The organism is Bacillus sp. FJAT-47783, assembly GCF_022808615.1.
GTDB lineage: Bacteria > Bacillota > Bacilli > Bacillales > Aeribacillaceae > Bacillus_BZ.
In genome coordinates this window covers 1-57,671 of record NZ_JAKZKS010000006.1, presented here as the reverse complement: position 1 = coordinate 57,671, position 57,671 = coordinate 1, and the positions used below count along the sequence as shown (strand labels likewise).

At 36.7% G+C, this 57,671-nt stretch carries 56 protein-coding genes and 1 other annotated feature (1 of these 57 running past the window's edge); of the genes, 41 read left to right on the top strand and 15 right to left on the bottom strand.

The genetic code is table 11. The features are described 5' to 3' along the window. From thpR to MLD65_RS06465, 6 genes are all read left to right on the top strand, one after another. On the top strand, positions 1-376 hold the 3' portion of the coding sequence (gene thpR, locus MLD65_RS06490; protein ID WP_243291074.1) for an RNA 2',3'-cyclic phosphodiesterase. It extends 176 nt beyond the left edge of the window; 376 of the gene's 552 nt are visible here — the last part of the coding sequence; its start codon lies beyond the left edge, outside the window; it ends in the stop codon at positions 374-376. Between the two features lie 12 nt (positions 377-388). Then, a complete protein-coding gene (locus tag MLD65_RS06485; RefSeq protein ID WP_243291073.1) occupies positions 389-784 on the top strand; it encodes a CidA/LrgA family protein in 396 nt (131 codons plus the stop codon). Continuing rightward, complete coding sequence (locus MLD65_RS06480) at positions 781-1,467, top strand: LrgB family protein (RefSeq protein WP_243291072.1); 687 nt, start codon at positions 781-783, stop codon at positions 1,465-1,467. Before MLD65_RS06485 ends, MLD65_RS06480 begins: the two co-directional genes overlap by 4 nt. A 19-nt stretch (positions 1,468-1,486) precedes the next feature. Then, positions 1,487-2,239 (top strand): NERD domain-containing protein, encoded by a 753-nt coding sequence (locus MLD65_RS06475; RefSeq protein WP_243291071.1) that lies wholly within the window; start codon positions 1,487-1,489, stop codon positions 2,237-2,239. A gap of 370 nt (positions 2,240-2,609) precedes the next feature. Next, complete coding sequence (pulA, locus tag MLD65_RS06470) at positions 2,610-4,763, top strand: type I pullulanase (protein WP_279325985.1); 2,154 nt, start codon at positions 2,610-2,612, stop codon at positions 4,761-4,763. Positions 4,764-4,904: 141 nt separating this feature from the next. Next, on the top strand, positions 4,905-5,759 hold the full coding sequence (locus MLD65_RS06465; protein ID WP_243291149.1) for a phosphotransferase family protein: 855 nt from the start codon (positions 4,905-4,907) through the stop codon (positions 5,757-5,759). Here the strand turns inward: MLD65_RS06465 and MLD65_RS06460 are convergent. Then, the gene (locus tag MLD65_RS06460) at positions 5,734-6,012 is read right to left on the bottom strand and encodes a YtzH-like family protein (RefSeq protein ID WP_243291070.1); all 279 of its coding nucleotides are present in this window, start codon (positions 6,010-6,012) and stop codon (positions 5,734-5,736) included. The genes MLD65_RS06465 and MLD65_RS06460 overlap by 26 nt on opposite strands. Positions 6,013-6,242: 230 nt before the next feature. On the opposite strand from MLD65_RS06460, the gene trmB reads away from it, so the two are divergent. Together trmB and MLD65_RS06450 are read left to right on the top strand one after the other, a co-directional pair. Further along, positions 6,243-6,914 (top strand): tRNA (guanosine(46)-N7)-methyltransferase TrmB, encoded by a 672-nt coding sequence (gene trmB, locus MLD65_RS06455; RefSeq protein ID WP_243291069.1) that lies wholly within the window; start codon positions 6,243-6,245, stop codon positions 6,912-6,914. 239 nt (positions 6,915-7,153) lie between these two features. Then, complete coding sequence (locus MLD65_RS06450; protein ID WP_243291068.1) at positions 7,154-8,014, top strand: YtnP family quorum-quenching lactonase; 861 nt, start codon at positions 7,154-7,156, stop codon at positions 8,012-8,014. A 79-nt stretch (positions 8,015-8,093) separates the two neighbouring features. On the opposite strand, the gene MLD65_RS06445 is transcribed toward MLD65_RS06450, so the two are convergent. Continuing rightward, on the bottom strand, positions 8,094-8,411 hold the full coding sequence (locus MLD65_RS06445; RefSeq protein WP_243291067.1) for a PepSY domain-containing protein: 318 nt from the start codon (positions 8,409-8,411) through the stop codon (positions 8,094-8,096). 463 nt (positions 8,412-8,874) lie between these two features. Here MLD65_RS06445 and MLD65_RS06440 point away from each other — a divergent pair, with 463 nt between their 5' ends. Together MLD65_RS06440 and MLD65_RS06435 are read left to right on the top strand one after the other, a co-directional pair. Beyond that, the gene (locus MLD65_RS06440) at positions 8,875-9,948 is read left to right on the top strand and encodes a M42 family metallopeptidase (RefSeq protein ID WP_243291066.1); all 1,074 of its coding nucleotides are present in this window, start codon (positions 8,875-8,877) and stop codon (positions 9,946-9,948) included. 28 nt (positions 9,949-9,976) lie between these two features. After that, a complete protein-coding gene (locus MLD65_RS06435) occupies positions 9,977-10,519 on the top strand; it encodes a DUF84 family protein (protein ID WP_243291065.1) in 543 nt (180 codons plus the stop codon). Positions 10,520-10,541: 22 nt separating this feature from the next. Here MLD65_RS06435 and MLD65_RS06430 read toward each other — a convergent pair whose 3' ends face one another. Continuing rightward, the gene (locus tag MLD65_RS06430; RefSeq protein WP_243291064.1) at positions 10,542-10,994 is read right to left on the bottom strand and encodes a YtoQ family protein; all 453 of its coding nucleotides are present in this window, start codon (positions 10,992-10,994) and stop codon (positions 10,542-10,544) included. 151 nt (positions 10,995-11,145) lie between these two features. On the opposite strand from MLD65_RS06430, the gene MLD65_RS06425 reads away from it, so the two are divergent. The 8 genes from MLD65_RS06425 to murC all read left to right on the top strand — a co-directional run bounded on the left by MLD65_RS06425 (position 11,146) and on the right by murC (position 20,250). After that, on the top strand, positions 11,146-11,649 hold the full coding sequence (locus MLD65_RS06425; RefSeq protein WP_243291063.1) for a hypothetical protein: 504 nt from the start codon (positions 11,146-11,148) through the stop codon (positions 11,647-11,649). A gap of 200 nt (positions 11,650-11,849) precedes the next feature. Further along, positions 11,850-12,866, top strand: coding sequence for a PTS sugar transporter subunit IIC (locus MLD65_RS06420; RefSeq protein WP_243291062.1), 1,017 nt, complete (start codon positions 11,850-11,852; stop codon positions 12,864-12,866). Between the two features lie 5 nt (positions 12,867-12,871). Next, a complete protein-coding gene (locus tag MLD65_RS06415) occupies positions 12,872-13,189 on the top strand; it encodes a thioredoxin family protein (RefSeq protein ID WP_243291061.1) in 318 nt (105 codons plus the stop codon). A 36-nt stretch (positions 13,190-13,225) separates the two neighbouring features. Further along, a complete protein-coding gene (locus MLD65_RS06410) occupies positions 13,226-14,032 on the top strand; it encodes a DUF1444 domain-containing protein (protein WP_243291060.1) in 807 nt (268 codons plus the stop codon). A 15-nt stretch (positions 14,033-14,047) separates the two neighbouring features. Further along, positions 14,048-14,653 (top strand): YtpR family tRNA-binding protein, encoded by a 606-nt coding sequence (gene ytpR, locus MLD65_RS06405; RefSeq protein ID WP_243291059.1) that lies wholly within the window; start codon positions 14,048-14,050, stop codon positions 14,651-14,653. Between the two features lie 131 nt (positions 14,654-14,784). Beyond that, on the top strand, positions 14,785-17,379 hold the full coding sequence (locus tag MLD65_RS06400; RefSeq protein WP_243291148.1) for a DNA translocase FtsK: 2,595 nt from the start codon (positions 14,785-14,787) through the stop codon (positions 17,377-17,379). Positions 17,380-17,507: 128 nt separating this feature from the next. After that, on the top strand, positions 17,508-18,605 hold the full coding sequence (locus MLD65_RS06395; protein WP_243291058.1) for a nicotinate phosphoribosyltransferase: 1,098 nt from the start codon (positions 17,508-17,510) through the stop codon (positions 18,603-18,605). 340 nt (positions 18,606-18,945) lie between these two features. Then, positions 18,946-20,250, top strand: coding sequence for a UDP-N-acetylmuramate--L-alanine ligase (gene murC, locus MLD65_RS06390; protein ID WP_243291057.1), 1,305 nt, complete (start codon positions 18,946-18,948; stop codon positions 20,248-20,250). A 268-nt stretch (positions 20,251-20,518) separates the two neighbouring features. On the opposite strand, the gene MLD65_RS06385 is transcribed toward murC, so the two are convergent. Then, complete coding sequence (locus MLD65_RS06385) at positions 20,519-21,634, bottom strand: aminopeptidase (RefSeq protein WP_243291056.1); 1,116 nt, start codon at positions 21,632-21,634, stop codon at positions 20,519-20,521. A gap of 191 nt (positions 21,635-21,825) precedes the next feature. On the opposite strand from MLD65_RS06385, the gene MLD65_RS06380 reads away from it, so the two are divergent. The 5 genes from MLD65_RS06380 to ccpA all read left to right on the top strand — a co-directional run bounded on the left by MLD65_RS06380 (position 21,826) and on the right by ccpA (position 25,882). Then, positions 21,826-22,257, top strand: a complete 432-nt coding sequence (locus MLD65_RS06380; protein ID WP_243291055.1) for a DUF948 domain-containing protein — start codon at positions 21,826-21,828, stop codon at positions 22,255-22,257. Positions 22,258-22,367: 110 nt separating this feature from the next. Beyond that, entirely contained in the window at positions 22,368-22,799 is a 432-nt protein-coding gene (locus MLD65_RS06375; protein WP_243291054.1) for a YtxH domain-containing protein, read from the top strand. 108 nt (positions 22,800-22,907) lie between these two features. Next, positions 22,908-23,237 carry a bacillithiol system redox-active protein YtxJ gene (gene ytxJ / locus MLD65_RS06370; protein WP_243291053.1) on the top strand — a complete coding sequence of 110 codons (330 nt, stop codon included), beginning with the start codon at positions 22,908-22,910 and terminating at the stop codon, positions 23,235-23,237. Positions 23,238-23,402: 165 nt separating this feature from the next. Then, positions 23,403-24,479: a bifunctional 3-deoxy-7-phosphoheptulonate synthase/chorismate mutase gene (locus MLD65_RS06365; protein WP_243291052.1), complete on the top strand. Its 1,077-nt coding sequence runs from the start codon at positions 23,403-23,405 to the stop codon at positions 24,477-24,479. A gap of 404 nt (positions 24,480-24,883) precedes the next feature. Beyond that, positions 24,884-25,882 carry a catabolite control protein A gene (gene ccpA, locus MLD65_RS06360; RefSeq protein WP_347709275.1) on the top strand — a complete coding sequence of 333 codons (999 nt, stop codon included), beginning with the start codon at positions 24,884-24,886 and terminating at the stop codon, positions 25,880-25,882. 100 nt (positions 25,883-25,982) lie between these two features. Here ccpA and MLD65_RS06355 read toward each other — a convergent pair whose 3' ends face one another. From MLD65_RS06355 to MLD65_RS06345, 3 genes are all read right to left on the bottom strand, one after another. Continuing rightward, a complete protein-coding gene (locus MLD65_RS06355; protein ID WP_243291051.1) occupies positions 25,983-27,170 on the bottom strand; it encodes an acetoin utilization protein AcuC in 1,188 nt (395 codons plus the stop codon). Further along, a complete protein-coding gene (locus MLD65_RS06350; RefSeq protein ID WP_243291050.1) occupies positions 27,167-27,814 on the bottom strand; it encodes an acetoin utilization AcuB family protein in 648 nt (215 codons plus the stop codon). The genes MLD65_RS06355 and MLD65_RS06350 overlap by 4 nt, the downstream gene beginning before the upstream one ends. Positions 27,815-27,897: 83 nt before the next feature. Further along, positions 27,898-28,530, bottom strand: a complete 633-nt coding sequence (locus tag MLD65_RS06345) for a GNAT family N-acetyltransferase (protein ID WP_243291049.1) — start codon at positions 28,528-28,530, stop codon at positions 27,898-27,900. Positions 28,531-28,695: 165 nt separating this feature from the next. Between MLD65_RS06345 and acsA the strand changes: the two genes are divergently transcribed. Continuing rightward, positions 28,696-30,411: an acetate--CoA ligase gene (gene acsA, locus MLD65_RS06340; protein WP_243291048.1), complete on the top strand. Its 1,716-nt coding sequence runs from the start codon at positions 28,696-28,698 to the stop codon at positions 30,409-30,411. Positions 30,412-30,497: 86 nt separating this feature from the next. On the opposite strand, the gene MLD65_RS06335 is transcribed toward acsA, so the two are convergent. Continuing rightward, positions 30,498-33,446, bottom strand: coding sequence for a transglycosylase domain-containing protein (locus MLD65_RS06335; RefSeq protein WP_243291047.1), 2,949 nt, complete (start codon positions 33,444-33,446; stop codon positions 30,498-30,500). Between the two features lie 155 nt (positions 33,447-33,601). Continuing rightward, positions 33,602-33,829 (top strand) — a binding site (T-box leader). Between the two features lie 123 nt (positions 33,830-33,952). Between MLD65_RS06335 and tyrS the strand changes: the two genes are divergently transcribed. After that, the gene (gene tyrS, locus MLD65_RS06330) at positions 33,953-35,215 is read left to right on the top strand and encodes a tyrosine--tRNA ligase (protein WP_243291046.1); all 1,263 of its coding nucleotides are present in this window, start codon (positions 33,953-33,955) and stop codon (positions 35,213-35,215) included. A gap of 139 nt (positions 35,216-35,354) precedes the next feature. Here the strand turns inward: tyrS and rpsD are convergent, their stop codons facing one another. After that, positions 35,355-35,957, bottom strand: coding sequence for a 30S ribosomal protein S4 (gene rpsD, locus MLD65_RS06325; RefSeq protein ID WP_243291045.1), 603 nt, complete (start codon positions 35,955-35,957; stop codon positions 35,355-35,357). 396 nt (positions 35,958-36,353) lie between these two features. Between rpsD and MLD65_RS06320 the strand changes: the two genes are divergently transcribed. Beyond that, positions 36,354-38,165, top strand: a complete 1,812-nt coding sequence (locus MLD65_RS06320) for a sensor domain-containing diguanylate cyclase (RefSeq protein ID WP_243291044.1) — start codon at positions 36,354-36,356, stop codon at positions 38,163-38,165. A 128-nt stretch (positions 38,166-38,293) separates the two neighbouring features. Continuing rightward, the gene (megL, locus tag MLD65_RS06315; protein ID WP_243291043.1) at positions 38,294-39,499 is read left to right on the top strand and encodes a methionine gamma-lyase; all 1,206 of its coding nucleotides are present in this window, start codon (positions 38,294-38,296) and stop codon (positions 39,497-39,499) included. Positions 39,500-39,518: 19 nt separating this feature from the next. On the opposite strand, the gene MLD65_RS06310 is transcribed toward megL, so the two are convergent. Further along, complete coding sequence (locus MLD65_RS06310) at positions 39,519-40,004, bottom strand: GAF domain-containing protein (protein ID WP_243291042.1); 486 nt, start codon at positions 40,002-40,004, stop codon at positions 39,519-39,521. Between the two features lie 131 nt (positions 40,005-40,135). On the opposite strand from MLD65_RS06310, the gene refZ reads away from it, so the two are divergent. Continuing rightward, positions 40,136-40,771 carry a forespore capture DNA-binding protein RefZ gene (refZ, locus tag MLD65_RS06305; protein WP_243291041.1) on the top strand — a complete coding sequence of 212 codons (636 nt, stop codon included), beginning with the start codon at positions 40,136-40,138 and terminating at the stop codon, positions 40,769-40,771. On the opposite strand, the gene hisJ is transcribed toward refZ, so the two are convergent. Next, positions 40,766-41,566 carry a histidinol-phosphatase HisJ gene (gene hisJ / locus MLD65_RS06300; protein ID WP_243291040.1) on the bottom strand — a complete coding sequence of 267 codons (801 nt, stop codon included), beginning with the start codon at positions 41,564-41,566 and terminating at the stop codon, positions 40,766-40,768. The genes refZ and hisJ overlap by 6 nt on opposite strands. Positions 41,567-41,967: 401 nt before the next feature. On the opposite strand from hisJ, the gene ezrA reads away from it, so the two are divergent. Continuing rightward, on the top strand, positions 41,968-43,671 hold the full coding sequence (gene ezrA / locus MLD65_RS06295) for a septation ring formation regulator EzrA (RefSeq protein ID WP_243291039.1): 1,704 nt from the start codon (positions 41,968-41,970) through the stop codon (positions 43,669-43,671). Between the two features lie 243 nt (positions 43,672-43,914). Here the strand turns inward: ezrA and brnQ are convergent, their stop codons facing one another. After that, the gene (gene brnQ, locus MLD65_RS06290) at positions 43,915-45,258 is read right to left on the bottom strand and encodes a branched-chain amino acid transport system II carrier protein (protein WP_243291038.1); all 1,344 of its coding nucleotides are present in this window, start codon (positions 45,256-45,258) and stop codon (positions 43,915-43,917) included. Positions 45,259-45,498: 240 nt separating this feature from the next. Between brnQ and MLD65_RS06285 the strand changes: the two genes are divergently transcribed. The 5 genes from MLD65_RS06285 to mbcS all read left to right on the top strand — a co-directional run bounded on the left by MLD65_RS06285 (position 45,499) and on the right by mbcS (position 50,032). Beyond that, positions 45,499-46,647, top strand: coding sequence for a cysteine desulfurase family protein (locus tag MLD65_RS06285; protein ID WP_243291037.1), 1,149 nt, complete (start codon positions 45,499-45,501; stop codon positions 46,645-46,647). Positions 46,648-46,650: 3 nt separating this feature from the next. Further along, on the top strand, positions 46,651-47,862 hold the full coding sequence (thiI, locus tag MLD65_RS06280; protein ID WP_243291036.1) for a tRNA uracil 4-sulfurtransferase ThiI: 1,212 nt from the start codon (positions 46,651-46,653) through the stop codon (positions 47,860-47,862). A 90-nt stretch (positions 47,863-47,952) separates the two neighbouring features. Then, the gene (locus MLD65_RS06275) at positions 47,953-48,162 is read left to right on the top strand and encodes an alpha/beta-type small acid-soluble spore protein (RefSeq protein ID WP_243291035.1); all 210 of its coding nucleotides are present in this window, start codon (positions 47,953-47,955) and stop codon (positions 48,160-48,162) included. Positions 48,163-48,244: 82 nt separating this feature from the next. Further along, complete coding sequence (locus tag MLD65_RS18075) at positions 48,245-48,376, top strand: hypothetical protein (RefSeq protein WP_279325982.1); 132 nt, start codon at positions 48,245-48,247, stop codon at positions 48,374-48,376. 72 nt (positions 48,377-48,448) lie between these two features. Beyond that, positions 48,449-50,032: an acyl-CoA synthetase MbcS gene (gene mbcS, locus MLD65_RS06270; RefSeq protein WP_243291034.1), complete on the top strand. Its 1,584-nt coding sequence runs from the start codon at positions 48,449-48,451 to the stop codon at positions 50,030-50,032. Positions 50,033-50,114: 82 nt separating this feature from the next. On the opposite strand, the gene MLD65_RS06265 is transcribed toward mbcS, so the two are convergent. Next, a complete protein-coding gene (locus MLD65_RS06265; protein WP_243291033.1) occupies positions 50,115-50,918 on the bottom strand; it encodes an NAD kinase in 804 nt (267 codons plus the stop codon). 131 nt (positions 50,919-51,049) lie between these two features. Between MLD65_RS06265 and sppA the strand changes: the two genes are divergently transcribed. The 6 genes from sppA (at position 51,050) to MLD65_RS06235 (ending at position 55,431) form a co-directional block, all read left to right on the top strand. After that, positions 51,050-52,054, top strand: coding sequence for a signal peptide peptidase SppA (gene sppA, locus MLD65_RS06260; RefSeq protein ID WP_243291146.1), 1,005 nt, complete (start codon positions 51,050-51,052; stop codon positions 52,052-52,054). A 14-nt stretch (positions 52,055-52,068) separates the two neighbouring features. Next, positions 52,069-52,548, top strand: coding sequence for an RDD family protein (locus MLD65_RS06255; protein ID WP_243291032.1), 480 nt, complete (start codon positions 52,069-52,071; stop codon positions 52,546-52,548). 74 nt (positions 52,549-52,622) lie between these two features. Continuing rightward, positions 52,623-53,324, top strand: coding sequence for a DUF2953 domain-containing protein (locus MLD65_RS06250; protein WP_243291031.1), 702 nt, complete (start codon positions 52,623-52,625; stop codon positions 53,322-53,324). A 14-nt stretch (positions 53,325-53,338) separates the two neighbouring features. Then, on the top strand, positions 53,339-53,791 hold the full coding sequence (gene ytfJ / locus MLD65_RS06245; protein WP_243291030.1) for a GerW family sporulation protein: 453 nt from the start codon (positions 53,339-53,341) through the stop codon (positions 53,789-53,791). A 334-nt stretch (positions 53,792-54,125) separates the two neighbouring features. Further along, positions 54,126-54,626, top strand: a complete 501-nt coding sequence (gene tpx / locus MLD65_RS06240) for a thiol peroxidase (protein ID WP_243291029.1) — start codon at positions 54,126-54,128, stop codon at positions 54,624-54,626. A gap of 538 nt (positions 54,627-55,164) precedes the next feature. Continuing rightward, positions 55,165-55,431, top strand: coding sequence for a hypothetical protein (locus tag MLD65_RS06235; protein ID WP_243291028.1), 267 nt, complete (start codon positions 55,165-55,167; stop codon positions 55,429-55,431). 150 nt (positions 55,432-55,581) lie between these two features. Here MLD65_RS06235 and MLD65_RS06230 read toward each other — a convergent pair whose 3' ends face one another. Together MLD65_RS06230 and MLD65_RS06225 are read right to left on the bottom strand one after the other, a co-directional pair. Continuing rightward, the gene (locus MLD65_RS06230) at positions 55,582-55,896 is read right to left on the bottom strand and encodes a hypothetical protein (protein WP_243291027.1); all 315 of its coding nucleotides are present in this window, start codon (positions 55,894-55,896) and stop codon (positions 55,582-55,584) included. Positions 55,897-55,900: 4 nt separating this feature from the next. Further along, a complete protein-coding gene (locus MLD65_RS06225) occupies positions 55,901-57,097 on the bottom strand; it encodes a lipase family protein (protein WP_243291026.1) in 1,197 nt (398 codons plus the stop codon). A gap of 143 nt (positions 57,098-57,240) precedes the next feature. Here MLD65_RS06225 and MLD65_RS06220 point away from each other — a divergent pair, with 143 nt between their 5' ends. Beyond that, on the top strand, positions 57,241-57,486 hold the full coding sequence (locus MLD65_RS06220) for a hypothetical protein (RefSeq protein ID WP_243291025.1): 246 nt from the start codon (positions 57,241-57,243) through the stop codon (positions 57,484-57,486). Positions 57,487-57,671 lie beyond the last annotated feature (185 nt).

Genomic DNA, 57,671 nt, shown 5'->3' with positions numbered 1-57,671 from the left:
GATGAAAGATCGCGTAAGAAATTCAGTGAAAGGAATAGAGCCATTTTCTCTCAGTCTTTCTAACGTTAGTTCGTTTGGACGAAAGGAGTCACCGCGTATACTATGGGTTGGCGTAGAGGATAGCCTACCATTACTAACATTGCAAAAACGTATATTTGAAGCTTGTGTAGCGAGTGGCTTTTCATTGGATCCACGGCCGTTTGCGCCTCACATTACTATAGCTAGAAAATGGGTGGGGCGAAACGAATTTTCCATTCAAGGTAGTGAAGATCATTCATTTAAAGATGTATCTTTTCATATAGATGAAATCTTTTTATTTGAAACGCATCGTAAAGAAGCACCAAAATATAAACGCGTTGAACGTTTTCAATTTTAATGGGGGCTGAATATGGGAAACGTAATGAGGATTATTGTTCAAGTTATGCTTTTGTACATGTTATATTTACTTGGAGTATGGGTGCAAAAATTATTACAGTTAACCATTCCGGGAAGTATTATCGGCATGATCATGTTATTTGGTTTGTTACATGTTAAGTTTTTTCAAACTAAATGGGTGAAAGAGGGAAGTTCTTTTCTTGTTCACTATTTGCCATTATTATTTATTCCGGCTACTGTTGGCATCATGGATTATTTTTCTCTGTTTACCTCAAAAGGAATCATTACGATTTTCATCGTCTTATTTAGTACGGCCATCGTGATGATGACTTCTTCCTTGTTAAGTCAAAAATTGTCACATAAAAAAGAGTGTGTGGAAGGATTGAATGAAAGGAAGCAAAGTATATGATTAATTGGATTCCTGTTCTCATGATATTATGTACGGTATGTGTGTATGTTGTTATGGTGAAATTGTATAAACGGTATCCAAATCCACTTCTTGTCCCGATTGCTACATCGACTTTCGTTATTATAGGGATGTTAACTTTTACACATATCCCGTATGAAACGTATATGCTCGGTGGAAAGTGGATTGATGAGTTGTTAGGTCCTGCGGTTGTTGCATTAGCGTATCCACTCTACGAAAACCGGCAGAAGTTAAAAGAACACGCTGGATCGATTATCATAAGTGTTTTAGTAGGTACGTTCATCGGTCTTGTTTCTGGTATCGCTTTATCACTCGTGTTCCATGTTGAGGAGACGCTTGTTCTTTCATTGGCACCAAAGTCTGTTACTTCACCTGTGGCGATGGATATAGCGTCAATGATCGGAGGTATTCCGCCGCTAGCAGCAGTATATGTAATGATTGCAGGGATTAGCGGAGCGATGTTTGGACCTATTTTGATGAAATTATTACGAATCCATCATCCGATCGCAATCGGAATTGGTTTTGGAGCGGCTTCACACGGAATTGGTACGGCAAAAGCGTATGAGATTGGTAGTTTACAAGGTGCCATTAGCTCCATATCTATGACATTAAGTGCCGTATTTACGTCTTTACTTAGCCCATTCATTGTTCATTTATTTGTATAAGGTAGAGGAGTTGTAGACAATGGCCCAAATTATTAAAATAGAAGATTATATTTCACGATATGAATTGGATATGAACCGCTATTCGAACCAATTTATTCGTTATAAAAAGTTGCAATGGGAGTCTGTGAAAAATCATGAGAATACAGAATTGCACGAAAAGAAGAATCGATTTTTAAACCATGTTTTTCATCATCAGCTTATTTGGGCAAGTTCTACGATTCGGTCTCATTCCTATATGAATCAAAAATATAATGAAGACGTTATGTTAAAGCATTTTGCTCTTAGCTTACCTGACCAATACTTCATTATGTATTACCCGGTTTTTTGTATAAAAAAGGCTCCAATCGAAGCTGATATTATTATTATTTGCCCTACAGAGATTTTATGTGTATCGTTGTTAGATGGAGAAAAAGATGAAGTGGTTCTTGCTAAAGAAGGTCGCTTTTGGATCCGGAGGGGGAAGGATGGCGAGAAGAAAATCATCAATCCAATGACAAGTTTAAGCCGAACAGAAGGAATCATAAAAGGTGTCATTAAAGAATTCGATTCCGATCTATTCGTAAAGAAAATACTAATCAATAAAAATGGGTATATTCATGCTCCTGAGTTACCCGTTCATGACCGAGTCGTTGACAAACGGGATTATCAAGATTGGTTAGTAAAATTACAACAAAACCCTTCTCCGATTAAACATCATCAATTAAAAATAGCGAAGGCCTTATTAAAAATGTGTTTAACGAATGCTTACAATCGGTTTGAATTTGACATATAAACTTACAAATAGACCTTTAAATAGAGTTTTGAAGGGGAGAGCCCGAAACGCTATTGTTTTGGGCTCTCCTTCTTATGATCAATTTCACTGAATGAAGCTTCACTTGGCCTTTTCACAATATTTTGTAGGCGTGTGAACATTTTTACTTTTGTCTCATAAAATAGAAGTATATGGACTAGGATAAAAAGTATGAAAATGATTTGAATAAATGAACCTGCGATTTTGCAACCGTTTTAAGAAGATAGAGAACATGGGTGCTAACATGTGTGAAGTAATTGAAATGTGGATATAAAGGTAGTATTAGTCAAATATATTTAAAATAAAAAGCGGAACGTTTGATTGCTTGAAGATAAAAGGAGGTGACGGTGTCTTGCTATCGGTGAAGCGAGAATTTGAAGCATACTTAGATGATGTAAACATCGTGACCATTTTATGGCCAAAGGAGTCTTATCACGGACAAGAGAAAGCATTTCATTTATGTTTAGAGGATGTTACGTTTCCTTTAGATATTTTAGAGAATTATGCGATTGAGCGGTATCAAAAATTTATTTTAAAGCTGAAGTCTCCGGTTGAATTTGGAAAAACATATTATATTCAAGATGAAACAGGCTTGAAGACGGACTTGCAAATTGGTGCGGTCATCCGAACGCTATTTTTTGATGAACAGTTTTATTATGACGGGGAGGATTTAGGGCTGCAATTTTTTCATGACTATATCATATGCAAAGTTTGGGCCCCAAGTGCTACACATATAAAATTAAAATTAACTCAACCTGATACGATGGACGTTTTAGAGATTCCCCTTACGCGCGAAGAAAAAGGAGTATGGTCTGTTAAAGTAGATGGACAATTTGAAGGTTATTATTATACGTATCTAGTTTGTGTCAATTTAATTTGGAATGAAGTCGTTGATCCGTATGCGAAGGCTGTATCAGTCAATGGGGAATACGGTGTTGTAATCGACCTTGAAAAAACAAAGGTGGAGAAGATAGATACCCGCCCTTTAAATCAAGCGACTGATGCGATTATTTATGAATTGCATATACGTGATTTTTCCATACACGAAAAGAGTGGGATGACTCATAAAGGGAAGTATTTAGCTTTAACGGAAGCCAATACGAAAACAGAAGACGGCTATTCTTCAGGGATAAGCTATTTAAAAGAGCTAGGGATCACGCATGTAGAAATATTGCCTTTTAATGATTTTGAAGGTGTAGATGAATTAAATCCGATGCTCTCCTACAATTGGGGGTATAATCCCCTCCATTACAATGTGCCAGAAGGGAGTTATGCGACAAACCCTAAAGATCCTTACTCACGTATTATCGAATTAAAGAAAATGATTCAAGCCCTTCATCAGTATGGGCTAAAGGTCATCATGGACGTTGTCTATAACCATGTATACATTCGCGAGGAATCAAGTTTTGAAAAGCTTGTTCCAGGGTATTTCTTTAGGCACGACCAATACGGTATACCGTCAAATGGTACAGGTGTAGGAAATGATATGGCGTCTGAGCGGAAAATGGTGCGGAAATTTATTTTAGATTCCATTCAATTTTGGTTAGATGAGTATGATGTTGATGGCTTTCGCTTTGATTTAATGGGAATTTTAGATATAGACACAATGAATATCATTCATGAGGAAACGATCAAAAGAAAGAAAGATGCAATTATTTTAGGAGAAGGGTGGGATTTGCAAACATCTCTTCCGTATAATCAAAAAGCAACGATTGCCAATGCAGTGAACATGCCGGGGTTATCTTTTTTTAATGATCATTTTCGAGATACGGTAAAAGGAAGTACATTTGTCCTTCAAGAAAAAGGCTTTACCTTAGGGAATAACCATAAAATTTCAGGGATAATGGAATCTGTAACGGGATGTATCCCATTTAATCCCCATTTAAGGGGGCTTTTTCAACATCCAGTTCAATCTGTCAATTACGTAGAGTCACATGATAATCATACGTTTTGGGATAAAATGAGCATAAGCTTAGATGATGAGGATGAAGCAATAAGAAGAAAAAGACAGCGATTGGCACTTACTATCGTATTGCTATCACAAGGTATTCCGTTTTTACACAGCGGACAAGAGTTTTATCGGACGAAAAAAGGGGAAGAGAATAGTTATAACTTACCTGATACGATTAACCAAATCGATTGGATACATCGAAAAAAATATGCGCATGATATTGAATATATTCAACAAATAATTTCTCTGCGAAAATTACACGGTGCTTTTCGTTTTCCGACTGCTGAATTAGTAAAAAAGCATTGTACATTTGTAGAAACACATGACGGGGTAGTCGCCTATCGACTGCATGATGTTGGAGAACATGGACCTTGGAACGACATATTTGTCATTTTTAAAAATCATCAAAAAGAATCAACATTGTTTTTAGAAAATAATGATGAATGGTTGGTCATTTGTACACCCGATGAATGTTCACCTTTTGCCCCTCTAACGACGGTTTGTGAATACATTTCATTGCATAGTATTGGTGCTTACGTATTGTATCGAAAGTAACATTCGACTTTTTCTTGACTTAAAATATAAGATAACGATAAAATTTAAAAGGATAGCTATTGTTACGAGTTTTTGGCCCAATAGCTGTCTTTTTTATTTCTTATAATAACAATTACGGACGATATCGTTATGATTAATAAAATGAAGCATAATAATAAAAAACTAAAACGAAATGTGGGCTTGAAATTGAATGCAAATTGGTTGGAGTATGTATTAGGTAGCGAGTGGGCAATTTCTCCAGCAGGTGGGGCAACTGGGGACGCGTTTTATGCAGAAAAGGATGGAAAAAGGCTTTTTTTAAAACGGAACTCATCCCCTTTTTTAGCGGTGTTATCTGCTGAAGGAATCGTTCCGAAACTTGTATGGACGAGAAGAATGGAAAATGGTGATGTCATAACAGCTCAACATTGGCTAAACGGAAGGGAGTTAAAGCCAAAAGATATGAATGATGAGCAGGTTGCACAATTACTTTATAAAATTCATCATTCAAATGAGCTGTTAGATATGTTAAAGAGATTAGGGAAAAAGCCGCTAACACCAAAAGACTTGTTACATGAGATCAAGCGAACCGTTGATGTAGAATTGCAGCTAGTTCCGGTCATTCAACAAGCGATAATCGTGTTAGAGAACCACCTTCCAAACATAGAGCATGATGAAATGGTCGTTTGTCATTGTGATATTAACCATAATAATTGGTTACTTTCCAACGATCAGCAACTATATTTAATTGATTGGGACGGTGCCATGATTGCAGATCCTGCCATTGATTTAGGCATGCTATTATATTCCTATATTCCTGAAGAGGAATGGGAGATGTGGTTGGGAAAATACGGAATTTCATTGACAGAAAAATTACTTGCACGTATGAATTGGTATGTGTTAGCTCAACTGCTAATTTCCATCGCCTGGTCAAAAACTAAAAATCAAAAAGAGGAAATGCAAATCCGTCTTCAAGAATTACATTTCATGCTTACGAAAACGTATTTAGATCGGTAATCCAACTCGGGATATCATCTTTATAAGCAGTAATGTGTTCGGAAAAATTCGGTCCTTTATTGCGTCCTTGACTATATTGATACATGTTTTGTAAAGATTGCTTTAATGTTTCATTTACTTCGTTATTTTGAAGAAGAGATTGAATGAGTCTTTCCATTTGCTCATATTCTGAGTCTGTCCCACAGCACTCGCTATGTTGCTCGGATAAAATATCTTTTAATAGCATTAATTGATGTTTATGATTCAATTGCATCGTTTCAACCCCCATGTAAATATATGATTATGTTGTACAAGCTACATGCTTAATATACAGATTGAAGGACAGTTCAAAACTGTCCTCATTTATTGTTCTCATAAAGTGGTGAAGACAAAATGAGAAAGTAATGTTTTGATGACACGGGTTTAAGTTTCACTTGCGAATTGAATAAATTTCATGATATGTTTTATTTCGATTATAAAAAAATAGTAGAGGTGTCTAACTGAATGCGATTACGGAATAAGCCTTGGGCGAATGAATATATTGAGCAGCATCCGGAATTTGTTATTCCAAATCCGCAAGAAAATAAAGGTAAGTGGCATCAATTATTTAACAATGATCATCCTATTCATATAGAAGTTGGAACTGGAAAAGGACAGTTTATCGTTGGAATGGCAAAACAAAATCCACATATAAACTACATCGGTATCGAACTTCATCGAAGTGTCATTGTTTCAGCGTTAAACAAATTAGAACAAGAAAAGCTTCCGAATGTAAAGTTATTAAATGTGAATGCAAAAGATTTAACAGACATTTTCGCTCCAAATGAAATAAACCGTGTTTATTTGAACTTCTCTGATCCGTGGCCAAAAAATCGTCATGAAAAGCGTCGCTTAACATACAAAACGTTTTTATCGATTTTTGAAACGATTATGGGAGATGGCGGTGAAATTCATTTCAAAACAGATAATCAAGGCCTATTTGAATATTCTTTAAAAAGCTTTTCAGAGTATGGCTTACTATTAAAGTTCGTTAGTCTTGATCTTCATAAAAGTGATTTCGAAGGCAACATCATGACAGAATATGAAGAAAAATTTTCTGAAAAAGGGCAACGAATTTACCGTGCAGAAGTAAAATATCCGCTAAAGAAATCATCATTCCGCGTAGATTCCGTGTAGGTACGCGGGATTTTTTTTGTTGAATAAATAAGGACAAAAAGAAATGATAAATACGTTAAAGTGATGAATATTCGTCAAAAAGTGATCGATAAAATTGAAAAAGTGATGAATAAAGTCGACATGTGATAGGATTACTTATTCACGTTTTGAAAAAAGTAGTTAAATTGAACATTGGAAGAACTATGGTTGGCCCATTCCTTTATGTTCTATGATAAGATGGAACTTGGGGAGGGATTTAAATGGAAAGCTTAAAGGTAGGTAATTTTCAATTAACTTGGTTAAACGGAGGAAATGTCCATTTAGATGGCGGTGCCATGTTTGGGGTTGTGCCAAAGCTTTTATGGTCTAAAAAGTATCCAGTTAATGATCGTAATCAAATTCCGCTTCGTTGTGATCCGATTTTAGTTCAAAAGGATGGAACCAATATTTTAATTGAGACGGGAATTGGAAAAGACAAAATGAATGAAAAATTGAAGCGGAACTTTGGGGTTAAGGAAGAATCGAATGTAGAAGCGTCTCTTAAAGAGCTTGGATTAACACTGAATGATATCAACTATGTGCTATTGACTCATTGTCATTTTGATCATACGTGTGGAGTCACGAAGTGGGAAAATGGCGAGCTTGTATCCACTTTTCCTCATGCGAAAATTTTAACGTCAAACATCGAATGGGAGGAAATGAAAAGTCCGAATATTCGGTCGAAAAGTACATATTGGAAAGACAACTGGGAACCGATTGAAAAGCAAGTAGAAACATATGAACATTCCATTGAAGTTATTGATGGCATTACAATGATTCATACTGGGGGGCATAGTCATGGGCATAGTATAATTGTCATTGAAGACGGAGATGAACAAATTGTTCATTTAGCTGATTTAATGCCAACTCATGCCCATCAAAATGCCCTTTGGGTGATGGCTTATGATGATTATCCGATGGATTCGATTTATCAAAAACAAAAGTGGATTCCAACATTTATCCAAAAAAATGCGTGGTTTACGTTTTATCATGATGCAATTTACCGTGCTGTGAAATGGAACGAGCAAGGAGAATTGATCGAAACGATTAAACGGGAAGAAAAACAGGAAACTACTGTGTAAAAAATGAAGCGACTGACTCTTAAGTAAAAAAGCTTTTGAGACAGTCGCTTCTTCAGCAATTATCGACTTCCATATGTTTTTATAGATTTGTTAATTTTTCTAAATGGATAATAGTTCCGGTTTTCGCATCAACAGCTATTTCAAACTGCTCGGGAATACCATTTTGAGTCAAAGATATTCCGACTTTATAAATCGTATACGTTAAATCGTTATGATCGAAATTTTGAGGGATAGTGTAAATCCACGATCCGTTAATGGCGCCTTTCTCTTTGAATGTTTTTTTTACGAGGCTGAGTGCTTTATCAGGAGAGATGATTGCTTTACTCCAATTATTTTTGAGCGAATACCCTAAAAGTAATCCAACCCCTGTGCCAATTAAAAACGTTCTCCATTTCATTTCATTCCCTCCAATTCAATTAAAATCCTTTCTTTTAAGTATACCTTTCTTTTCAACAATGTTTAAACATCTTTGTTAAAATAGAGGGAAGTGGAAAGGTTTTCTTACTTTCTGTAAAATGAAAGTAGAGTATCTTTTATCCCACTCTTAACGGGCAGGAAGACCCCCACCTCAAGATTCTGTAGTAATGCAAAGAAGGTAGGTGGTGGCCAACTGTCCGTAAAGGTCCGAAAAAATGAACACAGACTAAGAGCGCCACGTCTTGTGGCAACGTCTGTGTAACCCCCACATCCTGTGGGTCACAAGGGCCTTTAGGTCATCCCGTAGGGACTAACATTCAGTGGGGCATAAAAAAATCCCCACTGAATGAAGTTTCACTTTATCATGCTCATTTTACGTTTTATACAAAATTAAAGATTTGAATGTCTATCGAAACTCGTGATGGTAGGAAGGGGTACTATATATGAATGTTGAAACGATTGAATTGTTTCGAACGTTAACGGAATTACCAGGTGCACCAGGAAATGAACATAAGGTTCGTCAATTTATGCGAATGCAGCTTCAAAAATATGCTGATGAAGTCGTTCAAGATAAGATCGGAAGCATTTTTGGGATTAAACGTGGACAAGAAGATGCTCCTGTAGTGATGGTAGCAGGACATATGGATGAAGTCGGTTTTATGGTTACATCGATTACATCCAATGGAATGATTCGATTCCAACCACTTGGAGGATGGTGGAGTCAAGTTTTATTAGCCCAGCGCGTTCAAATTATTACAGATAACGGTCCTGTCATTGGGGTCATTGGATCAATTCCTCCTCATCTACTAGACGAAGAAAAAAGAAAACGTCCGATGGAAATGAAAAATATGCTCATTGATATTGGAGCAGATTCCAAAGAAGATGCATTAGAAATTGGAATTAAGCCAGGTCAACAAATTGTTCCTATTTGCCCCTTTACGCCGATGGCCAACTCTAAAAAAATATTAGCGAAAGCGTGGGATAACCGGTACGGTTGTGGTTTAGCGATCGAGCTATTAAAAGAGCTAAAAGAGGAAACATTGCCGAATACTCTTTATTCAGGTGCTACTGTGCAAGAGGAAGTTGGACTTAGAGGAGCTCAAACAGCGGCGAATATGATAAAACCTGATATATTTTTTGCGTTAGACGCAAGCCCTGCAAACGATATGACCGGCGGAAAAAATGAATTCGGACACCTCGGAAAAGGTGCGTTATTACGTATTCTTGACCGTTCGATGGTCACGCATCGTGGCATGAGAGAATTTGTTTTAGATATGGCTGAAACTGAGCAGATTCCTTATCAATACTTTGTATCACAAGGTGGAACAGATGCAGGAAGAGTACATATGTCAAACGAAGGAATTCCTTCAGCAGTGATCGGGATTTGTTCTAGATATATTCATACACATGCTTCCATTATTCATATTGATGATTATGCTGCTGCAAAGGAGCTCCTTGTTAAATTAGTCAAAGCTTGTGATAAATCAACAGTAAAGGCGATAAAAGAAAATGCTTAAAGGGTTTTTAGGCGATGGAGGTAAATAAATGAAAGTAGCAATTGGCACACAAAATCGTGCGAAGGTACAAGCTGTAAAGGATGCTTTCACTTTTTGTGAATCGATTCAATTTATTGAAACAGTCGTCCCATCAGAAGTGTCAGAACAGCCTTTTTCCGATGAAGAAACGATGCAAGGTGCGATAAACCGAGCGAAAAATGCGCTCATAAAAGAGCAAGCAGACATTGGGATTGGCCTTGAAGGGGGCGTCATGGAAACAGAAGAAGGATGTTTTTTATGTAACTGGGGTGCGTTAGTTGACCAAGATATTCGGCCAATTGTTGCCAGTGGCGCAAAAATCCCTTTACCGAAAGAAGTATACGTTGAGTTAACAAAAGGGAAAGAACTAGGCGAAATAATGGACGTCTATACGAATCAAGAAAATGTTAGTCAAAATGAAGGAGCTATCGGTATTTTTACAAATGGTTTCGTAAGCCGTAAAGAAATGTTTGAACATATATTGAAAATGTTAATTGGTCAATGGCAGTATAAAAAACGGGTGCACGAAATGAGTAAGGCTCAGGGAGGTTGATAATCCCTGAGCTTTTCGTGTCTTATTCGCTACCGTCTTCAAAAATGTAAGCAAGAACTTTTAATGCTTGGTTGACTGTTTCAACAGTTACATTCGCTTTATTTGATAGCTCTTTCAGTGGATGGTGAAGAGAATTTGGCCGAATTAAGATGAGTGGTTTATTTAATGCAATGGCAGTACTCGCATCCATTGCAGTATTCCATTGCTTATATTGTTCTCCGAAACGGGCGATGACTAAATCAGCTTTTTTCATTAAAATAGACGTTCGTAAATTATTCATATTTGAAGCTACTTCATCTTTAAAAATGTTGTTCGGCTGCTTACCTAAAATTTCTTCACCGATATTGTCAGAACGCCCATGATTTTCCATAGGTCCGACAAATCGAATCGGTAACTGCAAACTTTTTGCTTTTTCTTTTAATTCTTCTCGCCAATTCGTATGTATTTCTCCAGCTAAATAAACGACTAACTCCATTCCTGAAATCCTCCCTTAAATGTTCTTATCACTATTGTAACAAAAATCATGTAGAGATACCCAAAATAAGGATGGTCGTTTTCCCTTGTCAACCTTTTTTCAATAAGGGTATGATAAGAAGAGAGTCCTAGGTATAAAGGAGGAAGCGACAGTGAAGATTTTTAAAACCGCTTTCACTGTGATTTTGTCTACCATTTTATTGTTCGGTTGTTCTATAACTGATGAGGAAGTAAAGGAAGAAGCAACCGAAGCGATACATGAAGCATTTCAGCAATCCCCAGTGAAGGCGAATGAGTCGGTTGAACAATTCTCTTTTTATTTGCCAGAATCATTTGAAATTGAATCCCATTCAGGTAATAATTTAATTTTAAAAGAAGGTAGTCAACAATATCTTTTGTTTTTAAATCCGAATGAGAAGAGAACGAGTGAAATGCTTTATAAAAAGGCAAAAGAAACCGTAACAGATCTTATCATCGATAAAACGAGCGTGACGGATGAGGCGTTTACGTATACAATTGTAAGTAAAATAGATGAAAACACGTATGAAGTCATAGCTGGATTAGGTGGAGCTAAGTTAACGACACATGTAGAAGGTAACGAGGTTGCTAAAAGTGCAAAAAAATTGGTAGAAATTGTTCGGTCTGTACAATACTAATAACACCCGCGGTGTAACCGGGGGTTTTTCTTTCGAAGATAAGAAACGATCCATTCCTTCACATGTTCGAAATGTCCAGCTCCTCCCCCTCGAGACAAAACTTTCAATGTGTAGAGAAAATGACTTTCTCGCCTCGGAAAAATATGTTCTTCCTAAGGTGAGTGAGGGCCAATGCTTTTTTATGAAAGGGGTTTTATAAAATGAAAAGCTTTTTGATGAAAAAAGGAGTTACGTTATCTCCAAAAGTTTATTTTGTCGATGCTTTAAGTTATATGGCACTTGGCTTGTTTTCTTCTTTGATTATAGGGCTTATAATAAAGACGATTGGTGAACAAATTGATTTTTTACATCCACTAATTGAAATGGGTACACTTGCTATGGGGTTAATGGGACCCGCTATTGGGGGGGCTATCGCTTACGGCCTACAAACCCCGCCGCTCGTTTTATTTTCAGCGATTATTTGCGGTGCGGCAGGTGCCACTCACGGAGGACCTGCTGGCAGTTTTGCCGCTGCATTAATCGCAACTGAAATTGGAAAGCTTGTAAGCAAAGAAACGAAAGTAGATATTATTGTGACCCCATTTGTGACGATTAGTGCGGGTTACCTTGTAGCAACGTTTATTGGACCATACATAGCAGACTTTATGGAAGGTTTTGGAAATGTTATTGTGTGGGCGACCGAACAACGGCCTTTTATTATGGGGATTTTAGTCGCAGTTTTAATGGGATTAGCATTAACGGCACCTATTTCAAGTGCTGCCATTGCGCTAATGTTAGATTTACAAGGATTAGCAGCTGGGGCTGCAACAATCGGTTGTTGTGCGCAAATGGTTGGATTTGCTGTAAGCAGTTATCGTGAAAATGGTCTCGGTGGTTTTATCGCGCAAGGGTTAGGAACATCGATGTTACAGGTGCCGAATATTGTGAAAAACCCTCTTATTTTGATCCCTCCAACGGTTGCTGGCGCCCTGTTAGCCCCCTTTGGAACCATTCTTTTAAATATGACAAATAATGCGGCTGGGGCGGGAATGGGAACAAGTGGACTCGTAGGACAAATCATGACTTTTTCGACGATGGGCTTTTCGATGGGAACATTTTGGTCTGTCCTGTTATTGCATTTTATTGGTCCAGCCGTTATTAGTTTGGTATTATCCGAATGGATGAGAAAAAAAGGTTTCATACAATTGGGTGATTTAAAAATTAATACAGGAGAGTGAATCATATGGAAAAATTACAATCAATGGAACAATTTGAAGCATTAAAACAAGAAGAACGTGTTATTTTCATGTTTTCAGCAGATTGGTGCCCAGATTGCCGCGTTATTGAGCCCATCCTTCCTGAGCTTCAGAGTGAAAATAGCCAATTTACGTTTTATTATGTAGATCGTGACGAATTTATTGACCTATGTGCAAACTTAAATGTATTTGGAATTCCAAGCTTTGTGGCGTTTCATAAGGGGGAGGAAATAGGTCGTTTCGTTAGTAAGGATCGGAAAACAAAGGAACAAATTCAACAGTTTATCGATTCTCTTAAAAAGTAAAAAGAGAGAAAATGAAACTGGAAGGAGGTAGGTACGATGAAGATGACCTCAAAGAGAATGGTGGATATTCTTCAAGAAAGGTTGAAGGAAGGGGCATATACGTATCATTTTGATCGTAAAAAAGACACGTTACGTATTGAGGAGAAACATGTGAATAAAGGTGTGACGATTTCACTACCTGGTCTAATAGCCAAATATGAAGAAAATAAGGAACAAGCAATCGAAGAGTTTATTTATTATATTCAAGAATCCTTTCAAGCAATGAAGGACGATCAACAACTTTCAGGGAAAGAAAAAAATATTTTGCCTGTGATTCGTTCCACCTCTTTTCCTATAAAATCAAGTGAGGGGATTCCACTTGTATATGATGAACATACGGCTGAAACCCGAATTTATTATGCACTTGATCTCGGAAAGTCTTATCGATTAATTGATCAAAAATTAATGGATAGTGAAAACTGGTCACATCAGCGTATAAAAGAAATGGCCCTCTTTAATCTAAGATCGCTTGAAACAGTAGTGAAAAAGGACCAAGTGGCAGGAAATGATTTTTACTTTGTTCGTACAAACGACGGCTACGATGCAAGTCGGATTTTAAATGAATCGCTCCTGCAACAATATGCGAAAAAAGTAAGCGGAGATATGGTGGTAGCCGTTCCTCATCAGGATGTATTAATTATTGGTGATATTCAAAATGAAGCAGGGTATGATATTTTAGCTCAATTAACGATGAGTTTTTTCGCAAATGGTCTCGTACCGATTACTGCTTTATCGTTTATTTATGAAAATGGCGAGCTAGATCCAATTTTTATACTCGGCAAAAATCGAAAAAAAGATAAGTAGAAAGGGTTGAAAGTGATGAACGTTTTTTATAACGCAGAAGGAATTGGAGATACTTTACTTATTCAAATGAAGGATTTACCAAGAGAAGAGAGAGCATTTGAAAAGAAGGGCGATGTTGTCCGCATTTTTCAAGCAAATTCAAATGAAACAGTTGGGTTTAATATTTTTAATGCTAGTACATATTACTCTTTTGAAGGAAATGGAAACGTAAAATTAACAGAATCGTTAGTTGAAAAAATGAATCACATTTTACAAAGAAATGGTTTTGAAGAAAATCTAGAGGTAGATTTATCTCCGAAATTTGTTGTGGGGTATGTTTCAGAAAAAGAAAAGCATCCAAATGCAGATAAATTAAGCATTTGTAAAGTTGATGTTGGAGAAGAAGTTTTACAAATTGTTTGTGGTGCGCCAAATGTCGATGCTGGACAAAAAGTTGTTGTAGCAAAAGTAGGTGCGGTTATGCCAAGTGGATTAGTGATTAAAGATGCTGAATTACGCGGGGTTCAATCAAGTGGAATGATTTGTTCAGCAAAAGAGTTGAACTTACCGAATGCTCCGCAAGAAAAGGGAATATTAGTATTAGAAGATGACCGTGAAGTTGGTACACCTTTTTTTGAATGATTTAATGGAAGTAAGCGCCACTAGTTGAAATACTAGTGGTTTTTTATTAGGTATATCTATCCTTTAAAATTTCTATATTATTGATACAATGAAAGAGTAAAATGACAACAAGTTTGAAAGAGTGATAGATGATGAGTTGGCTTTCAAAAATAGTTAAATGGATGATTGGAGATTCAGAAGAGCCCGAACAAGTTCAGAAGCAGTATTTTACCGATAAACAGAAAATGATAGATGAATCAATAACAAATCAAGCAAATAAACAACAAGAAGTAACGGCACGTGTGACGTATCGATATCCGAAAGGAAATTTTCGATTCCCTATTATGTTTGACGATGAACAAACTTATCCTAGGAGGAAACAAAAAAGTGTGCACTCCATTAACGATGAACATGATAGAAAGGAACCGAAACATGTCTATCGAAAACCCTATCAAGAACCAGCTAAAAGTCGTGGTCGGTTTCGACCAACAGAAATTCCTTCCCCGATATACGGTTTTGGACCACGGCAAGATGATTTATACATAGAAGATTTTTTGAAAGGGAATAAAAAACAGAGTCAGGTTGAAATAGAGCAACAACTTAATGAACCGATTGACGTACAATCTTTTGAAAAAATTGAATCGGAAGAAACAACGAATAGGATGAAAGAGGAGTTTTTATTTCCTCATAGTGAACAAAATGAAAATCAGATCAATAAAGAGGAAAATGAAATAAACAATTATTCCTTTGATGAAACAAATGAAAATGAAGCGACAAAGTCTCCTGAAGAATGCATTGATAATCGTTTGATTGACGCTCATAATTCGTCGCAAATTCATGAAACTTCACTCGTTCAAGAGGTGGCTCCGAACGAAATAGCAGCTAGTGAATCGCCTCATAATGAACAAGTATTTGAATTTGTAAATACGAACATTTCGATGGAAGAGAATCATGATCAGCAAAAATCTATTCAAATGAAGACGCATGCTTCTCCTAATGAATTGGAAGCACCACTTGAAAAACAAAGTGAAGAAGCAATTAGTACACCTTCCACAGAAGTACAAAGGGAGAATGGCTTGCATGAGACAAAAGCTGAAAATGATGATCCTGAAGACAATAAACAAAAAGAGAATAGAACAAATGCTACATTGGTAAATAAAACGGAAACATTTACGTCCAATCCTGACGGACGAAATAAAGAGCATAAACAATCCCATAAGGATAGGAAAAACGAACAGCATAAAGGAAATCGGGATCAAGCTGTACCATACAATGTACTCATGTTTGGGAGAGATAAGCGTAAGCTAGCTCGACAAGAACATAAAGGGTATACATTCCCTTCTCTTTCATTATTAACAATGCCACCGGCTGAAAAAACGGAAGATAGTAACTGGGTGAATGAACAAGCAGAGTTGTTAAATCGTACGTTAACAAACTTTAATGTTCGGGCACACGTAGTTAATGTTACACAAGGCCCTTCTGTTACAAGATTGGAAGTTCAACCAGAGCCTGGAGTGAAAGTAAGTAAAATTACTAATTTAACAGACGATATTAAATTAAGCTTATCCGCTCGGGATATTCGCATTGAAGCGCCGATCCCTGGTAAAAATACAATTGGAATTGAAGTGCCGAACCCAAAAAGTAAAATGGTTTATTTGCGAGAAATTTTACGATCACCTCAATTTACGAAAAGCACTTCACGACTAACCGTAGCACTTGGACTTGATATTTCAGGAAACCCAATTGTAACCGATTTAAAGAAAATGCCGCATGGGCTCATAGCTGGTGCAACAGGATCTGGAAAAAGCGTGTGCATTAACACGATTCTCATTAGCCTTTTATATAAAGCAACACCACAAGAAGTAAAGCTTTTGCTCATTGATCCAAAAATGGTTGAACTTGCACCATATAATCATATCCCACACTTAGTCAGTCCAGTTATCACGGATGTGAAAGCAGCAACAGCATCGCTTAAATGGGCTGTAGAGGAGATGGAGCGGCGGTATGAATTATTTGCTCATACAGGTGTACGAGACATTAACCGATTTAATGAACAAGTGAAGAAACATCATCAAGGCGAAAAGCTTCCATATATCGTCATTATTATCGATGAGCTAGCCGATTTAATGATGGTGGCACCTGGAGATGTAGAGGAAGCAATATGTCGAATTGCTCAAAAAGCTAGAGCGTGTGGAATTCATTTGTTAATTGCGACACAGCGACCATCTGTTGACGTCATTACTGGATTAATTAAAGCGAATATCCCTACGCGCATTGCTTTTTCTGTATCATCTCAAGTTGATTCCCGTACGATTATTGATACGGCTGGTGCGGAGCGGCTTCTCGGTAAAGGGGATATGCTTTTCCTTGAAAACGGATCATCGAAGGCAGTACGCCTGCAAGGAAACTTTGTAGCAGATGACGAAATCGAACGGGTCGTTGAACATACTCGTAAGCAAGGGAAGCCTCAATATAGCTTTTCAGAGCAAGACTTGTTAAAGAAAGTAGACCATTTTTCAGAAGAAGATGAGCTCTACAATGAAGCGTGTGAATTTGTTATTGAGCAAGGCGGTGCCTCTACCTCGAGCCTGCAACGTCGCTTTCGCATTGGGTATAATCGTGCAGCAAGGCTTATTGATTTAATGGAGCAACAAGGAATTATTTCCGAATCAAAAGGAAGTAAACCGAGGGATGTTCTTGTCACAGAAGAAGAATTTTCCATAATAAAAGAAAGTAGTGTTGAATAGTCTCAATATGATAAGATGGGCATAAATGGTATGAACATACCTTCATCGCCATCATATTACAACCATGTGATAAAAGCGGAATACTTATGACTTTCATTACATAATCGAAAAAAGGGAGCTTAGATTGAATGAAGGAAATTGAATTAAAAATGCAGGGAAAAATTAAGCGTTTGACAAATAACACGTTTAAATTTGATGAACGTATAAAAGATGGATGGTTTTCTGCTGTTTACTTTTTAAAGACGAAAGAAATTGTAAAAGATTTCAGATCTGATAATTGGGTAACGATGCAATTCTTTCAGAAAAAACATGCTGTTCTTTGTGGAACAGACGAAGTCATTGCGTTAGTGAAGACTTTTGCGGATAATCCAGATGAGTTAGAGATTTATTCGTTAAAAGATGGCGACAAAATCAGTCCTTTTGAAACGGTTTTAACGATAACAGGCCCATATCAAAGCTTCGGATATCTTGAAGGAGTTATTGATGGAATTTTAGCTCGTCGAACATCCGTAGCAACAAACGTTTACAATGTCGTAAAGGCCGCTGGGTTATCTGGTGAACAAAAGCCAGTCATTTTCATGGGAGATCGTGACGACCATTATACACAACAAGCAGGAGATGGTTATGCAGCGTATATTGGTGGTTCAACAGCTCAAGCCACACACGCGATGAATGAATGGTGGGGTAAACAAGGAATGGGTACAATGCCCCATGCCCTTATTCAGCTATTTGACGGGGATGTTGTGGAGGCAGCGAAAGCTTATTACAAGAAGTTTCCAGAAGATGAGCTCATCGTCCTTGTTGATTATAATAACGACTGTATTACAGATGCGCTCCGTGTTGCTCGAGAATTTGGGGATAAATTAAAAGGGGTTCGTGTTGATACGTCTAGGACAATGATTGATCAATATTTTGTTCGTAACCCTGATGTGCTCGGTACATTTGATCCGCGCGGGGTTAATGCACCTCTCATTTTTGCATTAAGAGAGGCGTTAGATCAAGAAGGGTTTGAACATGTGAAAATTGTTGTTAGTGGAGGTTTTAATGAGCAGCGAATTAAAGAATTTGAACAGCAAAAAGTGCCTGTTGATATTTACGGCGTTGGAAGTAGCTTGTTAAAAATTCATATCGGTTTCACAGGTGATAACGTTTTATTAAACGGGAAACCGCAAGCGAAAGCTGGACGTCGTTATCGCCCAAATCCTCGTTTAGAAAAGGTAGATTAAACAATTCGTTGTTAAAAATGAAAATAAGTAAAATGGAGGATAGTTATCCGACAACATATTCATTACAATGGGGAAGGGATGTATTCCATTCCTTAACAAGTGAAGAGAAGCTTTTTCAACAGAGAAGATATATGAAAGGGTGGAAATGGGAAAACTGTGTAAAAAACGAACAGTTTTCCCATTCGTTATGTTCCAGTCTCTCTGTTCGAATAGTCATAACTTCCCTTTAATGCTATAATGATGTAGCGTAATGGATTTTAATGTTTATGAGTTGTTAGTTACAAAACTAGTAATCCGTCATATACTGTCATACAGATAGACGATTGTTGGAGGTTCTTATATGACTGTTTATCATTTTGTTGGAATCAAAGGAACAGGTATGAGCCCGCTTGCGCAAATTCTTCATGATATGAATTATAAAGTTCAAGGTTCTGATATAGAAAAAGAGTTGTTTACTCAAAAAGCATTGGAAGAACGAAACATTCCTATTTACCCTTTTTCAAAAGAGAATATTCATTCTGGACTTACAGTCATTGCAGGCAATGCATTTTCTGATACACATGAAGAAATAGCAGAAGCGCATCATCTAGACCTGCCTATTTATCGATATCATCATTTTTTAGGTGAATTCATGAGCCAATTCACAAGTGTTGCTGTGACAGGTGCTCATGGTAAGACCTCTACTACAGGTTTACTTGCACATGTTATGCAAGGAGCTGAACCAACCTCATACTTAATTGGTGATGGAACTGGAAAAGGGGTAGAAAATAGCAAGTATTTTGTTTTTGAAGCGTGCGAATATCGCCGTCATTTCCTTTCGTATTATCCAGATTATGCGATTATGACGAACATTGATTTTGATCATCCAGATTACTTTCAAGATATTGATGATGTTTTTGACGCTTTCCAACAGATGGCGTTACAGGTGAGAAAAGGAATTATCGCTTGTGGGGACGATGAGTATTTACAGCAAATTCAAGCGAAAGTGCCAGTTCTTTATTATGGTTTTAATGATCATAACGATTTCCAAGCAAGAAATATTCAAAAAAGTACAACTGGAACGAAATTTGATGTATTTGTGCGCAACACGTATTATGGAACGTTCCGGATTCCATCATATGGAAATCATAATATTTTAAACTCATTAGCCGTAATCGCTTTATGTCAATATGAAAATATAGATATAGCCATTATTCAGGATCGATTATTAACGTTCGAAGGAGTTAAACGTCGCTTTAACGAAAAACAAATCGATTCCCAAATTCTCATTGATGATTATGCACACCATCCAACTGAAATTAAAGCAACGATTGAAGCAGCCAGACAGAAGTATCCAGATCGTGAAATTGTCGCGGTCTTTCAACCACATACATTTACGAGAACACAATCTTTCTTGAACGAATTCGCAGAAAGTTTAAAACTCGCGGATAAAGTATATTTATGTGATATTTTCGGATCTGCTCGCGAGAAAGCTGGCAGCTTAACAATCCATGATTTGAAAGATCTCATTGACGGTGCACAATTAATGAATGAAGAAGATACTTCGATATTAGAACAGTATGATAACGGAGTACTCGTTTTTATGGGAGCTGGAGATATTCAAAAATATCAAAAAGCCTACGAACAGCATCTTGCAAATGAATAATAAGAAAAGCACAAGGCGCTCCAATTGCGATTAACTGTTGCCCGCGTCCTGTGGGCAACTTCGTAATGTCATCATCCAGACTCCGCGACAAGCACGAGACAAGCCGACTAAAAGCTTTTTTCCCTTTTGGACGACTCTCTTGTGACACGGGCCGATGATGCTTGGAGCTAGATGCAATCAAGTTGTCCACAAGTCGTGCATTTTATCATTTCCTATACTTAAACAAAACCCGACCGTTTAAAAATAAACTGTCGGGTTCTTTATATGGTTATTTTAAATTTTCTGGATTTAACTGTTCAAGCTCTGGGATTACGAAACGACCATCTTTGCGAATTAAAACATCATCAAAGTAAATCTCCCCCCCGCCATATTCAGGGCGTTGAATCATAACCATATCCCAGTGGATGTTCGAATGGTTATCGTTATAAGCATCATCGTAACATTGCCCTGGGGTAAAGTGGAAGCTCCCGTCAATTTTTTCATCAAATAAAATATCTTGCATTGGATGTTGAATGTAAGGGTTTACACCTATAGCGAATTCTCCAATATAGCGTGCTCCTTCATCTGTATCAAATATTTTTGTTATACGCTCTGTATCATTTGCTGTTGCTTCAATAATTTTCCCATCTTTAAAAGTTAATTGTACATTTTCAAACGTAAAACCGTGATAAGGAGATGGAGTATTATAGGAAATCGTTCCATTAACTGAATCTTTTACAGGTGCTGTATACACTTCACCATCTGGAATATTCATTTGCCCAGAGCATTTAATTGCTGGGATATCTTTAATAGAGAAAGTTAAATCTGTTCCAGGTCCTGTAATACGTACTTTATCGGTTCTATTCATGAGTTCAACGAGCGCATCCATCGCTTTATCCATTTTGCCATAGTCGAGTGTACAAACATCGAAATAAAAATCTTCAAAAGCTTCTGTGCTCATTTTCGCAAGCTGTGCCATTGAGGCGTTTGGATAACGAAGAACGACCCAGCGAGTTTTCGGTACACGAATGTCACGATGAACTTTTTGGCCAATAGTTTGACCGTGAATTTTCATTTTGTCATCAGGGATATCAGCTAATTCATTAATGTTATCACCTGAACGTAAACCGATATATGCATCCATCTCTTTCATGACATTTGCTTCAAAAGCAGCGATCTGATCAAACTGTTCTTTCTCTGCCCCTAATAATAAAGCGCGATCAACTTGATGATCCTTTAACAAAACAAATGGATATCCCCCAGCTTTATACGCTTCTTTTACAAGGGCAATAACGAGCTCTCGTTGTAATCCAAAGTTTTCGATTAAAACTTTTTCTCCCTTCTGTAAACGAACAGAATAATTGATTAATATGTTAGCTAATTTTTCAATTCGTGGATCTTTCACTGAAAATCCTCCTATGTAAGAATATTTGTACATATTTATTTTAACGTTTTCATCAAGAATTTAAAACAAAACAACATTATGTTAGAGGATTTTCAGCACCTTTTGAAGAAATAAATAGTATAATGAGAAATGTTTCATTTTCTGTTTAGGCGGGAAATAGAATATTGACATGACTTCAGGAGGTGCTGACATTGATTCTTTTATATATTAGTGCACTTATCATTTCTCTTAGCTTTACTATTTTAGTTATTTACTTAGCTAAAACGCTTAAATCATTAAGCCGAACGCTTGACAATGTAGCCCATACGCTAGAAAGCTTGGAAAAACAAGTAGACGGAATAACACGAGAGACAACCGATTTACTTCATAAAACAAACCAGCTTGCAGAGGATATTCAGAAAAAGTCTGAAAAACTGAATTCGGTTGTGAATGCTGTTCAAGGTGTTGGGCATTCCCTTCAACAATTTAATCAATCTGTTCAAAAAGCATCAGCAACTGTTTCAACACAAGTGGAGAAAAATGATCACAAATTTTCACAAGTCATTCAGTTTGGGAATACGATATTAGATATTTGGGAAAGAGTGAAGCAACGAAAACAGGAAAGAATGACACCTTCTGAATAACGGTGAATGCATAACAATGTGTGAATCAACCATCGAGAAGCTGTTTCGACATCTTTTGTTTAAACATCATTATTCATGATGGTTCTCATTAATAACAAGGAGGGATTAATATGTCAAAAGATGGTATTAACAGCAAGGATTTTATTATTGGTACATTAATCGGAGGGATTATTGGAGCAACAACAGCCTTGTTTTTAGCCCCTAAATCTGGTCGAGAATTACGTGAAGACTTAAATCAGCAAGCACATGTTGTAAAAGACAAGACTTCAAAATTAACAAATGATGCTTACGAAAAAGGATCGCAATTTATTAGCTTAGCAAAAGAGAAAACGAATTCTGCCTCTCAAACTATTTCAGACCAATCTTCTCAGTTAATAAACAAAGTAAAAGAGCTAGGAAAATCTCCAAAAGAAGATCATGATGAAGTTGTGGAAGTTGTCGCTGAAGAAGTTGGCACAGATATGGAAGAGCAAGTTGAAAATCATGTTGAAGGACAACAAGAAGAAGAGAAAGAAGAAGAAGTTGTGAAATCTTATACGTAAAAATCAAAAGCTTAATGCGTCCGCCTATCGGCAAATATTTTGCTGGTAGGTTTTTTTTATATTACAATGAGTTCATAAAGCTAGTCTATATCCAATGAGGTGACCATTTTGGGAAAATTAAAAATTGATACAATTCAACAATTCCAACATTTGTTAGAAGAGCACGAGTCATTTGTATTTTTCAAAAATAGTATGACATGTCCCATTAGTTCTCAAGCTTTTTCGGAATATGACACATTTACGAATGCTTATCCAGAGCTTCCATCTTATTATTTAAATGTTCAACAGTCTAGGGAGTTATCGAATTACATTGCTGAGACCTTTAATGTCAAACATGAATCACCACAAGTTTTACTATTTAAAAATAAAGAAGTCAAATGGCATATATCACATTGGAATATTACGAAAAAGACTTTAGTGGAAAATTGCGTCAAATAACGAACGAAAAACAAACTCCTTACATAAAATACTTTACTGCTTAAAAGCGTTTAAATAATAAAGAAATTTATGGTGACATTCTATTTGTTATAGTATATAATAGTCCCTAATTAAAAAATATTTTAATTTTTCGATAAATGAGAAGGATTGGAAGGGTGAGACATTATGAGTAATGCAGAGCTAGAGAATCTAAGAGAGAGAGTCGATGAGATTAACCTCGAAATTTTAAAGTTAATTAACGAACGTGGAAGGCTCGTTCAGGAAATTGGAAAAACAAAAGAAACACAAGGTGTCCATCGTTATGATCCTGTACGTGAACGTAAGATGCTTGATTTAATTAAAGAACATAATGATGGACCATTTGAAAATTCCACATTACAGCACATTTTTAAAGAAATCTTTAAGGCAGCTTTAGAGTTACAAGAGGATGACCACCGTAAAGCACTTCTTGTTTCTCGGAAGAAAAAACCTGAGGATACGATTGTAAATATTAAAGGTGAGAAGATTGGGGACGGAAGCCAGTCCTTCATTGTTGGTCCATGTGCGGTTGAAAGCTATGAACAAGTAGCAGCAGTTGCTGCGGCTGCGAAAAAGCAAGGATTACGACTTCTTCGCGGTGGGGCGTTTAAACCGCGTACATCTCCATACGACTTCCAAGGTCTTGGGTTAGAGGGGCTAAAAATTTTAAAGCAAGTAGCAGATGAATACGATATGGCCGTTATTAGTGAAATTGTCAATCCAGCAGACATTGAAACGGCTATTGACTATATTGATGTGATTCAAATTGGCGCAAGAAATATGCAAAACTTTGAATTATTAAAAGCAGCAGGCTCTGTTCGTAAACCAGTATTATTAAAACGGGGATTAGCTGCTACCTTATCTGAGTTTATGAATGCAGCAGAGTACATTCTTTCCCGTGGTAATGATCAAATTATTTTATGTGAGCGTGGAATTCGAACATATGAACGTGCGACTCGCAATACGTTAGATATTTCAGCTGTACCAATCTTAAAGCAAGAAACGCATCTTCCTGTCTTTGTTGATGTCACACACTCAACGGGCCGTCGTGATTTATTATTACCTACTGCAAAAGCGGCACTCGCAATTGGCTCAGATGGTGTAATGGTGGAAGTCCATCCAGACCCTGCTGTAGCTCTTTCAGATTCTGCACAGCAAATGGATATTGACCAATTCAATCAATTTATGCAAGAGTTAAAACCGTTAGCGAAAGTGAAAGCATAGTCAAAAACTTTATTCGTGAGGGGACTTATGTACCCATACAAAGGAGCCTAATTGGCTCTTTTTTAGTTTTGTAAATGTTCGAAAAAATGTGATATTCAAAAAATAGATAAAAAAAGTGGATATTTTATGTTGACTCATTTTATAATTTAAACTTAAGGTGTTGTATTTCATGAAACATTTTTCATTTGCGAAACTCTCTATATACATAGCAAATTTATTAACTTATGAGCATTAATTTACTTTTTGGGGAAAGATATGTTAAAACATTGTTAAGTTCATTGCGGACGTATACATTGTATCGTATGATAATGGTGATAAAGTGAAAATCATTACAAATGAATGGGCTAATAAAGTAAGCAGATCGATATCCATATAGATTGAAGTAGAAAAAGGAGTGTTATAAGGTGAACGTAACGATTTACGATGTTGCACGTGAAGCAAACGTATCGATGGCAACCGTTTCTCGTGTAGTAAACGGGAACCCGAATGTGAAACCTACTACAAGAAAGAAAGTGTTAGAGGCGATAGAGCGCTTAGGGTATCGTCCCAATGCGGTAGCACGTGGCCTTGCAAGTAAAAAGACGACAACGGTTGGCGTTGTCATCCCTGACGTATCCAGTACTTTTTACTCAGAGCTTGCCCGTGGTATTGAAGATATCGCAACAATGTACAAATATAATATTATTTTAAGTAACTCCGATCAAAATAAAGATAAAGAATTGCATTTACTAAATACAATGCTAGGGAAACAAGTAGATGGGATTGTATTTATGAGTGGAAATATTACAGACGAGCATGTAGAAGAATTTAAGCGTTCTCCAGTCCCAATTGTTTTAGCAGCGTCTTTTGATAAGAATGGTGAAATTCCATCTGTTAATATTAATTATGAACAAGGTGCATACGATGCTGTGAAGTTTTTGGCAGACAAGGGGCATCAGCAAATTGCATACGTATCCGGGCCGATGGAAGAGCCGGTAAATAAAATAAAGAAGCTGGCAGGATATCGTCGTGCATTAGAAGAAAGTAACCTTCCTTTTAATGAAGAGCTTGTGATAGAAGGTGACTATACGTACGATTCAGGAATTGAAGCATTTGAAAAATTAATGAATGTGACGCCGCGTCCTACAGCTATATTCGTAGGGACAGATGAAATGGCCTTAGGTGTTATTCATAGTGCTCAAGATAATGGTCTCTCTGTACCAGAAGACGTTGACATTGTTGGTTTTGATAACACTCGTTTAGCTACAATGGTTCGTCCTCAGTTAACAACGGTTGTGCAGCCGACGTATGATATCGGTGCTGTTGCGATGCGCTTATTAACAAAGCTTATGGACAAGGAAACTGTAGATGAGCATACTGTTGAATTGCCACATCGAATTGAAATTCGTCAATCTACAAAATGATAAGCATTTTAAAAATATGTTTTTCATTCTGTGATTTCAAACGGAATGAAAAAGCAGGAAGAGCTTGGGAATTAACTTCACTCAAGCTCTTTTTTTATGATTAATATCCTTCTTTTGCTTGATCCTTTTGTCTCGGTTTTTTATTTTCTCGAATAAAATGTAGGGCTTTTTCTAATGTCATTTCATTTTTTTCTTCGATTTCCTTTTTTCGCGGAATTGGTTTATATAAAGGATCAGGATCTTCCCAAGATGTAATAAGTGAAACGGGTGCTTTCGATTGCCAACGGTCAAGCCATTCTTTAGGTAGTGGCCCCGTTGGTATTTCTTGTTTCATTTGTAACCAAATATGCGCCCATGCTCGTGGGACGACACACCAAATGTCATAGCCACCACCACCGACGGCAATCCAACGACCTTCACAATATTGATGAGCAATTTCGTGAGCTACTTTCGGAATCTCTTCATAAATTTTCATTGTTGCACAAAGATGAGTTAGTGGGTCAAAGTAGTGAGAGTCAGCTCCGTTTTGCGTAATAATGACGTCTGGTTGGAAAAAGTCTGCGATTTCGTAGAAGGATCTGCGGTAAACATCGAGCCAAGAATCGTCTTCGGTAAAGGCATCTAGAGGTATATTAAAGGAAAAACCATATCCTTTCCCTTGGCCTCGTTCGGTTACATTTCCAGTACCCGGGAATAAGTACCTCCCTGTTTCATGAATGGATAATGTACAAACATTTGGATCATCGTAAAAGGCCCATTGAACCCCATCACCATGATGAGCATCTGTATCGACATACATGACTCGTGCACCGTATTTCTCTTGAATATATTTAATGGCAACAGCACTATCGTTATAAATACAAAAACCAGATGCTCTCCCTCTGAAGCCATGATGTAACCCTCCGCCTAAATTTAAAGCATGCAAAGCTTTCCCAGACATACAATAGTCAACAGCCGTTAATGTGCCTCCAACAAGAAGTGAGCTTGCTTCGTGCATATTCGGAAAAATAGGTGTATCCTCTGTTCCTAGACCATAATTAATAAATTCTTCCTTTGTTAACTGTCCTTCACTTGCTAATTTAACGGCTTGTATATATTTCGGATCGTGAATGAGAGCGAGTTCTTCTTCAGAAGCGATTCTTGGGTAGACAATTTCATCATCACTTAATTTATTCATCGTCTTTAATAAATCGTATGTCATTTCCACACGTAGTTGATTAAACGGGTGCTCAGGATTAAATTTATACGATTGAAAGAGTGGGGAGTAAATAAAAATATGATCCTTCATATTTCCATCTCCGGAACTTTAGGCCATAGCACGTCATAGCCTTTTTGTTTAATTAAGTTCACAACACTCATAGGATTCATCGTTTGCACCCGAAAAACGAGAATTTTATATTGGTCATCATCAATTGGATAGACTAAGACACTCGATATATTTACATGTTTTTCATGGAAAAGCGCAGATACTTCAGAAAGCATTCCAGAACGATTAGGTACTTTCACTTCAATTCGTGAGCTAGGTTGATGTGCCCCGGTTAATTGTACATATTTATAAAGAACATCTGCCTCTGTGACAATACCAACTATTTTTTCGTGCTGAATAACAGGTAAACAGCTAATTCGATTTTCGAAAAATACCGTTGCTGCATCCTCAACAAAATCAAGAGGATGGACAGTAATCACATCAGTTGTCATAATATCGCTTAAAGGTTTCGTAAAGATGGATTGACTGTCTTGAGTCAATAAAAGAGTTGATGGGCTTGCTTCTCGTATATCACGATCTGACACGATACCAACTAACGTTTCGTCATTTAATACAATGGGGATATGCCGTATGTAATGTTTTCTCATAAGTTTCATCGCCGTTGCTATCGTATCGTTTGGCGATAGTGTAATCACTTCTTTTTTCATGATTTTCTCGATAATCATGAAATCACTCCTTTCTTCTTATCCACAAGAAAGCGGAACACTTTCAGTTCTACTCTTGTCTATAGGCTTTTGAAATCATCTGCTCAATACATGAAACGGTTCATAAATCGTAAACGATCAAATTGTTGTATCGACTGTTGATCAACACGTTCTCCGATTCTTACCATTAAACAGTTGGCGGGGTGTGAGCTAATTTCTGGATCATCTGTTGCATACCAAACGAGTCCGCCTGCGTTCATCATTTTTTCCATCACTTTTCGATATTCCCAAACATTTAAGCCAGTCCCTTTTAAATCCCAGTGCCAATAATATTCTGTCGTAATAATAATATAATCTTCCATGGCATCATCCATCATCGAAACTTTTAATATATGTTTTCCGACAGAACAACCTCGAAACTTTGGAATAACTTCAATAGCACCTAATTCGATTAAATTGTCCATATTTCCTTCCGACCAACGCTCAAGTGGATCAGGGTATAAGTATGTTGCGTATCCAATAATCGTATTGTGGTGTCTTGCGATAATAATTCGCCCTTCTTCTAACCCGGCAATTTCAATCAATGCTTTATGTTGTTGAAAAGCAGGACGAAATGCTGTTAGGTCTTCATGGAATTCGAAACTGGATAATTTATCGGGCGAGATAGGACCCTCGATGATGACTGCCCCATAAGGTGTTTTAAGTTCCTTTGCGTTGTACGTTTTAATATGTTTCATATCTATCACCGCCTAGTAATCTATTCACCCTCTATTATACAAGAAATATAGAATAATAAAGCGTTTACACAGAAATTTATTTACATTTTTTAAAAAATTGTGAAAAAAATAAAAATATAATATAATAAATTTAGAACATTAAACTTACATAAGGGGGAGTTTGGGATGAAAGTGGAAGCGCTATCGGTAACAAAAGGAGATTATAATCTAGCAAACTACGATGAAGTATACGCGCATTTTGATTGGAAGGATGCTGAAGAACACTTTACATGGTCAAAAACTGGAAAGGTAAATGCAGCATATGAAGCGATAGACCGTCATGCTGAAGGGCATCGTAAAAATAAAATTGCGCTTTATTACCGTGACCTGAACCGTGAAGAGAAATATACGTTTAAAGAAATGAAAGAACTCTCTAACAAAGCAGGGAATATTTTAAGGCAGTATGCCGATGTTCAAAAAGGCGATCGCGTGTTTGTTTTCATGCCGAGAACACCTGAATTATACTTTGCCGTGTTAGGTGCTATCAAGTTAGGTGCGATTGTCGGTCCGTTATTTGAAGCGTTTATGGAAGGGGCTGTTCGTGATCGCCTTGAAGATAGCGATGCAAAAGTAATTGTTACGACCCCAGAGCTTTTAAGTCGTGTTCCAGTCGAAGAGTTACCTTCATTAAAACATGTTGTTCTAGTTGGCGATCACATTCCTGAAGGAGACTATATTAATTTCCTCGAAAAATTAAATGAAGCGGATAAAGAATTACAGATTGAATGGGTTGAGAGAACGGATGGCCTCTTGTTACATTATACGTCTGGATCTACTGGTAAACCTAAAGGAGTCCTTCATGTTCACAATGCGATGATTCAGCATTACAAAACAGGTGAATGGGTGCTAGATTTAAAAGAAGATGATATTTATTGGTGTACAGCGGACCCTGGATGGGTGACGGGAACGGTTTATGGCATTTTTGCTCCATGGTTACATGGTGCTTCAAATGTGATTGTCGGCGGGCGATTTAGTCCGGAATATTGGTATGAAACTCTTGAAAAATATGGTGTTACGATTTGGTATAGTGCACCTACAGCTTTTAGAATGTTAATGGGTGCTGGCGATGAGATCGTAAAGAAATATGATATGAAATCATTACGACATATTTTAAGTGTGGGTGAGCCGTTAAACCCAGAAGTAATTCGATGGGGAATGAAAGTTTTCGACAAGCGCATTCATGATACGTGGTGGATGACAGAAACTGGTGCCCAACTCATTTGTAACTATCCTTGTATGGAAATTAAACCAGGTTCAATGGGGAAACCAATTCCTGGCGTGAAGGCTGCTATTGTTGATAATCAAGGAAATGAACTACCACCTTATCGTATGGGGAATTTAGCGATCAAAAAAGGTTGGCCTTCAATGATGCATACGATTTGGAACAATGAAGCAAAATATGAGTCTTATTTTATTAGTGGTGATTGGTACGTTTCAGGTGATTCCGCTTATATGGATGAGGACGGTTATTTCTGGTTCCAGGGCAGAATTGATGATGTCATTATGACGTCTGGAGAACGTGTCGGACCATTTGAAGTTGAAAGTAAATTAGTAGAGCATCCTGCCATTGCTGAAGCTGGTGTTATCGGAAAGCCTGATCCAGTAAGAGGGGAAATCATTAAAGCATTTGTGGCATTAAGAAGTGGTTTTGACGCAACAGAAGAACTGAAAGAAGAAATTCGTTTATTTGTCAAAAAAGGATTAGCTGCACATGCTGCTCCACGTGAAATTGAGTTTCGTGATAAATTACCAAAAACACGTAGTGGTAAAATAATGAGACGTGTATTAAAAGCGTGGGAATTAGATCTTCCAACAGGCGACCTATCGACAATGGAAGATTAAAAAAGTTTAATGAATTCTATTTATGCGTCTATACTTGATGGCCTCATAAAGAACCGTGTATAAATTAAAACCCCATAGCCAAAAGGCTATGGGGTTTTATCGGTACTTTCATCATCATTAGTATTATTTTGTTCAGGTGTAGATGGTTGTTCAGTCGGTTTGTTTTGTTGGTTTTCTTCAGGTTTTTTTGATTCTTCTTGTTTTTTATCTTCTTGTTTCGGCTTACTTTCTTGTTTTTCATCTTCTTTGTTTGGCTTTTCTTCTGCATCAGGCTTTTCTTCTTCTACAGGTTTTTCCTCTAAGTAGTCGCCTGCCTTGACTGTCGCTGAAGGGGCGGACTCTTTTCCTGCTACATCAACTGCTACAACGTAGTATGCGGCGCTCGTATTTCCAACTGAAATCGAGAGAGATTTATTCGCTGGGATACTTGCTACTTTTTTGAAGTTTTTCGAATGATTAGCGGCTTTGTAAACTCGATAGCCAATTACGTCGCTATCTTTGTTTGCACTCCATGTTAATTTCCCGGAATTTACACGGACACCTGCAACGGTTGATGGGTTTGAACCATTATCTTGAATTTTCTTTTCAGATGCTAAAATCAAGTTTTTAAGTTTCGAATCATCGCCGAGTAATTTGTTTAATTGTGAAATGCTTGAAATGCCTAATTTTTTTAGTGCTTCTGGCTTCAGCATTGGACCTTCTTGAACAAATTCACTAGGCGCAGAATCTGGTACTTGATAAGCTTCATCTTTAACGTAAACAAACTTACCGTATGTTAAGTTGTCGTCTGTTTTTCTCGGGACGTACTTCACATTAAAGAGATCGGTTGCCACTAATCCGGCTTTACTACATAACTCAGAAGGTAAATCGCCTGATATTGTACAATAAGATCGGCGAACGATGCCACCAGGTTGTGTAAATGACTTATTCGGATCAACTAAGTCAGGGCGAACTTCATACGCTGCATTCATGAGCTTTGCCCATAATAAAATATTACGTTTACCGTAGCTTAATCCTTTGTAGTTAATTTGAAGTGGTTTTGGTGTATCGTAACCAATCCAAGTTCCAAATGATACATTCGGATTTGATGCAACAAACCATGCATCTTTATAATCTTGACCAGTACCAGTTTTTCCAGCCCAATCGGACCTAAATGTTAAATAACGGTTTAAAGAAGCGGCCGTTCCACTGCGAATGACATCGCGCATCATATCAATCGTTAAATAGGCAGTCTGTGGTGAAAATACTTGTCGTTTTTCCGGCTTATGTTCATAAATCGTTTTTCCATCTTTTGTTTCAATCTTTTCGATTAAGTAGGCATCGACAAACTCTCCGTTATTGGCAAGTGTCGCGTAAGCATTCACATTTTCTTCAACTGTAACGCCAGTTGTCATACCACCTAAAGCAAGCGATGGTGCGCCGTAATCACGTTCATGGACTGAAGTGAAGCCCATTTGTTTTAAATAGGAAAGTGGATCTTTAGACATAACTTTAGTATACGTTTTAACGGCTGGGATGTTATAAGAATACTTTAATGCTTTACGAATGCTCGTTAACCCATGGTAGCCCCCACCGTAGTTTTTCGGACTATATCCTCCAATGCTAAAAGGCATGTCAGCAACAACCGTACCAGGTTGCACAATTCCATGCTCCATTGCAGGTGCATAAGCAAGTAACGGTTTCATTGTTGAGCCATTTGGTCTTGGTGCGTTCGTCGCATGGTTGACTTGTTCTCGACTATGGTCACGCCCACCAACGAAACTAATGATTTTGCCTGTGTTGTTTTCAATTAAGACAGCTCCAACCTCAACAGGCTCTTGAACGGTAATGGTTTCACCTGTATCGGGGTCTTTTTTCGTTTCCGGTTTATCACTTCCATAATATTGGAATTCCTTTGCAACTTTTTGCATTCGATCATAAATATTTTTGTCAATCGTTGTTCGAACAACATATCCGTCGTAACGTAAACTTTGATCTGCTTTAAAATAATACTTGTTATAAAGGGCATTATCTTTCGCTAAGTCTTCTTTTGTATGTCCATCTTTTTCAGCAAGTGATTCCATTAAAATATCACGTGCTCGATCTTCTACTTCAAAAATTAAATAAGGATAGCTTTCAATAATAGATGGTTTTTTTTCTGTTAAATTTGCCCGGAGATCAAACGCCATCGCCTTCTTATATTCCTGTTCGGTAATAAACCCTTTGTTATACATCCGTTTTAAAACGGTATGCATTCGTTGAACCCCAGGGTCGAGGTTTTCTTTCACTTCGCCTTTATTTGTAAAAGGTGTATAACCGAACGGACTTTGTGGTAAACCAGCGATAAAGGCGGCTTGCGGGATGTTTAAATCTTTCGCATCTACACCGAAAATTCCTTGTGCCGCAGCTTGTACACCTGCAATATTTCTTCCGGAACTATTGCGGCCAAACGTTGCAACATTTAAATAGGCTTCTAAAATTTCCTCTTTCTTGAAAAATTGCTCTAAACGCATCGCAAGTAAAATTTCCTTAGCTTTACGATCAAAAGAAACTTCATTTGTTAAAATTTGATTTTTAATTAATTGCTGCGTAAGTGTACTACCACCCGTTCGGACAGATGAGTTGGTGAATTCTTGGAAAATGGCGCGCATAATGGCTTTAGGGACAACACCATTGTGTTCATAAAAGAATTCATCTTCCGTTGCAATCAGTGCATTAATGACATGTTCTGAAACGTCATTTAATTGAACGGCTTCTCTTTCAATATCCGATCGAAGTTTGCCAAGGTATACATTATTGGCAAAATATACTTCTGTCGTTTCTGAGTAGTCATAAATCTGTTTTTCCATTTGATCATGTGAACGAATCGGTTCGTCTTTTATAAGGGAGGCAAAATAGCCTGCCCCTACGCCACCGGCAAAGGAAATCCCTATTAGTCCGATAATCAAAAATAATAATAATAAATTCCAAACAACTCCGTATGCAATTCGCATCTTTTGACTATGTTTATGATAAAAACGAATGACTTTTCTTTTCCATTCTTGTAATTTGTCCATTGAATCATCCCCCTGAAATCTTATTCATTATAGCATATTTCAACAAATTTTTTACACTTTTTTGGGGTTGACATTTCATCCAAGATTTGGTCTAATGGTTGACAATGAGAGAAAATTCATGTTAAATAGGCATTATTAGTATAAGAAATGAACATATAAAAGCAATGAGTGGATTGAGTAGTGTCCCTTCCCTGTTTAAGAGAGCTGATGGTTGGTGCAAATCAGTACAAAAGGTGAACATGAATTACGTCCATGAGCATTCTTTGTGAACGGGTTGCCTTAGTAGCAAAGGACGGTTAGATCCGTTATTATTTTTAGAGTGAAGAGCAAAAAATCGTTTGTTCTTAAGTAGGGTGGTACCGCGTAATAAATACGTCCCTTCGTATGAGGGGGCGTTTTTATTTTGTCCAAAAACTTACGAATCACGTACTCGTTAGAAAAATAAAGCGTTCGTAAGTCTTGTTGAAAGCTAAAAAGTAAATGTAATCATGGAAAGGAGTTTTGACATGAATCAGTTAATCGAAGATTTAAAGTTTCGTGGTTTAATTAACCAAATGACAGATGAAGAAGGACTAGTAGAACTTTTATCAAAAGAGGAAATTAAACTTTATTGTGGATATGATCCAACAGCGGATAGTCTTCATATCGGACATTTACTTCCAACGTTAATGTTAAAACGGTTCCAAGAGGCTGGACATCACCCTATTGCATTAGTTGGTGGGGCAACAGGCCTAATTGGTGACCCTAGTGGTAAAAAAGCTGAACGTACGTTAAATGAAGGGGAAGTCGTAAAAGAGTGGGCAAACCGCATTAAAGACCAGCTTTCTCGTTTCCTCGATTTTAAAAGTGAAAAGAATCCAGCAGTTGTCGTTAATAACTACGATTGGCTCGGGTCTCTCGATGTTATTTCTTTTTTACGCGATGTAGGAAAAAATTTCGGAATTAATTATATGTTAGCGAAAGAGACCGTTTCATCTCGAATTGAAACAGGGATTTCCTTTACTGAGTTTAGCTACATGATATTACAATCTTACGACTTCTTAAATTTATATAAGACCGAAAATTGTAAGCTACAAATTGGTGGAAGTGATCAATGGGGGAATATTACAGCAGGTTTAGAATTAATTCGTAAAACAGAAGAAAATGCAAAAGCATTTGGTTTAACCCTTCCGCTAGTAACAAAAGCAGACGGAACAAAGTTTGGAAAAACTGAAGGTGGAGCAATTTGGTTAGATCGAGAAAAAACGTCTCCTTATGAATTCTACCAATTCTGGATTAATACAGACGATCGCGATGTCGTGAAATACTTGAAATACTTCACATTCCTTTCAAAAGAAGAAATTGAAGAACTTGCTAAGCAAGTGGAAACAGCGCCTGAAAAGCGACTAGCACAAAAGCGTTTAGCAGAAGAAGTGACAAAGCTTGTTCACGGAGAAGATGCGCTGCTACAAGCGATTCACATTTCAGAAGCGTTATTTAGCGGAAGTATTCAATCACTGACAGCAGAAGAAATTAAACAAGGATTTAAAGATGTCCCTTCTTTTGAACTAAAAGAGGAGGAAATTGGTTTAATCGATTTATTAGTACAAGCAAAAATTTCTCCATCGAAACGTCAAGCGCGTGAAGATATTTCAAATGGAGCGATTTATATTAACGGTGAGCGTAAACAAGAGTTGGATTACACACTATCTACAGAAGATAAAATCGAAGGTCAGTTTACGGTGATACGTAGAGGAAAGAAAAAATATTTCTTAATTAAACACGTTTAATGAATCGAATCGAAGCATCCCATTTAGAGTTGGGGTGCTTTTTTATAGGTAAGAAAACAAGATAGTATCAGGTTACAATTTTTCGTTGTACATAAAAAAACCACCGGTACATGTACTGGTGGTTTTTTCGTAAAAGCGATTAACGAGAGTAGAACTCAACGATTAATGCTTCGTTAATTTCAGCAGGTAACTCAGAACGCTCTGGTAAACGGTTGAAAGTACCTTCAAGCTTTTCAGCATCAAATGTTAAATACTCAGGTACGAAGTTGTTTACTTCGATTGCTTCTTTAACAATTTGAAGGTTACGAGATTTTTCACGTAAAGAGATTGTTTGGCCAAGTTTTACTTGGTAAGATGGAATGTCTACACGGCTTCCATCTACTAAGATGTGACCATGGTTTACTAATTGACGAGCTTGGCGGCGAGTACGAGCTAAGCCAAGACGATAAACAAGGTTATCAAGGCGAGATTCTAAAAGAATCATGAAGTTTTCACCATGTATACCAGGCATTTTACCAGAACGGTCAAAAAGGTTACGGAATTGACGCTCGTTTACTCCGTACATGTGACGAAGTTTTTGTTTTTCTTGCAATTGTAATCCGTATTCAGAAAGCTTTTTACGTTGGCCTGGGCCATGTTGACCTGGTGCGTAAGGACGCTTTTCTAATTCTTTACCTGTACCGCTTAATGAAATGCCTAAACGGCGAGAAATTTTCCAAGATGGACCTGTATAACGAGCCATAATGACTCCTCCTTTTGTATTTTAATGTTGTAAAATACAAACAGACCAACTCATACAATTATGCACATTTTGTTTTCATGTATCCTCGCTCTAGCAGCAGAGAGTTACACGATACACCTCTATGAGACAGAAGAGGAACAAAATGAAATCATCATTGCTGAATTGCTAAGCTGCATATTTTACACAACCTCCATTATATGTATTCTAACGATTGAAGTCAAGAGAATAAAAAAATCAAAAAACAAACTAGGTCAAAAGAACGAGATCTTCTCAAAGCTTTATAGGGAGAATTCTACATAATTAAGTAGGAAAATGCTTTGCCTATTAACCATCAAACTATGCTATAATTTTTTTTAGAAAGAAATTAGGAAAATTTTACTGGTTATAGGTGATTATATGTCAGATTTCTCTATGTTGATAAAATTAAAAGGTCTTTTCTTTGACTATTTTTCGTCCAATCAAGAGGTAAGGGATTTTCAAAAATTTATTACTTCTTTCATGTTCATTATTCAGAAGGAGTTAGAACTTGATTATGTGAATGTATGGAAAAGAGTTTCCAATCATACATATATGTTGCAAAATACAACCGGGTCACATCATGAAAAGCGAACAATTCAAATGGAATGCCCTCGACATCCAATTATGATAAGTGAGTTAGAAAATAAAGCTTATCTAGTTAATTCAGATGGACAAGATTGTCCAATAGTTATTGAGTTACAAGGAATAGGTAAACATGTTAATGGTGATGAAGAGTGGGGGAAACAGTTGTCACTAATTTGCTTTTCTATTATGGAATTCGGATATAATCAACATTTACAATATGTTCAGAAACAACGGTTTAAAGAGCTATTTACTGCTACGGAAAGACTTCACTCTTCTATGCAAAAAGAAGAAGTTTTAGCACATCTTTACGAAATAATAAGCAATATATTTCCAAACTCATCCTATCATTTCCTTTTATCAAATGATTACGAACTCAGCCAAGATATTCCAGTGAAGGATTTAGAATTAGAATTAAATACAAATGAAGAAGCAATGATTGCTTTTCTTTCAGGTAATGTTCAGCAAAAGACGATTGATGACAATCAGAATTTGTATTTTCCGATTAGTGGAATGCAAGGGGTATATGGCATTATCCACTTATCTGTGTCTAAGAATCATTTCATAATAGATGATCATGATCGAATGTTTATTGAGCATATTTCAAAAGCAGGTGGCAAAGCTTTGGAAAATGCAAAACTATATGAACAGTCAAAAAGATTAATCAACGACTTGCAGCTTATTAATGAAACGTCCCAAAAGATTAATAAAGAACTTCGCATCTCAGATACGATAAAATATATGATTGATCAAATGATTCAATCTTTTTCGGCAGATGAAACGGCGTTTTTTTATTTGAAAGAAGATGGAGATGTTTCATTGTTACCAGGAAGTACATCGTTTTTCAACAACCGTTCCTCTAGTAGGTATGTCCAGTTTGTTTTAAAACGTATTCAAAAAGAAAAAGAAGGACTTTTTATTGGGGATTTATCAAATTATTTACAAAAATGCCGTTATCAATCGTTAATGGCAGTTCCGATGATTGAGAGTGAGAATTTAAAGGGATTTGCACTTGTATTACACAAGGAGCCGTATGCATTTACGTTCGATATGTATAAATTAATGCAATCTTTAATTTATCATTCAACACTTGCTTTTATTAACTCTATGTTACGTGAAGAACTTGAAATGCTTGTCATTACAGATCAATTAACGAAACTGTTTTCCCGAAAGTTTTTAGATGAAGAAATTAAAAAGTCCATGAAACGGGACGCTAGAGGCGTTTTTATATTAATAGATATAGATAATTTTAAACAAATTAATGATACGTATGGACATCAAGCTGGAGATGAAGTGATTTGCCAAGTTGCGAAAATAATAAAAGAGAATATTCGAGACGGTGACATTGGGGCTCGGTGGGGGGGAGAAGAACTAGCAATCTATTTGCCAAAGGCTGAATTAGAGGCAGGTTTATTAGTGGCAAACCGACTTGTAGCATCTGTCCAACAATTAACGAATCCAAAAACGACCATATCGTGTGGTGTATCGTTCTGGGATATGAAGAAACAGGATACAGCAAAACTTCTTTTTAAGCGTGCGGATGATGCATTATATTTAGCGAAAAATAGTGGGAAAAACTGTGCTTTCACAGAGAAAGATTTACCATGATTAATTTTTCGACAGTTTGAGTAACAGTGTTAAAAAACAACCGGTTGGTTGTTTTTTATTTTTCTATGATAGAAAACGCTTTCAAAAAGGAGACTTTTCACATAAAATGGTATCGAAAGGGAAAGGAGATGGGGATTGTGAGAAAGTACCAATTTGAAACAGAAATGATTCATAGTTTAATTGAAAAACAGGACCATTACAAAAGTTTAACGCCTCCCATTTATCAAACATCTACCTTTGTTTTTGATAATGCTGAACAGGGACAGGCAAGATTTAGCGGAGAAGAAGAAGGCTTCATTTATTCAAGGTTGTCCAATCCGACCGTTCGTGAACTTGAACAAAAGCTTGCCCGTTTAGAAAAAGGGGAAGATGCATTAGCTTTTAGTTCAGGAATGGGAGCTGTTTCAGCTGTTTTAACAACATTAACGAAGACGGGAGACCATATTTTATGTTCCAAAGGGGTATATGGATGTACGTTTGGACTCTTACAAATGTTAAAGGAAAAATATAATATTCAACATTCTTTTCACCGTTTAATAGATGAGGAAGAAATTGAACGTGCCATACAAAAGAATACGACATGCATCTATGTAGAAACACCTATTAATCCAACAATGGAAATCATTCATTTAGAAGCAATTGTCCGGGTAGCGAAAAAATATTCAATTCCAGTAGTTGTTGATAATACGTTTAGTTCCCCGTATTTGCAAAACCCATTGACGATTGGATGTGATGTCGTGATTCATAGCGCGACGAAATATATATGTGGTCATGGGGATGTCATTGCTGGAATTGCTGTCGGAAGGAAAGAATTCATTCAACTCGTATCGAATACGGCACGTAAAGATATAGGGGCGACCATTTCCCCATTTGATGCATGGTTGTTGTTACGTGGGTTGAAAACATTGTCAATTCGTATGGATCGCCACTGTGAAAATGCTATGAAAATAGCAGAACAGCTCACTTGCCATCCAGCAGTTGAAGATGTTTACTACCCTTATTTACCTGAACATCCGCAATACGAACTTGCTAAAAAGCAAATGTCAAAAGGAGGAGGGCTTATTACTTTTAAAATAAAAGGTGCAGATTTAAATCAAACACAACAGTTTATGAATTCATTAGAGCTCATCAAGATTGCTGTTAGTTTAGGAGATGCGGAAACATTAATTCAACATCCTGCCACGATGACACACGCTGTTGTTGACGATGAAGAGAAAAAGAGAATGGGGATTACAAATAATATGGTTCGATTATCAATCGGATTAGAAGCATGGCAAGACATATGGTTTGATTTAGAACAAGCACTTGGATTGAAAAAAAATAAGCCGGAGTAAGATATTCCGGCTTATTTTTTTACAAAAACTGTCCAAGCGTTTCAACGAATTTTTCTAAATAGTGCTCATCTATTTCGTCAAAACGGTCTTTTATTGGACTGTCGATATCTAAAACACCGAATAATTCATTTCCAAGAACAATTGGCACGACAATTTCCGACTTTGAGGCAGCGTCACATGCGATATGGCCCGGAAATTGATGAACGTCTGCAACTCGTTCTGTTTTTCTGTTTGCAGCCGCTGTACCACAAACTCCTTTTCCAAATGGAATTCGAACACAAGCAGGGAGACCTTGGAACGGACCAAGTACTAATTCATTCTTTCCATCCTCTTTTAAATAAAATCCAACCCAGTTAATTTCATCAAGAAAATGATTTAACAAGGCCGCGGCATTGGAAAGGTTGGCGATTTTATTCGTTTCACCTTGAAGGAGAGCTTTGAGTTGTTGTAAGACTAATCCATAGTTCTCTTGTTTCGATCCGCTATATTTTTCTACATGAAACATAAAAATATCCCCCTTTTCTTAAGTTTTATAGACAATATAGAAAAATGTTGTCGAGAAGTTCATGAAGGAATTATTCCTCTTTTATGGAAGTTAATCATATACCTACTTGCGAAAGTAAAGGAGTGAAGCCAATGCCTAGTAACTCCAGCTTAACGAAAGAAAAAATTGTAGATGCTGCGATTGCTTTGTTCAATACAAAAGGGTATTCAGGTACCTCTGTGCGCGAAATAGCCGAAAAAGCGAATGTGAATGTTGCCCACATTTCTTATTATTTTAAAGGAAAAGGTGGATTGTTAGAGTATTTAGTTTCGCAATTTTATGAAGGCTATTTATTAATAATTAGCACAGATCATCCTCATATTGCATCGGGATCAGCTAAAGACGTGTTAAATCAAATGATTTGGGATATTTTAAAATATCAACAGAAACACCGTCAACTCACGCGTTTTGTATATAGAGAATTAACATTAGATACCGTTTTAATAAGGGAAGTGATGACGACGTATTTAGCAAAGGAAAAGTACTTCATCCGAAACATTTTAGAAAAAGGGATAACAGATGGTGAATTTCACCATGTATCCATCTCATATATGATTCTTCAATTAAAAAGTTTACTAAATATGCCGTTCCTTCAATCTCACTATTTGTCTGAAGTGTTACATGTTCATGTTCATGAGGAATACTTTATTAAACATTATTATCATGACATTCTTTCTTGGTTGGAAAATTTTTTGTACAAAAAAACAGTAGAGAAGGTTGCCTTATAATGTTCTTTCAAATTTTTTATAATCAATTCCAACATCCTTAGCGTTATGGGCATCTGATCCATAAATGAGCGGGATGTTTTCTTTTTTGGCCATTTCAATAATTGAAAGGGTTGGATATATTTCACCACAATACTCTTTTCTTAAACCAGCCACATTAACATCTAATTGCATACTCTGTTTAGCCATTTCAACGATAATTTTTTGAATAAGGTGGTGATGAGTATCTTGTACTGGAAAAAGCTTTAGAAATTTACGAACAAGTGTTAAATGTCCGATTCTGCGAGGTTTATATGAACCTAAATCAGCTACGACTGCTTCATAAACGGTTTCATAGTAATGTTTGTATACGTTTGAAGTACTCCCTAATCGTTGAACAAGTTTTTCGAAAGTATAATGGTCGAAATCTACACAAAAATATTGATCATCTGCTTTTAAAAAATGGACAGATAAAATACTGTCATCTAAGAACTGACCAAACTCGTTTAGAAATTTTTTTGTTTCAGGTTCAAATCCAGAAATATAATCGACTTCAAGTCCAGTCTTTATGTCGATGTATTTTTGATACTCTTTTTTTAATGCTTCAATCGTTTCGAAATATTCAGCTAAATGATGGAAGGACATCGCGCTGTCTTTATCAGGTGTAGGATCGATAAAGCCGTCCGGTAAAGGTGCATGTTCTGTAAATGAAATGGATGTAAAGCCGTTTCGTATAGCTTGCTCGACATAGGATGCAAACGAATCTGAAGACCCATGTGGACAAAATGGTGTATGAACATGTCCATCTTTTCTATACATCACGATCACCTCTTAATGAAAAATTTTTCTTGAAATTTGACAAAGATCGTTATTTCATAACCATTTGTTATCTCCTTGAGAATGCTTGAATCACAACAAGATTTTATTAGAAAAAATTAAAAAATTTGATCAAAAATTGTCGTTTACATGGTATCATAAAAACATTGATAAAAACATCTTTTTCGCTTCTCATTTGAATTTTTTCTCCTTACTAATAAGGAAACAAATGATAAAATGAAAGATGGACTGATTAATAATAACTTAGTTTTCTACATATACGATCAGAAAAAATGAAAGTGGATTCATCTGTTTGGCTGAACATCAGTGTGGGATAAAGAAGAACCGCGCTGAATAAAAGGAATATATTCCCTAGAATGGTGATTAGAGCAAGGGGGCTCATTATGGAAGTAGTAATTGGCTTAATCGTGTTTATATTTCTTACTTTTGGAACGGGATCTTACTTTAGAAGAAATATTTATAAAGAAGTGGATCGGTTAGAAAAGTGGAAAATTGATATTATGAACAAATCCATAATGGATGAATTTTCTAAAGTAAAAGAACTAAAAATGACCGGACAAGCGGAAGAAATGTTTGAAAGATGGCGTAAGGAATGGGATGAAATTATTACGAGTCAACTTCCGAAAGTGGAAGAACTTCTTTTTGACGCAGAAGAATGCGCTGATAAATACCGGTTTAAAAAATCTAAACAAACACTTATACATATTCAAACTGCTTTAAAGGAAACGGAAGAACAGATCGACAAAATTATAAAAGAAATCAATGACTTAGTTTCATCAGAAGAAAAGAATCGTGTAGATAGTGAAGAGGCAAAGAAACTTTTTAAAAAACTAAAGAAAAGCTTAATCACACAAAGTCATGCATTTGGCAATACTCAAGAAAAGCTAGAAAATCAGTTGTATGAATGTGCAGAAGGATTGAAGCGCTTTGAAATGGAAACAGAAGCAGGGAACTATTTGCTTGCAAGAGAAGTTTTATTAGAGCAAAAAGGGATTTTAACGAAATTAGAAAGAAAAATGGAAGATATACCGAAATTTCTAACAGAATGTCAAACTGTTATACCTCAAAAGCTCCAAGAACTTCGCTTAGGGTATAAAGAAATGCAAGAAAAAGGATATGTACTTCCCCACATTGATATTGAAAAAGAAATACAGAAAATGAATAAATCGCTTGAAACGTTTAAGGAGCAATTAAACGAAGCGAATATGGACGGTTTGAACGAAGGATTTGAGGAATTAAACGACATGATTGAAGCGTTATATGACATGTTAGAAAGTGAAGTATACGCTTCTCACTTTGTGAAAACAGAAACAGTTTCAACGGGTCAGAAACTTCAAGAACTAATTAAAGAAAAGCAAGAAACGAAGCAAGAAGCGAATTTAGTTAAACAGACTTACGAGCTAACGGAAGATGATGTTGAAAAGCTGAGAGAAATTGAAAAAAATATACAACATCTTCAAAATCAGTATCAACAAATTGTAGCAAACATTGAAAAGCCACATGTTGCTCATAGCGTGTTGAAGGAAGAGTTGGAAGAGTTTCATCGTCAACTTGAAGAGACGAAAGAAGAACACGAAAAATACCGGCAAATGCTTTATGCATTAAGAAAAGATGAACTAGAAGCACGAGATAAAGTAGCAGAATTAAAAAGAATTATGAGTGAAATTAAACGTTCTATTCAAATAAGCAATGTTCCTGGACTTCCGGTACGGTTTTTAGATCAGATTCAAGCTGCACAAGACGCACTCGGTAAGGTGTATACAAAATTAAGCGAAGCTCCATTGAATATGGTAGCTGTGCATCGCGACTTAGAAGATGCTGTAACTGTTGTGAACACGTTAAAAACAGAAACAGAAGAAATGATTGAGCAAGTGTATTTAGTAGAAAAAGTCATCCAATACGGAAATAGGTATCGCAGCCAAAATGAAATGCTTGACTACCAGTTAAAAGAAGCGGAGCAGCAGTTTCGGAATTTTGAATATAGTAAATCACTCGAACAAGCAACCGCAGCGATTGAAGCTATTGAACCAGGAGCAATTGAAAGAATTCAATCTATCTTAGAAGAAGACTTAAAAGTGAAAAGCTAAAGGGGTGTGCATAGATAGGTAAACCCTTTAGCTTTTTCGTTTAAAACAAGACCGTGCTTGTTGCACGGTCTTGTTTTTCATTTTAAGATTAGAATCTTTATCATTTTGAGGGGGAATGGAGTTTTCGGTGTCTAGCGAAAACTACCTCCCCCCTCGAGTCAAAAGTGATATCGTAAAAGCAAAAAGCGCTTTTCCTCGTGAGAACAGTTTTGTCTGAGGTTGATCAAAGCGCTTTCACTTTTCTTAATTTGCTTCTTTTAACCGTGAAGAAGGATGTGTACGGAATAAGGAAATAATATAACCAATAAAAGCTCCGATGATTGCCGGAACAAGCCAGCCGACACCTAAATCAAATAGTGGTAAAAAGCCAAACGTGTTATTTAAAGGCTCCACTAAGATTTTTGCTGTTTTCAGCCCATCTACTATACTAGCGATACCTGTAAAGAAAAGGCTGTATCCGTATACTTCTGCACGACCTTTAAAAAGATTGTCTAAAAATGATAAAGCAATTAATACGATGGCTAACGGATAAATCGCTACTAAAACTGGAATCGAGAAGCTAATCAATTGTGTTAGTCCGATGTTTGCCACTATGGCACTAAAGAGTGTAATAATGAATACAGATGTTTTATATGAAATTGGCAATACTTTTGCAAAGAAAGAAGAGCAAGATGAAATAAGACCGACACTTGTTGTGATACAAGCAAACGTAATGGCAAGTCCTAAAACGATATTCCCAAAATAACCAAATAAATAATTGGCTGAACCAGATAATATCGCTCCACCATTTGCTGCTATGCCAATCGCATCGACGCTTGTAGCTCCTAAATATCCTAAGGACACATAAACAAGTGCTAGCCCGACAGCAGCAATAATACCTGCCTGAATCGAAACTTTAGTAATTTCTGAACGACTTGATACGCCTCTATGTTTAATGGTATTAATCACGACAATGCCAAAAACTAAAGCAGCAATGGTGTCCATTGTTAAGTAGCCTTCTAAGAAACCTTTAAAAAATGCCCCATTTATATACTCTTCTTGTGGTGCTTGCGGTGTTCCCATTGGATCAATAAATGCTTTTATAAGCAGGAACCCTAGTATAATAAGTAACATTGGAGTTAATAATTTCCCTATATGATCAACAAGCTTACTCGGATTCAATGACAACCAAAAAGAAATGCTGAAGAAAATGATTGTAAAAATGAATAGAGCAGCTCCGTTATTACCAACCGCTTCTGATAAAAATGGAAGAACACCAATTTCGTAGGCCACAGTACCTGTTCTCGGAATACCGAAAAATGGTCCTAATGCTAAGTACATAATAAACGTAAAAATGACACTAAAAACAGGATGAACACGATTGGCTAAACCTTGCAAATCATTTCCAGTCCGACCGATAGCAACGATGCCTAATAGTGGCAACCCAACGCCTGTAATTAAAAAGCCGAGAATTGCTGGCCATAAATGTTCACCAGCTGCTTGACCTAAAGCTGGTGGGAAAATTAAATTTCCTGCACCTAAAAATAAGGCAAATAACATTAATCCAATCACAAGAACTTCTTTTATTGAAAGTTTTTGAGTAGTCATGTAAAATCCTCCTAATGTAACGAAAAATAAGGAATAGTCTGACAAGTTTTTATGAATCCGTTTTCATCCTAACACATTTACTATGAAATTTGTCGAAAATAATAAAAGTTTTAATATTGGTTATTTTCAGACATTCATAATGTTGCTCACGTAGTTGCATAAATCTTTCTCATTATCTTAACTTATGTTAATATATTTGATTGCATAGTGTACAAATTATACTTGGAGGAGCAAACTTACATGCTTTACTTAGATAATAGTGCCACGACAAAACCTTACCCTCAAGTCATTGACACATATCGGCAAGTATCTGAAAGTTTTTTTGGAAATCCTTCTTCCATTCATAAATTGGGTATACAAGCTGAACAATTATTAACGAAAGCTCGAAAGCAAGTTGCCTCTCTTCTTCATATACAGGAACGAGAAGTTATTTTTACATCTGGTGCAACAGAAGGAAACAATTTGGCGCTTAAAGGCGCTGCATTTGCTTTAAAAGAAAAGGGAAACCATATTATCACGACAACAATTGAACATCCTTCCGTTAGTGAAGCTACGAAGCAGTTAAAAGAACAATTCGGTTTTGATATCACATATGTTCCAGTAGATGAAAATGGATTTGTGACAGTTGAACAAATTGAAAAGGAAATTAGAGATGATACAATAATCGTCTCTTGTATGCATGTGAACAATGAAATCGGCACGATTCAACCGATTAATGAAATCGGAAACATGCTGAAAAAATATCGAAATATTGTATTTCATGTTGATCATGTACAAGGTGTATGTAAAGTTCCTCTAAATATAAGAGAAGCAAATATCCATTTGTGTACGATTTCAGGACATAAATTTCATGCTTTAAACGGTACTGGTGTTTTATTTATTCGTGATAAAACTCCACTTGTACCGCTATTTTCAGGTGGTTCTCAAGAAAATACGTTAAGACCAGGTACTGAAAGCTTAGCGGGGGCAGTCTCATTGGCAAAAGGACTACGATTAGCTTTACAACAATATGAACAAAATAAACAAAAACTTTTCGAAGTGAAAAAATATTTGCTTAAACTTCTTGACCAAATGGATGATGTCGTTATTAACACACCGAAACATCATTCAGCTCCACACATCATTAATTTTTCAATACCAGGAATTAAAGCTGAAGTTCTTGTTCATATGCTTGAAGAACATGATATTTACGTTTCAACAACATCAGCTTGTTCTTCAAAATTGAAATCAACAAGTAAAACCCTTCTCGCGATGGGACGTTCACAGGCCGTTGCCGAAAGTTCAATTCGAGTGAGTTTGTCTTACGAACATACAAAAGAAGATATGGAAAAATTTTCAATTGTATTAACGGATAGTATTCAAAAATTAAAAAAAATAATGGGGTTATAAATTATGCAATATGATCACATTCTAATTAGGTATGGAGAAATCTCTTTAAAAGGGAAAAATCGCAAACAATTTGTAGATAGATTAAAACGAAATGTGAAACACATGTTAAAAGATTTTCAATCACTTGAATATAGAGCTAACCGCGACCGTTTTTTCATTAAATTAAATGGAGAAGATGGCATTCATGTAGCAGAAAAAATCCAACACATATTCGGTATTCAGTCTTTCAGTTTAGCATTAAAAACAGAAACGGATTTAGATGCGATCAAGCAAACAGCGTTAGAAGCTGTTAAACAACTATACAAGCCAGGAGACACTTTTAAAGTATCTGCAAAAAGAGCAGACAAAACGTTTCCGTTAACATCCGATGAATTAAATTATGAACTTGGTCGCCATATTCTTATTCATACGAATGATTTAACAGTAAATGTCCATCAGCCAACGATTAACGTTCGAGTGGAAGTTCGTAGTGATGCAACTTACATTATGTGTAAAGATTATAAAGGTGCAGGAGGCCTTCCGGTAGGTTCAAGTGGAAAAGCTATGCTGATGATTTCTGGTGGAATTGATAGCCCTGTAGCAGGGTACTTATCGATGAAACGTGGGTTAAAGCTAGAAGCGGTTCATTTTTTTAGCCCTCCATATACGAATGAACGCGCAAAGCAAAAAGTTATCGACCTTGTTTCAAAACTAACGGAGTATGGTGGAGAAATTACGTTACACATCGTGCCGTTTACAACCATACAAGAAACTATACAAAAATATATTTTGAAAAATTATACGATGACATCTACACGTCGATTGATGTTGCAAATTGCTGATAAATTGCGTGCTAAAAACGATGCATTAGCGATAATTACAGGTGAGAGTTTAGGGCAAGTAGCGAGTCAAACATTAGAAAGTATGTATACAATCAATGAAGTCACATCCACACCTATTTTACGTCCGTTGATTGCAATGGATAAAACGGAAATTATTGAGATCGCAGAAAAAATTGATACGCTAGATATTTCGAATCGCCCATATGAAGATTGTTGTACAATCTTTACACCAGCGAGTCCAAAAACAAAACCGAAAGTGGAGAAAGTTCAAAAATACGAAAGCTATGCTGATTTTGAGCCACTCATTCAAGAGGCTGTTGAAAAAACAGTTACGATTAAACTATCACAAAATAAGAAAGCACAAATAGAGAAAGAGATGGAAGATTTGTTATAATATACCTCTCTTCGTAATCATTACCACGTAAATGCTTGTATGAAGGTATATGTTTTTTCACACTCTATAAACACAAGGAGGTGAAAACATATGCCACAAAATAATCGTTCAAATACAAATCAATTAGTTGTACCTGGTGCACAACAAGCGATTGACCAAATGAAGTATGAAATTGCTTCTGAGTTTGGTGTGAATCTTGGAGCTGAAACAACTTCACGTGCTAACGGATCAGTTGGTGGTGAAATTACGAAGCGCCTCGTTGCTTTAGCGCAGCAACAAATGGGTGGAACTTACCAATAACAATCAAATAATATGGCTATATAGCGGGGACAATACGTCCCCGCTTTCTATATGTTATCCAAGAAAAATGGAGGCGAAATAAATGGAACACCAAAAATTTGATATGAGAGAAGAAGGGTATGAACAAAATCAGCCGATGCAAAAATCTAAAAAGCAAGGGAGGAAGCGTCGAAACGAGCCGAAAAATGCCGAAAATTCAAATGAACAAAGTTAGCAAAATATTATTCAAAAATTTTAAAATATTATATATAATTAAATTGTAGTTTAAAAAAGGGGAGGAGAAAATATGGCAAAGGGGTTAATAGCACCTGAACGTTACAATTTAGTAGAAGAAGTAGAACATTTTGCAAAAATGAATCCAGAAAAACTTGCAATATTATGGGAAAATGAAAATGGGGACCGCGAAGAAATTACGTACGGAGAGTTAATGAAAAAAGCGAATCGGATTGGAAATGCTTTATTATCAAAGGGTTTAGACGTTGGAAATAAAGTACTAGTCATGATTCCTCGCCTAATTGATGCTTACGCAACGTATATAGGAGCATTAAAAGCAGGGCTTGTTGTCATTCCGTGTTCAGAATTGTTAAGAACAAAAGATTTACAGTATCGTGTTACACATGGAGATGTGAAGGCAATTGTAAGCTTTGCTTCATATACGAATCAATTTGAATTACTTGATCAATTTGATGAGCTCATCAAGTTTTCGGTAGGAGGAGAGAAATCAGGATGGGTATCGATTGAAACGATAAGCAGCGAAATGAGTGAAGAGCTACCGATGGGAGAAACATTACGCGATAGCCAAGCCTTTCTATCTTATACGTCTGGAACAACAGGAAATCCAAAAGGAGTTGTTCATACACATGGTTGGGCGTATGCTCATTTACGTACAGCAGCTAAAAACTGGCTCTGCATCAGTGAAAATGATAAAGTATGGGCAACAGCTGGTCCTGGGTGGCAAAAATGGATTTGGAGCCCATTCCTTTCCGTTTTAGGCTCAGGTGCAACAGGATTCGTTTATCAAGGTCGTTTTGAACCGAAAAAATATTTGGAGCTATTAGAGAAGCAGCAAATAAATGTATTATGTTGTACACCAACGGAGTATCGTTTAATGGCAAAAGTAGAAGGGTTATCAAACTATAATTTATCTACTCTTCATAGTGCGGTATCAGCAGGAGAACCATTAAACCGTGAAGTGATTGATACGTTCCAAAAGCACTTTAACGTTGAAGTGCGTGATGGCTATGGTCAAACAGAAAACACGTTATTAGTAGGCGTATTAAAAGGAATGGAAATTAAGCCAGGTTCGATGGGGAAACCGACTCCAGGCAATCATGTAGAGATTATTGACGAAGAAGGAAGACTTTGTGAAATAGGTGAAGTAGGAGATATTGCTGTACATGTATCAACGCCAGCATTATTTAAAGAGTATTACAAAGACCCTGAACGTACAGCTATGCAATTTAGAGGCGATTACTATATTACAGGTGACCGTGCACGAAAAGATGAAGATGGTTATTTTTGGTTTGAAGGGCGCGGAGATGACATCATTATTAGCTCTGGCTATACGATTGGGCCGTTTGAAGTCGAGGATGCTCTTGTTAAACATCCTGCTGTTAAAGAATGTGCCGTCGTTGCTAGTCCTGATGAAGTAAGAGGTCATGTTGTAAAAGCTTTCATCGTATTACAAGATGGAGTGGATGAAAAGGATCCGAATTTAATTCCAATGCTACAAGACCATGTAAAACAATTAACAGCGCCTTATAAATACCCACGAAAAGTGGAATTTGTAGACGAATTACCGAAAACAACTTCTGGAAAAATCCGCCGTATAGAATTAAGAAAGCAAGAATTAGAGAAAGCGAACGCATAACAACAAAAAGTCTGCCGTGTATTCGGCAGACTTTTTGTTGTTAGAAGAGCTATTGACCTCCCTGTTCACTTTATTCAATTCTTCATGATAAAAAGGTTCGTTTTACTTTTTGCCAGAAAGAATTATCTTTTAATTTAACGGTTTTAATTTTTTTAGATCCGAGTGAAATGTCAATATTTTCAACGTGGCGAATACTTAACGCTTCGTTGTCCATCCCAATAACAGGATAGTCGTTCCCATCTTGGACAACTTTTAATCTTAATTTCCGTTCTCCGCTTAATATGAACGAAGACCCAAGTGTTCGGTATCGATTATTATTTAAAGAAGCGAGTTCACTTACTTGTAAGCTTTCAAGCATAGGATCAACAACAGAACCGTTTACTGACTTATTATAAGCGGTACTTCCAGTAGGGGTTGCAATAATCATACCGTCCCCTCGGAATGTCTCAAAGTGAAGGTCATCAATATACACATCGAGTACAAATGTTTTAATAATACTTGATTTCACGGTACATTCATTTAAACAATGGAAAACGGTTTTCCCATCAATCGTTACGTCAATAATCGGATATCGGCGAACTTCCACTTTTTCTTGTTGCATTTGTTCTACCATTTTGTCTTTTTCATCGATATGGAAGTCGCAATATAAGCTTGCCGCTCCTTCTGCTGCAATTCCTATGTATAGACAATCATCCCTAAAATTTGTCTTCCGTACAGCCTGTAAAAAAGTACCATCCCCGCCGATGCTCACGATAATATTGGCTTTTTTGGCATCATCCACTATCGTAAAGTCATATTTTTCGGCAAGTTTGATTAATTCGGAAACTTTTGTTTGTAAAGATTCGTCTTTTTTGTAGAAAAAATATACGTTGCGTCGATTATCCATATAGAACCTCCTCACTTGTTGGAAAGTTTCTCCACAATTACTTTGAATAATGTTACAATACATATGGTGTTTCTATTTTACCATTAAATACGCAACATGTTTAGAAAAGGTATTAAGGAGAGTGATGGTTGGTGAACGGTAAAAGGTGGGCAGCCTTAGGAATTGCTGCTGTATTATTTTTCATATCTACTGTTATGAGCATTATGTCCATTGCGTTGGAAGAGAGTCCATTCTCAAACGAATTGTTAGAGGACAGCTTGTTTTCTGAGGATGTGATTGAAGAAGGAAATATTCATGAAAAAATAGCCGTTTTAGAAGTGAATGGAGTCATTCAAGATACAGGAGAAGAGGACGTTGCCTCCTTTTTTGGAAACGTAGGCTATCAACATCAAAAGTTTTTACAAATGATTGATGAAGCTGGCGAAGACTCTGATGTGAAGGGAATTATTTTGCGCGTGAATTCCCCTGGTGGTGGTGTTGTTGAAAGCGCGGAAATACATAAAAAATTAATGGAATTGAAAGAGAAGTATGATAAGCCGATTTACGTTTCGATGGGAACAATTGCTGCTTCAGGTGGTTATTATATCTCTACAGCGGCAGAGAAAGTGTTTGCTGCTCCGGAGACATTAACAGGCTCGTTAGGTGTTATTATGCAAGGGATAAACTATAGTGAGCTTGCTGAAAAATACGGTGTAAAGTTTGAAACAATTAAAAGTGGTGCATACAAAGATATTATGTCGCCAACGCGTGATATGACAGAAGAAGAGCGAAAAATTATGCAAAAAATGGTAGATAATGCGTATGACGGATTTGTGAAAGTCATTTCAGAAGGAAGAAACATGTCAGAAAGTACAGTAAGGAAAGTTGCTGACGGGAGAGTGTACGATGGCCGTCAAGCAAAAGAGTTAAAATTAGTAGATGATTTAGCTTATTTTGACGATGTCATTCATATTATGAAAGAAGACTTAGGGATCGATCGTCCGCACGTTTTTAAATATGACTCTACTTTAGGATTTGAATCTCTGTTTACAATGAGTGCGCAAAAAATATTTGCTGACGACATTGAATCAACTCTTCTTTATAAGTTTGTTAGTCAGCCAAACTCACCACGTCTTATGTATCTTTACGCGGAATAAGGGAGGTGTAGCGTGTGGATGCAACATTTGAAGAGTTAAAAAATGAAAATGTTTCAACTAATAATTATGTAAATCCGTCATATCATTATGCCGGGTTTTGGATGCGCTTTTGGGCGTATTTACTCGATCTCATCGTCATTAGCAGTGTTATTCGTTTATTTATTAACCCTATTTTTCATTTATTGGACTTGGAAAAAAATACGTTTATGTTTTCAGGCTATAGTGTTATAAGTGCGATGATTTTCTTTTCCTACTTTATTTTTATGACAAAATTTTTCGGTCAAACATTAGGAAAAATGGTGTTTGGATTACGAGTTATTTCCTTACAATCGGACCGTCTCTCATGGATGGACGTACTATTTCGTGAATTGATAGGACGCTACATTTCCAAGACGATTTGGGGCTTATTATATTTAGTCGTTGCGTTTACTAAAAAGAAGCAAGGCATTCACGATTTGTTTGTTTCCACAACGGTTATACATGAAGAACGATAAGGATAAACCTGTCTATGACAGGTTTATTTTTTTGTAGAGGGGTGATAATGAATGCTGAAAGGGTGTGAGGGATAATGAATTGGGTTGTTTGGTCTCTCGTCATTCTCTTAGCATTTGTTATCCTATTAGCGATTACAAAATTAAACATTTCGATTGACTTGTTACATGACGGAGATAATGATCATTTTACGATTAAATTTCGAGCTCTGTTTGGTATCGTTCGTTATACTGTTAATATTCCTTTAGTAAAAGTAGATACAGAAGAAAAAGAAATTGTCATGAAGGAAGAGACGAGTATTGGTTCTGAAGGAAACAATGGGAAAAAGAAGCGAAAACGGATAACTCCACCTGATATTTTAGATCGTATACATGATATGAAAGAATTGGCGAATCATGTCATACATTTACATAAAATTGTTCGTCAGTTTCTACAAAACGTTTATATTGAAAAGTTTTATTGGCATACGTGCATTGGGACTGGTGATGCTGCTGAAGCCGGTATGATTTCGGGAGTAGCATGGTCGATAAAAGGAATCGTATTACAATGGATATCGCGTTATATGAAACTGAAGAAAAAACCTCTTGTATCGATTACACCTGACTTTTATCATCCCGTTTCGAAAACATCTTTAACATGTATGATTCATTTTCGTTTAGGGTATGCTATGTTAGCGGGATTACGTTTTGTGAAATATTGGGTAGGGGGAAGAGCGAAATTGAGGAAAAAATCGATCCCTCTATTAACAAAGGACGAAAAGAACGATCAGTCTGCATAAGGGAGGAGCTAAAATTGAGTGAACATCCTATACAAGGATTAATGAAAACAGCGATGGAAAACCTTCAGCAAATGATTGACGTGAATACAATCATTGGAGATCCTGTTGAAACACCAGATGGAAGTGTTATTTTAACGGTATCGAAAGTAGGCTTCGGCTTTGCCGCTGGTGGAAGTGAATTTAGCGGATCGACAAATGAAAACAAACAAAATAGTCAATACGGTGGAACCACAACCGATAAAAACAAACTACCATTCGGAGGAGGAAGCGGTGGCGGCGTTTCTATCACACCTATTGCTTTTTTAGTCGTTGGAACGAATGGTATAAAAATGCTTCATTTAGATGAAAATACACATCTCTACGAAAAATTATTAGATTTGGCTCCACAAACGATTGAAAAAATCCAAGCATTATTTAGCAAAAATGAACAAGAGAATCAACTAAAACAGGATGATATTGGACTTTAAGGACTGCCATAGCGGTCCTTTTTTTAATAATATGAAAGCTATATCTTCCCCCATTTTCATAAAACCTCAATACTTAAGGATTAGAACCTAATTTATGAAAATATGACCCAAAACATGAAAATAAAGCTCAATTATTGAAAATTACCCCCAATTTATGAAAATGAGCCCCAATAAAATAGAAAAACAGACTTCTGAACAAAGGCTCTTGCGATTTTGAACATGTTTATGGAAATAACCAATATTATTAATCGAATGTTTTGCATTTCGTATTTATTCAAGCTATAGTTGAAAATAGGTACATAAATAATGTAAGGGATTAAAGGAGGAATTTTAGATGGCAAATGTAACGTTTAAAGGCAATCCAGTGACTTTAGTTGGTTCTGAAGTAAAAGTTGGCGATCAAGCACCAGATTTTACAGTGTTAGCGAATGATTTATCTCAAGTAACATTAGCGAATTCGAAAGGACAAGTCCGACTCATTTCTGTCGTTCCTTCAATTGATACAGGTGTATGTGATGCGCAAACGCGTCGTTTTAACGAAGAGGCGGCCAAACTTGACAATGTGAAAGTATTAACAGTTAGCGTGGATCTTCCTTTTGCACAGAAGCGTTGGTGTGGAGCAAATGGTATCGACAACGTAGAAGTCCTGTCTGACCATCGTGACGTTTCCTTCGGAGAAGCATACGGTGTGCTTATTCAAGAGCTTCGTTTATTAACGCGTGCCGTGTTCGTTGTGAACAGTCAAGACGAAGTCACATATGTAGAATATGTTAGTGAAGCAACGAATCATCCAAATTACGAAGCAGCCATTGAAGCAGCTAAAGCGGTTCAATAATAAAGCGAAAGGGCTATCTCATAAGTTAAATTTTTGGCTTCCTTAGAGATGCCCCTTTTCACTTATTAATTACATTTCCAGTTTTGACGAAGATTCCTTTTTAAAGAATTCCTTCACTATTGTATTACTTTAATAGCTAGGAATCATTCCTTCTACAATTTTATACATCAGAAACTCTTTCTAAGACGAGATACCCAATCTACGATGTTTCAGCTCTGAGGAATAAAAATTCATCGAGATAAAATTCAAGAAATCACCCTCTATAATGTGTTAAATTTGAGATGATTTAACTGGATGAATACAGTGCAAAAGCATGTTTTAGGGGGATTTTATTTTGGCTACACGAAAAGAAGAACGGGAACAGGAAAAAGAAACAAATTATTTTTTCGAGTTCGCAAAAATACAGAAACATTTCTTCAAAGAGTTCATTGATCAATTGAAAACGTAAAAAAGACCATCGCTCACAAAGTTATATTACGTATGGTGCAGAAATCTTTTATATATGATGATATTGGAAAACATGACAGGTTTGATATCTATGAGAAGTATGAGTGGCAGCTTTAATAAAGAGGAATGTATTAAGAATGTCAGAGTGCTGCTGAATTTAGCAATGGAAGAACTTCCTCATTATGATACAGTTAATAACTTTCTCTCTAGCCTTGATATTCGTGAACTAGAAAAAATCAGAACGTATATGATAAAAGAATTATTGAGAAATAGATTCTTCGAACAGAACAGAATAAAAGAAAAGTACTGGGGAGTGATCGTGGATGGAACAGGGTTACATAATGTCGCGTTTCCTTAATATCAATACGAGATTAATGATTGCTTCATAAAGTTCAATCAAAGGTTTTTGGAGTCGTATCGTCGACACCTCTTGCTTATAAAAACCGAAACAAAAACAGTCAGGAAGCACGTCTTTTCTATACGTTCCCCTAATCTTGCACCAGTAACCTTAAAAAAATGAAATTGAGGAATACAATGTAATCTCAAGACTCCTTCTTTCATTGATCAGCTTCCCTTTTTGTTCTTGTAATGAATAAATACGATTTGATAGCTGTTGGCACAGGGATTGTAAGTCTTCCTGTGCTTTTTCTCCAGATTTCCCTTTCCAACTCTGCAATTCGTTATACTCTTTCACAGCAAACTGTAATCCGTCTATCAGTTCTTCAATAACGTCATCTAATTTCCTTTCTGCTAGTTCAAGACTTTCGATGGTATTCCTAACGATACGTCTATCCTCATACATAAAATCCGATCGATTCATCATGTGATCATCCTTTTATTTCAGAAGCTCGTTGTTGGTCCACGGACTTAAAATCATTCGCTTTTTGCTCAATGAAGTCGCCAATTTCTTTAGACGTTTTGGTATACCACTCTTTGTGAGCATATAGGTCTTCACATATCTCATCAATAAGTGGAATGACAAAAGACGTGTAGGCGTTTTTGGCCTGATCTTTCACATCAGCAATGGCTGAAATCGCCGTGGGAATGTTTTGAGTGTGCAGTTGAGGGACAAAGCGAATATTGGCCCCTTTTGTCGCAATGATGTCTGGGTCAAGTTCAATACTTCTCCCACTAACATGGTTTGGCGAATACATGATGATTTTTTTTGTTTTGGCATCGATCAGTAAGTTTTTAAAATTCCCGAATGAATCAAATGCAAAATTACCTAATCCATGATAATCGGGTTCGCCAATGGAGTCCAAACATCGCTTTATTGGGCGGTCTTTATCGGCATTCGCAACCTCAAATGTTTCATCGATATAAACCGTTCTCCCTACATGAGCGTCGGCACCAAAAGCACCGGCACCAATCGAGTCGTTAGGATGTACATAGGCTACGATATTAGGATCAAAACCCCCATTTTTTGCTTTTCTTTGTAAGTCACCCGGGAGCAATTCTACGATGCTCGGTGTACTAAAACTCACACTTTTTACATGGTGAATCGCCGCAACGTATTCAGCCAATGCACCTCCTAACGAGTGCCCCGTAACAGAAATCGTATAGCCATCGAGATTTTTCTTTGCATATTTCTTAACGTCTCTCATAAGGTGATCGGCTTGAGTGAATTGACTGCTTTCAATGTCTTTTTTTAAAGCCTTGCGATTAATTAAATCAAAGGAAGGGGAGGCGTATTCATTTTTGTTTAGTTTTTCCAATAATTCTTTATTGCGTTTAAGATGATGAAAGACGACATCCTTAACGTCTGTAACAACATCCGCTGTTCCTTCTCCGGAAACCTCGTTGCCTTGCGTTCCTCTAAATGCGACCACGACTTCTTTCATTTCATTATTTACATAAATTGTAGCGTCAAAGCCTGTTTTTGGTTCATGTAAAACGGTACCTTCGAGTTTTAAAGGTCGCCATATCTCTATTTCGCCTGATTTATACACTTTATATGTCTTCGGATTGGGCTTGTATGCTTGTTCTGCAAGTGTATGGTATGTGCCATCTGAAATTTTACTCATTCGTGCTACCCACCTTTTATCAGATGTTATATGATAGACCTATAAATATTTTCCAATAATTCAACAAGGAGTGCAATGATAAATTGAAACATTTTCCTCTAAAGCTAGTACTTCTGATTTGTGTATTATTAGGAGGTTGTCAGATGAATGAGAGTAAACAAAAAGAAGAACAAATGTTAAAAAAAGCGGGGGAAATCGCAATTGATCATTTTCGTGATGTCGAGGGCGTGGAAATAGTGGTAACAAACTCTGAAATCTCGTCTTCCATTGCACCGAACGTTATTTTTGTTGATGGGTATATCAAAGGTGACAAAACAAAAGAGGTATCAGCAACAGTCGATTTTAAAGATAATTACAAAGTGTTAGGGACTGAAAGCACAGAATATTGATTCTTAATCTACTATATTTGTATTTTAGGAGTGCAAGTATGAAGTGTAAAATTAAGGGTTCTTTATTTATACCTGAATCCGTGATAAAAAAATAGATATTCACAGCGACAAACCTTGATATAATAGGGATATGCATCCTTTTGGATCAATAAAATCACTTCACCAGGTAGGTGCATAATGACAAT

Bases quoted from the DNA above. Each gene is read 5' to 3' on its own strand.
- MLD65_RS06485 (WP_243291073.1), top strand. From the start codon at position 389: ATGGGAAACGTAATGAGGATTATTGTTCAAGTTATGCTTTTGTACATG.
- MLD65_RS06480 (WP_243291072.1), top strand. From the start codon at position 781: ATGATTAATTGGATTCCTGTTCTCATGATATTATGTACGGTATGTGTG.
- MLD65_RS06475 (WP_243291071.1), top strand. From the start codon at position 1,487: ATGGCCCAAATTATTAAAATAGAAGATTATATTTCACGATATGAATTG.
- MLD65_RS06465 (WP_243291149.1), top strand. From the start codon at position 4,905: ATGAAGCATAATAATAAAAAACTAAAACGAAATGTGGGCTTGAAATTG.
- MLD65_RS06460 (WP_243291070.1), bottom strand. From the start codon at position 6,012: ATGCAATTGAATCATAAACATCAATTAATGCTATTAAAAGATATTTTA.
- trmB (WP_243291069.1), top strand. From the start codon at position 6,243: ATGCGATTACGGAATAAGCCTTGGGCGAATGAATATATTGAGCAGCAT.
- MLD65_RS06450 (WP_243291068.1), top strand. From the start codon at position 7,154: ATGGAAAGCTTAAAGGTAGGTAATTTTCAATTAACTTGGTTAAACGGA.
- MLD65_RS06445 (WP_243291067.1), bottom strand. From the start codon at position 8,411: ATGAAATGGAGAACGTTTTTAATTGGCACAGGGGTTGGATTACTTTTA.
- MLD65_RS06440 (WP_243291066.1), top strand. From the start codon at position 8,875: ATGAATGTTGAAACGATTGAATTGTTTCGAACGTTAACGGAATTACCA.
- MLD65_RS06435 (WP_243291065.1), top strand. From the start codon at position 9,977: ATGAAAGTAGCAATTGGCACACAAAATCGTGCGAAGGTACAAGCTGTA.
- MLD65_RS06430 (WP_243291064.1), bottom strand. From the start codon at position 10,994: ATGGAGTTAGTCGTTTATTTAGCTGGAGAAATACATACGAATTGGCGA.
- MLD65_RS06420 (WP_243291062.1), top strand. From the start codon at position 11,850: ATGAAAAGCTTTTTGATGAAAAAAGGAGTTACGTTATCTCCAAAAGTT.
- MLD65_RS06415 (WP_243291061.1), top strand. From the start codon at position 12,872: ATGGAAAAATTACAATCAATGGAACAATTTGAAGCATTAAAACAAGAA.
- MLD65_RS06410 (WP_243291060.1), top strand. From the start codon at position 13,226: ATGAAGATGACCTCAAAGAGAATGGTGGATATTCTTCAAGAAAGGTTG.
- ytpR (WP_243291059.1), top strand. From the start codon at position 14,048: ATGAACGTTTTTTATAACGCAGAAGGAATTGGAGATACTTTACTTATT.
- MLD65_RS06400 (WP_243291148.1), top strand. From the start codon at position 14,785: ATGAGTTGGCTTTCAAAAATAGTTAAATGGATGATTGGAGATTCAGAA.
- MLD65_RS06395 (WP_243291058.1), top strand. From the start codon at position 17,508: ATGAAGGAAATTGAATTAAAAATGCAGGGAAAAATTAAGCGTTTGACA.
- murC (WP_243291057.1), top strand. From the start codon at position 18,946: ATGACTGTTTATCATTTTGTTGGAATCAAAGGAACAGGTATGAGCCCG.
- MLD65_RS06375 (WP_243291054.1), top strand. From the start codon at position 22,368: ATGTCAAAAGATGGTATTAACAGCAAGGATTTTATTATTGGTACATTA.
- MLD65_RS06365 (WP_243291052.1), top strand. From the start codon at position 23,403: ATGAGTAATGCAGAGCTAGAGAATCTAAGAGAGAGAGTCGATGAGATT.
- MLD65_RS06355 (WP_243291051.1), bottom strand. From the start codon at position 27,170: ATGAAGGATCATATTTTTATTTACTCCCCACTCTTTCAATCGTATAAA.
- MLD65_RS06350 (WP_243291050.1), bottom strand. From the start codon at position 27,814: ATGATTATCGAGAAAATCATGAAAAAAGAAGTGATTACACTATCGCCA.
- MLD65_RS06345 (WP_243291049.1), bottom strand. From the start codon at position 28,530: ATGAAACATATTAAAACGTACAACGCAAAGGAACTTAAAACACCTTAT.
- acsA (WP_243291048.1), top strand. From the start codon at position 28,696: ATGAAAGTGGAAGCGCTATCGGTAACAAAAGGAGATTATAATCTAGCA.
- MLD65_RS06335 (WP_243291047.1), bottom strand. From the start codon at position 33,446: ATGGACAAATTACAAGAATGGAAAAGAAAAGTCATTCGTTTTTATCAT.
- tyrS (WP_243291046.1), top strand. From the start codon at position 33,953: ATGAATCAGTTAATCGAAGATTTAAAGTTTCGTGGTTTAATTAACCAA.
- rpsD (WP_243291045.1), bottom strand. From the start codon at position 35,957: ATGGCTCGTTATACAGGTCCATCTTGGAAAATTTCTCGCCGTTTAGGC.
- MLD65_RS06320 (WP_243291044.1), top strand. From the start codon at position 36,354: ATGTCAGATTTCTCTATGTTGATAAAATTAAAAGGTCTTTTCTTTGAC.
- megL (WP_243291043.1), top strand. From the start codon at position 38,294: ATGGGGATTGTGAGAAAGTACCAATTTGAAACAGAAATGATTCATAGT.
- MLD65_RS06310 (WP_243291042.1), bottom strand. From the start codon at position 40,004: ATGTTTCATGTAGAAAAATATAGCGGATCGAAACAAGAGAACTATGGA.
- refZ (WP_243291041.1), top strand. From the start codon at position 40,136: ATGCCTAGTAACTCCAGCTTAACGAAAGAAAAAATTGTAGATGCTGCG.
- hisJ (WP_243291040.1), bottom strand. From the start codon at position 41,566: ATGTATAGAAAAGATGGACATGTTCATACACCATTTTGTCCACATGGG.
- ezrA (WP_243291039.1), top strand. From the start codon at position 41,968: ATGGAAGTAGTAATTGGCTTAATCGTGTTTATATTTCTTACTTTTGGA.
- brnQ (WP_243291038.1), bottom strand. From the start codon at position 45,258: ATGACTACTCAAAAACTTTCAATAAAAGAAGTTCTTGTGATTGGATTA.
- MLD65_RS06285 (WP_243291037.1), top strand. From the start codon at position 45,499: ATGCTTTACTTAGATAATAGTGCCACGACAAAACCTTACCCTCAAGTC.
- thiI (WP_243291036.1), top strand. From the start codon at position 46,651: ATGCAATATGATCACATTCTAATTAGGTATGGAGAAATCTCTTTAAAA.
- MLD65_RS06275 (WP_243291035.1), top strand. From the start codon at position 47,953: ATGCCACAAAATAATCGTTCAAATACAAATCAATTAGTTGTACCTGGT.
- MLD65_RS18075 (WP_279325982.1), top strand. From the start codon at position 48,245: ATGGAACACCAAAAATTTGATATGAGAGAAGAAGGGTATGAACAAAAT.
- mbcS (WP_243291034.1), top strand. From the start codon at position 48,449: ATGGCAAAGGGGTTAATAGCACCTGAACGTTACAATTTAGTAGAAGAA.
- MLD65_RS06265 (WP_243291033.1), bottom strand. From the start codon at position 50,918: ATGGATAATCGACGCAACGTATATTTTTTCTACAAAAAAGACGAATCT.
- MLD65_RS06250 (WP_243291031.1), top strand. From the start codon at position 52,623: ATGAATTGGGTTGTTTGGTCTCTCGTCATTCTCTTAGCATTTGTTATC.
- tpx (WP_243291029.1), top strand. From the start codon at position 54,126: ATGGCAAATGTAACGTTTAAAGGCAATCCAGTGACTTTAGTTGGTTCT.
- MLD65_RS06235 (WP_243291028.1), top strand. From the start codon at position 55,165: ATGAGAAGTATGAGTGGCAGCTTTAATAAAGAGGAATGTATTAAGAAT.
- MLD65_RS06230 (WP_243291027.1), bottom strand. From the start codon at position 55,896: ATGATGAATCGATCGGATTTTATGTATGAGGATAGACGTATCGTTAGG.
- MLD65_RS06225 (WP_243291026.1), bottom strand. From the start codon at position 57,097: ATGAGTAAAATTTCAGATGGCACATACCATACACTTGCAGAACAAGCA.
- MLD65_RS06220 (WP_243291025.1), top strand. From the start codon at position 57,241: ATGAATGAGAGTAAACAAAAAGAAGAACAAATGTTAAAAAAAGCGGGG.